General features: G+C 58.5%; 40 protein-coding genes, 1 tRNA gene and 2 rRNA genes (1 of these 43 only partly in view). 20 read left to right on the top strand and 23 right to left on the bottom strand.

The window, feature by feature from the left end:
- The 4 genes from ACVWYY_RS04025 to ACVWYY_RS04040 all read left to right on the top strand — a co-directional run.
- Window positions 1-524 carry the 3' portion of a GvpL/GvpF family gas vesicle protein gene (locus ACVWYY_RS04025; protein ID WP_457439645.1) on the top strand. 292 nt of this gene lie to the left of the window's left edge, so only the last 524 of its 816 coding nucleotides appear in the window; its start codon lies beyond the left edge, outside the window; it ends in the stop codon at window positions 522-524.
- 218 nt (window positions 525-742) lie between these two features.
- Entirely contained in the window at window positions 743-2131 is a 1389-nt protein-coding gene (locus ACVWYY_RS04030; protein WP_457403144.1) for a homoserine dehydrogenase, read from the top strand.
- A 118-nt stretch (window positions 2132-2249) separates the two neighbouring features.
- Complete coding sequence (gene hemG, locus ACVWYY_RS04035; RefSeq protein WP_457439647.1) at window positions 2250-3785, top strand: protoporphyrinogen oxidase; 1536 nt, start codon at window positions 2250-2252, stop codon at window positions 3783-3785.
- A gap of 53 nt (window positions 3786-3838) precedes the next feature.
- Entirely contained in the window at window positions 3839-5017 is a 1179-nt protein-coding gene (locus ACVWYY_RS04040) for a DUF3326 domain-containing protein (protein ID WP_457395787.1), read from the top strand.
- Between the two features lie 13 nt (window positions 5018-5030).
- Here ACVWYY_RS04040 and ACVWYY_RS04045 read toward each other — a convergent pair whose 3' ends face one another.
- Window positions 5031-5963, bottom strand: a complete 933-nt coding sequence (locus ACVWYY_RS04045) for a leucine-rich repeat domain-containing protein (RefSeq protein ID WP_457439649.1) — start codon at window positions 5961-5963, stop codon at window positions 5031-5033.
- Between the two features lie 143 nt (window positions 5964-6106).
- On the opposite strand from ACVWYY_RS04045, the gene ACVWYY_RS04050 reads away from it, so the two are divergent.
- The 3 genes from ACVWYY_RS04050 to ACVWYY_RS04060 all read left to right on the top strand — a co-directional run bounded on the left by ACVWYY_RS04050 (window position 6107) and on the right by ACVWYY_RS04060 (window position 9159).
- The gene (locus tag ACVWYY_RS04050; RefSeq protein WP_457439651.1) at window positions 6107-6724 is read left to right on the top strand and encodes an IS607 family transposase; all 618 of its coding nucleotides are present in this window, start codon (window positions 6107-6109) and stop codon (window positions 6722-6724) included.
- On the top strand, window positions 6612-7811 hold the full coding sequence (locus ACVWYY_RS04055) for an RNA-guided endonuclease InsQ/TnpB family protein (protein WP_457439658.1): 1200 nt from the start codon (window positions 6612-6614) through the stop codon (window positions 7809-7811). Before ACVWYY_RS04050 ends, ACVWYY_RS04055 begins: the two co-directional genes overlap by 113 nt.
- Window positions 7812-7908: 97 nt before the next feature.
- Window positions 7909-9159, top strand: a complete 1251-nt coding sequence (locus ACVWYY_RS04060) for an LL-diaminopimelate aminotransferase (protein ID WP_457403138.1) — start codon at window positions 7909-7911, stop codon at window positions 9157-9159.
- Between the two features lie 470 nt (window positions 9160-9629).
- Here the strand turns inward: ACVWYY_RS04060 and ACVWYY_RS04065 are convergent, their stop codons facing one another.
- Together ACVWYY_RS04065 and ACVWYY_RS04070 are read right to left on the bottom strand one after the other, a co-directional pair.
- Window positions 9630-9773 (bottom strand): hypothetical protein, encoded by a 144-nt coding sequence (locus tag ACVWYY_RS04065; RefSeq protein WP_457403137.1) that lies wholly within the window; start codon window positions 9771-9773, stop codon window positions 9630-9632.
- Between the two features lie 127 nt (window positions 9774-9900).
- Window positions 9901-10725 carry a creatininase family protein gene (locus ACVWYY_RS04070; protein WP_457403185.1) on the bottom strand — a complete coding sequence of 275 codons (825 nt, stop codon included), beginning with the start codon at window positions 10723-10725 and terminating at the stop codon, window positions 9901-9903.
- A 174-nt stretch (window positions 10726-10899) separates the two neighbouring features.
- Between ACVWYY_RS04070 and ACVWYY_RS04075 the strand changes: the two genes are divergently transcribed.
- Complete coding sequence (locus ACVWYY_RS04075) at window positions 10900-11322, top strand: hypothetical protein (RefSeq protein ID WP_457403136.1); 423 nt, start codon at window positions 10900-10902, stop codon at window positions 11320-11322.
- Here ACVWYY_RS04075 and ACVWYY_RS04080 read toward each other — a convergent pair.
- Window positions 11319-12584: an aspartate aminotransferase family protein gene (locus tag ACVWYY_RS04080; RefSeq protein ID WP_414382746.1), complete on the bottom strand. Its 1266-nt coding sequence runs from the start codon at window positions 12582-12584 to the stop codon at window positions 11319-11321. The two genes, ACVWYY_RS04075 and ACVWYY_RS04080, sit on opposite strands and share 4 nt — an antisense overlap.
- A gap of 155 nt (window positions 12585-12739) precedes the next feature.
- Between ACVWYY_RS04080 and cysC the strand changes: the two genes are divergently transcribed.
- Together cysC and ACVWYY_RS04090 are read left to right on the top strand one after the other, a co-directional pair.
- Complete coding sequence (gene cysC / locus ACVWYY_RS04085) at window positions 12740-13267, top strand: adenylyl-sulfate kinase (protein WP_414390606.1); 528 nt, start codon at window positions 12740-12742, stop codon at window positions 13265-13267.
- A gap of 96 nt (window positions 13268-13363) precedes the next feature.
- Entirely contained in the window at window positions 13364-14299 is a 936-nt protein-coding gene (locus ACVWYY_RS04090) for an alpha/beta fold hydrolase (RefSeq protein ID WP_011433031.1), read from the top strand.
- 9 nt (window positions 14300-14308) lie between these two features.
- Here ACVWYY_RS04090 and ACVWYY_RS04095 read toward each other — a convergent pair whose 3' ends face one another.
- Window positions 14309-14845, bottom strand: coding sequence for an HNH endonuclease (locus ACVWYY_RS04095; RefSeq protein ID WP_011433030.1), 537 nt, complete (start codon window positions 14843-14845; stop codon window positions 14309-14311).
- Between the two features lie 510 nt (window positions 14846-15355).
- Here ACVWYY_RS04095 and ACVWYY_RS04100 point away from each other — a divergent pair.
- Both ACVWYY_RS04100 and ACVWYY_RS04105 read left to right on the top strand, forming a co-directional pair.
- Window positions 15356-16966 carry a nitrilase-related carbon-nitrogen hydrolase gene (locus ACVWYY_RS04100; protein WP_457403134.1) on the top strand — a complete coding sequence of 537 codons (1611 nt, stop codon included), beginning with the start codon at window positions 15356-15358 and terminating at the stop codon, window positions 16964-16966.
- 66 nt (window positions 16967-17032) lie between these two features.
- A tRNA-Thr gene (locus ACVWYY_RS04105) sits at window positions 17033-17105 on the top strand.
- 121 nt (window positions 17106-17226) lie between these two features.
- Here ACVWYY_RS04105 and ACVWYY_RS04110 read toward each other — a convergent pair.
- The 6 genes from ACVWYY_RS04110 to sufR all read right to left on the bottom strand — a co-directional run bounded on the left by ACVWYY_RS04110 (window position 17227) and on the right by sufR (window position 24482).
- Window positions 17227-19527, bottom strand: coding sequence for a DUF1796 family putative cysteine peptidase (locus ACVWYY_RS04110; protein ID WP_457439653.1), 2301 nt, complete (start codon window positions 19525-19527; stop codon window positions 17227-17229).
- Between the two features lie 309 nt (window positions 19528-19836).
- Entirely contained in the window at window positions 19837-21186 is a 1350-nt protein-coding gene (locus ACVWYY_RS04115; RefSeq protein WP_457403132.1) for a sensor histidine kinase, read from the bottom strand.
- Window positions 21187-21219: 33 nt separating this feature from the next.
- The gene (gene miaE, locus ACVWYY_RS04120) at window positions 21220-21801 is read right to left on the bottom strand and encodes a tRNA isopentenyl-2-thiomethyl-A-37 hydroxylase MiaE (protein WP_457403131.1); all 582 of its coding nucleotides are present in this window, start codon (window positions 21799-21801) and stop codon (window positions 21220-21222) included.
- A 30-nt stretch (window positions 21802-21831) separates the two neighbouring features.
- Window positions 21832-22278: a dihydroneopterin aldolase gene (gene folB, locus ACVWYY_RS04125; protein WP_457395776.1), complete on the bottom strand. Its 447-nt coding sequence runs from the start codon at window positions 22276-22278 to the stop codon at window positions 21832-21834.
- 141 nt (window positions 22279-22419) lie between these two features.
- A complete protein-coding gene (locus tag ACVWYY_RS04130) occupies window positions 22420-23490 on the bottom strand; it encodes a 3-deoxy-7-phosphoheptulonate synthase (RefSeq protein WP_457403130.1) in 1071 nt (356 codons plus the stop codon).
- 275 nt (window positions 23491-23765) lie between these two features.
- Window positions 23766-24482 carry an iron-sulfur cluster biosynthesis transcriptional regulator SufR gene (gene sufR, locus ACVWYY_RS04135; RefSeq protein ID WP_457403128.1) on the bottom strand — a complete coding sequence of 239 codons (717 nt, stop codon included), beginning with the start codon at window positions 24480-24482 and terminating at the stop codon, window positions 23766-23768.
- Between the two features lie 179 nt (window positions 24483-24661).
- Here sufR and sufB point away from each other — a divergent pair, with 179 nt between their 5' ends.
- The 5 genes from sufB (at window position 24662) to ACVWYY_RS04160 (ending at window position 30424) form a co-directional block, all read left to right on the top strand.
- Window positions 24662-26098 (top strand): Fe-S cluster assembly protein SufB, encoded by a 1437-nt coding sequence (gene sufB, locus ACVWYY_RS04140; protein ID WP_414349663.1) that lies wholly within the window; start codon window positions 24662-24664, stop codon window positions 26096-26098.
- Between the two features lie 244 nt (window positions 26099-26342).
- On the top strand, window positions 26343-26741 hold the full coding sequence (gene mscL / locus ACVWYY_RS04145; protein WP_457403127.1) for a large-conductance mechanosensitive channel protein MscL: 399 nt from the start codon (window positions 26343-26345) through the stop codon (window positions 26739-26741).
- 97 nt (window positions 26742-26838) lie between these two features.
- Window positions 26839-27654, top strand: a complete 816-nt coding sequence (gene sufC, locus ACVWYY_RS04150) for a Fe-S cluster assembly ATPase SufC (protein WP_457403125.1) — start codon at window positions 26839-26841, stop codon at window positions 27652-27654.
- Window positions 27651-28952, top strand: a complete 1302-nt coding sequence (gene sufD / locus ACVWYY_RS04155) for a Fe-S cluster assembly protein SufD (protein WP_457403124.1) — start codon at window positions 27651-27653, stop codon at window positions 28950-28952. Before sufC ends, sufD begins: the two co-directional genes overlap by 4 nt.
- A gap of 251 nt (window positions 28953-29203) precedes the next feature.
- Window positions 29204-30424: an S-layer homology domain-containing protein gene (locus ACVWYY_RS04160; protein WP_457439655.1), complete on the top strand. Its 1221-nt coding sequence runs from the start codon at window positions 29204-29206 to the stop codon at window positions 30422-30424.
- Window positions 30425-30441: 17 nt separating this feature from the next.
- On the opposite strand, the gene ACVWYY_RS04165 is transcribed toward ACVWYY_RS04160, so the two are convergent.
- Window positions 30442-31077, bottom strand: a complete 636-nt coding sequence (locus ACVWYY_RS04165; protein ID WP_457403184.1) for an exopolysaccharide biosynthesis protein — start codon at window positions 31075-31077, stop codon at window positions 30442-30444.
- Between the two features lie 130 nt (window positions 31078-31207).
- Between ACVWYY_RS04165 and ACVWYY_RS04170 the strand changes: the two genes are divergently transcribed.
- Window positions 31208-31633 (top strand): hypothetical protein, encoded by a 426-nt coding sequence (locus ACVWYY_RS04170; protein WP_457403121.1) that lies wholly within the window; start codon window positions 31208-31210, stop codon window positions 31631-31633.
- Window positions 31634-31849: 216 nt separating this feature from the next.
- Here ACVWYY_RS04170 and ACVWYY_RS04175 read toward each other — a convergent pair whose 3' ends face one another.
- From ACVWYY_RS04175 to ACVWYY_RS04215, 9 genes are all read right to left on the bottom strand, one after another.
- Window positions 31850-32830, bottom strand: coding sequence for a tyrosine-type recombinase/integrase (locus tag ACVWYY_RS04175; RefSeq protein WP_414351285.1), 981 nt, complete (start codon window positions 32828-32830; stop codon window positions 31850-31852).
- Window positions 32831-32902: 72 nt separating this feature from the next.
- The gene (gene accC / locus ACVWYY_RS04180; protein WP_457403119.1) at window positions 32903-34255 is read right to left on the bottom strand and encodes an acetyl-CoA carboxylase biotin carboxylase subunit; all 1353 of its coding nucleotides are present in this window, start codon (window positions 34253-34255) and stop codon (window positions 32903-32905) included.
- Window positions 34256-34382: 127 nt separating this feature from the next.
- Window positions 34383-35564: an RNA-guided endonuclease InsQ/TnpB family protein gene (locus tag ACVWYY_RS04185; protein WP_457388468.1), complete on the bottom strand. Its 1182-nt coding sequence runs from the start codon at window positions 35562-35564 to the stop codon at window positions 34383-34385.
- 145 nt (window positions 35565-35709) lie between these two features.
- The gene (ispE, locus tag ACVWYY_RS04190; protein WP_457403183.1) at window positions 35710-36645 is read right to left on the bottom strand and encodes a 4-(cytidine 5'-diphospho)-2-C-methyl-D-erythritol kinase; all 936 of its coding nucleotides are present in this window, start codon (window positions 36643-36645) and stop codon (window positions 35710-35712) included.
- Window positions 36646-36766: 121 nt separating this feature from the next.
- On the bottom strand, window positions 36767-37219 hold the full coding sequence (locus ACVWYY_RS04195; RefSeq protein WP_414382795.1) for a hypothetical protein: 453 nt from the start codon (window positions 37217-37219) through the stop codon (window positions 36767-36769).
- 246 nt (window positions 37220-37465) lie between these two features.
- Window positions 37466-39487 carry an FHA domain-containing protein gene (locus ACVWYY_RS04200; protein ID WP_457403117.1) on the bottom strand — a complete coding sequence of 674 codons (2022 nt, stop codon included), beginning with the start codon at window positions 39485-39487 and terminating at the stop codon, window positions 37466-37468.
- A 424-nt stretch (window positions 39488-39911) separates the two neighbouring features.
- On the bottom strand, window positions 39912-40454 hold the full coding sequence (locus ACVWYY_RS04205) for an FHA domain-containing protein (RefSeq protein WP_457403116.1): 543 nt from the start codon (window positions 40452-40454) through the stop codon (window positions 39912-39914).
- Window positions 40455-40983: 529 nt separating this feature from the next.
- A complete protein-coding gene (locus ACVWYY_RS04210; protein ID WP_414332256.1) occupies window positions 40984-41448 on the bottom strand; it encodes a hypothetical protein in 465 nt (154 codons plus the stop codon).
- A gap of 118 nt (window positions 41449-41566) precedes the next feature.
- On the bottom strand, window positions 41567-42778 hold the full coding sequence (locus ACVWYY_RS04215) for an acetate kinase (protein ID WP_457403115.1): 1212 nt from the start codon (window positions 42776-42778) through the stop codon (window positions 41567-41569).
- A gap of 233 nt (window positions 42779-43011) precedes the next feature.
- Here ACVWYY_RS04215 and serA point away from each other — a divergent pair, with 233 nt between their 5' ends.
- The gene (gene serA, locus ACVWYY_RS04220; protein WP_011433001.1) at window positions 43012-44592 is read left to right on the top strand and encodes a phosphoglycerate dehydrogenase; all 1581 of its coding nucleotides are present in this window, start codon (window positions 43012-43014) and stop codon (window positions 44590-44592) included.
- A 76-nt stretch (window positions 44593-44668) separates the two neighbouring features.
- Window positions 44669-45970, top strand: a complete 1302-nt coding sequence (locus ACVWYY_RS04225; RefSeq protein ID WP_457403182.1) for a bifunctional folylpolyglutamate synthase/dihydrofolate synthase — start codon at window positions 44669-44671, stop codon at window positions 45968-45970.
- A gap of 132 nt (window positions 45971-46102) precedes the next feature.
- On the opposite strand, the gene rrf is transcribed toward ACVWYY_RS04225, so the two are convergent.
- Together rrf and ACVWYY_RS04235 are read right to left on the bottom strand one after the other, a co-directional pair.
- Window positions 46103-46219, bottom strand: a 5S ribosomal RNA gene (gene rrf, locus ACVWYY_RS04230).
- A 55-nt stretch (window positions 46220-46274) separates the two neighbouring features.
- A 23S ribosomal RNA gene (locus ACVWYY_RS04235) occupies window positions 46275-46440 on the bottom strand; the annotation flags it as partial.

Genomic DNA, 46440 nt, shown 5'->3' on the forward strand with positions numbered 1-46440 from the left:
ACGACCAGGTGATCTGCCGGCTGTTCGCCCAGATGCCGGTGCTGCCCCTGCGCTTCGGCACCTGCTTCCTCTCAGCAGAAAGGCTGGGATCCCATCTGCTGTCCCGGCAAGCGGAATACGAACAAGCCCTCGCAGCCATTGGGGGGCGGGCCGAGTACTGTCTCAAAGGAAGGGTTCAACCTCAGCCCCAACCGGAGCCACAGTCCTCCCTGAGCGGGACGGCCTATCTGTTGGCCCGCAAGCAAGCTTATCTCCAGCAACGACAAGCCCAAGAGCAGCAAGAGCAGGAGCAGCAAGCCCTACAGCAGCTTTGGCCTTCCACCTGGCCTGTGCAAAGGGGGGATCCCCAACCGGGAGAGGCCTTGCGGCTCTACTTTTTGCTCACTCCTGCCGAGTGGGAAGCCGCCCTTCAGCTCACCCAAACCTGGCTGGCTCAGCACCCCCATTGGCAACTGGATTGGAGCGCCCCTTTGCCCCCTTATCACTTTGTCCGTGCCCTGCGGGATCCCCTGGCCGACAGGTGATAGATCCCAACTAAGGACGCCGTCCCGCTAGCGCGAACAAAGTGCTCTGCATGCGGATCATGGTCGCGTTAGCAGAGCGTGGATCCAAGCGTGATAATGGTGAGGGGATCCCGTCCGCTTCCTGTTTGCATTGGCGAGGCGGAGCCCTCACAGGGCAAAGGACTCCGTCCCGCTAACGGGAACAGCAGGCAAAAGGAAGAGTTGTGGTCTAAAGCGCTATGCGCCGCTACCGCGAACGAGTTGGGCTATTGGGGCTGGGCACGGTTGGCACGGGTGTTGTGCAAATTCTGCAGCAACCCCGGCATCCTCTCTTGCAGTCGGTTGAGATTGCGGCGGTGGGGGTGCGCTCTTTGGACAAGCCACGGCAAGTGCGGATCCCGCCTGAGCGCCTGACCACCAATCTGGAGCAAATCGTGTCGGATCCGGAAATCGACGTGGTCATCGAGCTGATGGGGGGCTTGGAGCCGGCCCGCACCTTGATCTTAAAAGCCCTTGACCACGGCAAACCGGTGATCACAGCCAACAAAGCGGTGATCGCCCGCCACGGGGAGGAGATCTTTCAGGCGGCAGCCCAAGCCAAAGTCTCGGTGCTCTTGGAAGCGGCAGTCGGGGGCGGGATCCCGATTCTGCAGCCCTTGCAACAGTCCCTGCAGGCCAGCCACATCCAGGCGGTCTGGGGCATTGTGAACGGCACCACCAACTTCATCCTCAGCCAGATGACCCAGGCGGCCAGCTCATTTGAGGAAGCCCTGGCCCTGGCCCAGGCCCACGGCTACGCCGAAGCGGATCCCAGCGCCGATGTGGAAGGGTGGGATGCCGCCGACAAGATCGCCATTTTGGCCAGCCTTGCTTTCGGGGTGTCTGTGAAGCGGGCAGCCATCCCCTGCGAAGGGATCCGCGGCATCAGCCCCACCGACATTCGCTATGCCCGCGAGTGGGGCTACACCTTCAAGCTCTTGGCCATCGCCCAGTTGCGTCAGCATTGCGGAGCAGCAAGGGCCCATCCTGTTCGCGCTAGCGGGGCGGAGCCCTTGGATGACGGGGAAGGGGCGGTCGCGACAGCGTTGCGGAGCAACACGATGGCCTTGGACATCCGAGTTCACCCCACCCTTCTGCCCTCTACCCACCCCTTGGCCAACATCAACGGCGTGGACAATGCCGTTTTGGTGCAGGGGGATCCCTTGGGTCAGGTGGTGCTGTCGGGGCCGGGGGCGGGGCGGGGGCCGACTGCCAGTGCCGTTGTTGGCGATCTGCTGACCCTGATTGCCCACCGGCAAACGGGGGCTGATGCCCCCAATCCGCTGTGGGGATTCTCCTGCTTCCCCGCTGCCGCCTCTTTGATCCCTCTCTCGGAATTGGAGTCGGAGTTTTACGTGCGGGTATTGGCCCAGGATCAGCCGGGGGTAATGGGGGCGATTGGCACCTGCTTCGGTCGCCACCGGGTTAGCCTGGAGAGCATTACCCAAAAGGAATGTCACCAAGAGCAGGCGGAGATTGTGATTCTCACCCACACCGTCCGGGAGGCCGACTGCCGACAGGCGCTGGCCGAGATCCAACAACTGCCCCAGGTGGCCGGGATCCCCAGCCTATTTCGGGTGCTGCGCTAGCTGCTATAGATCCAAAATGCTCCGCACCGCTGACGCGAACGCGCTGGTGGGACGGGGAGCGGCTCAGAGCATAATTGTTTGACTCTTGAGGATTGAAAACCCCGTTGGAACCCAAAAGATGAACTCTTCTGTTGAGCACTTTGGTAGGACGCAGTCCTTGCAGGCTGAGGTGGTGGTGGTGGGGGCGGGCATCAGTGGCCTAACGTTGGCCTTGCGATTACAACAGGGCTTATCCCCCAAGGATGAATCCACCCAGCCGCTGCTCCTGGCCGAGGCCAGCTCCCGCGTGGGGGGCTGTATCTCCACCCAATCCAAAGACAGCTATCGCTGGGAAGAGGGCCCCAACAGCTTTACCCCCGCCCCCGCCCTGCTTAACCTCATTGCCGAGGTGGGCTTGGCGGAGCACCTGGTGCTGGCCGATGCCAAGCTGCCCCGCTACGTTTACTGGGAGAAAGCGCTGCTGCCGGTGCCCCTAAGCCCTTCTGCGGCAATTGGCTCGCGGCTGTTGAGCGTGGGCGGCAAGTTGCGGGCCTTACGTGGGTTGTTGGGGTTTGTCGCGCCACCGCCGGGCAAAGAGGAAACGGTGCGGCAATTCTTCCGGCGGCAACTGGGATCCGAGGTGGTAGAGCGGCTGGTCGAACCTTTCACCTCAGGGGTGTATGCCGGGGATCCGGATCAGCTCAGCGCCTTGGCAGCCTTCCCCCGCATTGCCGGCTTGGAAGAACGCTACGGCAGCCTCTTTGCCGGTGCTGTGCAGGCTTTGCGCAGCCGTTATCGCTACGCGACGCTCCCGCGAACCCGTCACCAGGACAGCGGCAACTCCCCTATCCAGCCTCCTCCCAAGCGGGGCCAACTGGGTAACCTGCGGCAGGGGTTGCAGCAGCTACCTGAGGCGATTGCCCAGAAACTGGGCAGTGCGCTGCGGCTGGGCTGGCGGGCTGTGCATCTCAAGCGGGATGAGACGGGCTACCGGGTGGGCTTCGTCATACACGACGGCGGTGCAGAGCACACGGCCCCAGAAGAAATCCACTGGGTGGCGGCTCAACAGGTGGTGCTCACCCTCCCTGCCTACGCTGCTGCCACCCTCCTGCAGGATCTCAACCCCCAGGCCAGCCGGCTGCTGAGGGAAATCCCCTACCCCCCTGTGGCGGTGGTGGCTTTGGCCTATCCAGAAGAAGCCCTTCCCCAGCCGCTGCGAGGGTTTGGCCATCTGATCCCTCGCTCTCAGGGCCTGCGCACCCTGGGCACCATCTGGGCCTCCTCCCTCTTCCCAGAGCGGGCTCCTCAGGGCTATCACTGCCTGGTCAGCTTCATTGGGGGGGCCACCGACGCGGCTTTTGCCTGTCAGAAAGGGATCCCGCCCATTACGGCGCTCTCCCCTGACGAGCGGGCCCAAATTGTGCATGCAGAACTCAGCCAGATCCTGCTCACCCGCCCTGTCGAACCCATCCGCCTGGGAGAGCGCCTGTGGCCCCAGGCTATCCCGCAATATACGCTTGGCCACCGGCAGCGGATTGCCCAATTGCAGGCCAGCCTGGCCGACCAAACCCCAGGGGTGTGGGTGTGTGCCAACTACCTGGATGGCGTGGCCTTGGGAGATTGTGTGCGGCGGGCCGAGGCCCTAGCCCAGCAGATCCTGTCCGTCCGGCGTTAGCGGTGCGGTTCCCGTTCGCGTGTAGCAGCATAGAGTGCTGTAGACATAGCAGCATGAGCCATCCCTACACCAGCCTCCTGCTCATCCCCACCGGCATTGGTGCCCGCATCGGTGGTTTTGCCGGGGATGCCCTGCCTGTTGCCCGCACCCTGGCAGCAGCCGCAGAGCGGGTCATCACCCATCCCAACGTGTTAAACGGAGCCAGTTTGTTTTGGCCGATGGGGAACGTGTTGTACGTGGAAGGGTACGGCCTGGATCAGTTCTGTGCGGGAGTGTGGAATTTGCGGCCAGTGCGCCAAAACTGTGTTGGGGTGGTGCTGGATGCCGGGATCCCCCCCGATCTGCAACAACGCCACCTGCAGGTGATGCAGGCTGCTCAGGCCACCTTGGGGCTCAACATTGGCCCCTGGCGCTTGACCCGCCAACCCTTGGGCGTTTCCGTCGGCTTCTCCCCCTCAGGAGCCAGCCAGGGATCCCTAGCCCGGCCCGATGCTCTCTTGGAGACTGCCCAGGAGCTGGTTCGCCTGGGGGCAGAGGCCATTGCCGTGGTGGCCCGCTTTCCGGATGACTTGGACTTCAGCCAGTACGAGCAGGGAAGGGGGGTGGATCCCCTGGCCGGCGTCGAAGCCCTGATCAGCCACCTGGTGGTGCGGGAGTTGCGGATCCCTTGTGCCCATGCCCCCGCTTTCTACCCTGAGACTTTCCCCAAGCCGGTTCACCCCCGCGCTGCTGCTGAAGAGGTGGGGTTTACCTTCTTGCCTTCGGTTTTGGTGGGCCTCAGCTACGCTCCCCAATTTGTCAAGAGCGGGGATCCCGCCCAACCGGGCGACCTGACAGCAGAGCAGGTGGACAGCGTCATTGCCCCGGCCACTGCCTTTGGGGGGCCTGGCTTGCTGCACCTGGCCAGCCGTTATTGCGGCGCAACGCTGTCGCGACCCCACCACAATGCTCCGCCGCTGACGCGAACGGACGGAGTCCTTGCCCGTCCTCCGCTTTTCATTGCCGTCGAGGAAAACACCACCGTGATGCAGGTGCATCCCCGCCAGTTGGGGATCCCTCATGTATCGGTAACCTCCTATCTAGAGGCGATTGGAGTGGTGGTGGCCCATCGAGCAGGAGTGGCCTGGTCGTCGCTACGGCTCTCCCCCTCCCCCCCGGAAAAGCTGGGATCCCACACTTGCGCCGTTCGCGGTCGCGGTGCGGAGCACTTGAGCGGGACGGAGTCCCAGTAGGCTACCGGTCGCGTTAGCGGGACGGAGTCCATGAGCAGATGGGAGCCGGCAGGGGATCCGCCGGGTTTAGGCCGGCAAACCACTCCGACAGGGCGGCCGGCAAGCAGAGGCCGGGGTTTCCCTCGATGTGCAGCCGCTCCAGTCGGGGCAGTTCTGCCAAAAAGGTCGGCAGTTCTCCCGTGAATTGGTTACGTGCCAGGCGCAGATCCCGTAACTGATTCAGCTGAGCCAGCTCGGGGGGCAGGGATCCGCTGAGGCGATTGTCCGACAGGTAGAGGTTTTCCAGGTGGCGCAGTTGCCCCAGTTGGGGGGGAATAGGCCCAGAGAGCTGATTGCGATCCAAAAACAGGCCCTTGAGGGAGCTCATCTGGCCCAGTTGGCCGGGAAGGGTGCCGCTGAGGCGGTTGTTTTGCAGGATGAGGTTTTCCAGGTGGCGCAGTTGCCCCAGCTGGGGGGGAATAGGCCCAGAGAGCTGGTTGTGATCCAAAAACAGGCCGCGCAGGTTGCGCAGCTGCCCCAGCTCGGATGGGATGGAGCCGGAGAATTCGTTGTAGTCGAGAAACAGGTTTTCCAACTGGCTGAGTTGCCCCAGCTCGGGCGGCAGGGGGCCGGAAAGTTGGTTGTGGCTGAGGGACAAGGCTCGCAACCGGCGAAATTGGCCTATTTCGGGCGGCAAGGAGCCGCTCAACCCCTGGCGATCCAACACCAGTTGGACAAGACACTGATCCGAATCAAAAAGGGCCACCTCCTCTACCTTCACCTCCGGACGGCCCAGAGCTGCCAAGATCTGCCGCAGCAAGAGGGGATCCCGACAAAGGGGAGCAGACCAGGCCCCCATCCCCCAGCTCAGCCAAACCCAGATCGCCAACAGGCCCACCGCCCACCTCTCGTGCCGAGCCATTCCCCTCTGCTGCTTCATCCCTGCTCTCCAAAGGATCTTTGCCAAGGTAGCATCCTACTCCGTCCCGCCTCCGCCGGGGTTGTTGCTATGGGCAGGGGAACCGCGACGTAGAAGAGCATGACTCTAGTCAATGATACGCTGGACTATACTGAAAATAATGTATAGCATGTTCAGTATGGCTGCTTGGTATGGCTAGGTATGTAAAACCGAGAGAAGCGGCGGATTATTTTGGGGTGTGTCTCCACACTTTGAGGCGATGGGAACAGAAAGGCTGGATCAAGGCAATACGTACACCATCCGGTAGGGCGAGAAGGTATGACCTCGACAGCTACATTGGCCTCCGGCCCGCTGACGCGAACAAAGCGCCCAGAAAGGCCAAACAAGTCGTTTTGTACGCCCGAGTCAACAGTCGAGGGCAGAAACCAGACTTGGAGAGACAGATTGCAAGACTGGTTAACCTCTATCCTGGAGCCGAAGTGGTCGGAGAGATTGGCGGCGGTCTCGACTTCAAAAGACCAAAGTTCCTTGCCTTATTGGAGCGAGTTCGTACAGGAGATATCGGAACAATTGTGGTCGCTCACAGGGATCGACTCTGCCGGTTTGGATTTGAGTTCGTTGAATGGTACTGCCATCAATACGGGTGCGAAATCTTGGTTCTCGATGACGATCACCTTTCTCCCCAGCAGGAACTGGTTGAGGATATCCTCACCATCCTGCACTGCTTCAGCAGTCGGCTCTACGGACTCAGAAAATATCGGGCTGCAATCGAGAAAGATACGGATTTATCCGGAGCCAGCGCTGGCTAAAGTTTGGAAGCGGTGGCAGGCGGCGTGCCGGTACTGCTACAACCAAGCGATTGCCTATCAGCGTCAGCATGGTGCCCCAAAAACGGCCAGAAAGCTGCGGGACATCATCCTGCGCTCCGACCTGCCCGGGTGGGTGAAGGACGCCCCCTGCCACATCAAGCAGAACGCGGTCGTCGAGGCGTGGTTGGCGTTTCGCCGAAGCAAAGACGCGAGGTTTCGCAGTGTGCGGGACAGGTCGCATACGCTGCAATTCAACGCCGGCAACTTTCGCAATGGGACGTGGTATCCGAAACTCACCCGAGGTTTGGCGTTCCGTGCATCCGAGGAGATGCCCAGAGAATGGGCACGTGGAACTGAGCTAATGCGGGTGAAAGACAGATGGTATGCCATCTTTCCTGAGCCCGTGAACGAGCAGTGTTCGTTAGCAAAGGGGGTGATCGCACTTGATCCTGGAGTAAGAAGCTTCCTTACAGGGTTTGATGGGGCGGGCTTTGTAGATATCGCCAAGGGGGACTTTGGTAGGATCGTTCGGCTGTGCTACCACCTAGACGATCTGCAGTCCAGGCTGAGTAAAGCACCGAGACCCAAGCGTAGGCGAATGCGGCAAGCGGCGTTTCGTCTGCGGGAGAGAATCAGGAACTTGGTGGACGAGTGCCATCGCAAGGTAGCGGCGTTCCTAACGGATAACTACCGATTGATATTCCTCCCCACTTTCGAGTCGGCCAAGATGGTTGCCAAGGCGGGGAGGAAGTTTGGTAGCAAGACGGCAAGGGCGATGCTCACCTGGGCGCACTATCGGTTCAAGCAGTTCCTGAAGTTTCAAGCCAAGAAGAAAAACGTGGTCGTCGTGGAAGTATCGGAGGCGTACACCAGCAAAACCTGTACCAGGTGCGGGCACATCCACACTAAGTTGGGTGGCGCAAAGGTGTTTAGATGCCCAAAGTGCAACCATAGGCTACCACGAGATTGGCAAGGCGCTCTGGGTGTTATGCTCAGAGCTTTGCGGGATACCGCCGTTCTGTTTGGAAACGGACAGAATGCTATCGCTTCACCGTTGAGCAGTAATGGTCAGCAGTGTTCAGCGTAAATGTATCAGTTCTGGCCCGGAACCGGCTAAGGACTCCGTCCCGCTAGCGCGAACAGCTACACTGAAAAGCCGATGACCTCCTCTTCGGCAAACCTCCATGGCCAGGATCAACGACCACTTCCTCAAGCTCAAGACCGGCTATCTCTTTCCCGAGATCGCCCGGCGGGTGCAGGCTTTTGCCACCGCCCATCCCGAAGCTCAAATTATCAAAATGGGCATTGGCGATGTCACCGAGCCGCTGCCGGAAGCCTGTCGAACGGCCATGATCCGGGCGGTGGAGGAAATGGGGGAACGGGCCACCTTTCGCGGCTATGGGCCAGAGCAGGGCTACGAGTGGCTGCGCCAGGCCATTGCCCGGCACGACTTCCAGGCCCGCAACTGCGATATCGACGCTTCCGAGATCTTCGTCTCCGATGGCTCCAAGTGCGATTGCGGCAACATCCTGGATATCCTCGGCCACGACAACACCATCGCCATCACGGATCCTGTCTATCCGGTTTATGTGGACACCAACGTGATGGCGGGCCATACGGGGCCGGCCAACGAACGCGGCGAATACGAGGGCCTGGTCTATCTGCCCATCACTGCCGAAAATCACTTCACCGCCAGCCTGCCCAGCCAAAAGGTGGATGTGATCTACCTCTGCTTCCCCAATAACCCCACAGGCGCAGTGGCCACACGGGAGCATCTGCAAAACTGGGTGGACTATGCCCGTGCCCACGGCTCCCTGATCCTGTTCGATGCCGCCTACGAAGCCTATATCACCGACCCCGGGATCCCCCACTCCATTTACGAGATTCCAGGGGCGCGGGAATGTGCCATCGAGTTCCGCTCCTTTTCCAAAACCGCTGGGTTTACCGGCACCCGCTGTGCCTTTACGGTGGTGCCCAAGTCTTTGCGGGGGCAAGCTGCCGATGGATCCTGGGTGGATCTGTGGAGCTTGTGGTATCGCCGTCAATCCACCAAGTTCAACGGGGTGTCCTACATTGTGCAGCGGGGGGCGGAGGCGGTCTATTCCGAAGCGGGGCAAGCGCAGGTGCAAGGTCTGGTGCAGTTTTACCTGGAAAATGCCCGCATCATTCGCCAGCAGTTGGCCGAAGTGGGGATCCAAGTCTATGGCGGCGTGAATGCCCCCTACGTCTGGGTGAAAACACCCGATGGGCTGAGCAGTTGGGAGTTTTTTGACAAGCTGCTGCACACCTGCCATGTGGTGGGTACCCCTGGCTCTGGCTTCGGCAGCGCCGGAGAGGGCTATCTGCGCCTGTCCGCTTTCAACAGCCGCGCCAACGTGGAAGAGGCAATGCGCCGCATTGGCAGCGTGTTTGCGGGGGCTGGAGCCGTTGGTTAATTGAGTCTTGACCCAGAGGGCGAGGATTCTTTCAAGCGCTCCCCGCCGCCAGAGGCGAACAGCTTGGGCCCGACAGGAAAGATGACGAACCAGTCGGCGATACCGCCGCGAACCCTTTTGCCTGCAACGCAGCAACTGGGCCAGCTTCCCCTTCGGCTTTCCGGGTACTGCCGCTTCGACTGCAGCTGATACATTTACGCTGAACATTGCTGAACATCACTGTTCAACTATGCAGCGATAGCATTCTGTTTGTTTCCATTCGCGTCAGCGGGACGGAGTCCAAACAGAATGGCGGTATCCCGCAAAGCTTTGAGTAGAATACCCAAAGCGCAGTTTCCGTGTCGTCTTACTACCAATTTTCTGCTTTGCTTTGGCTACCATGTTGGCAGACTCGAAAGTAAACAGAAAGATCAACTGGTAGTAATCCGTACTGAACATATTATACATTATTTTCAGTATAGTTGAGCTTATTATTGACTAGAGTCATGCTCCTGACCGTTAGCGATGAAGATATCCATACCCTCATGGGCAGTGGCCAGGTGAACTTTGCCCAAATCCACCCCATTTCCACCAGAACGGGTGTGTTCTGGGGCCAAGGTATCACCCTTTCCCATTGGGCAGATAGAGTTTGCAGCAGCCCAGCAAAAAGCTGCCCTGATCGCGTCAGCAGGTCGTATCTTGGTCGGCCAGTTCTGGCGAAAGCCTTTCACAAAGCAGGCCGTAGGTCTTTTGCCTGGATCCCTAGACCAGCAGCGGGGCTTTGCGCCAAGCCTTGGGCTGCTGGAACCGGTGCAGATCTCGGATCAGCCGCACCCAGCCGTCAGACATGGACTCCACCAAAACTTTGCCTTTCTCCGGCGTGGCGGCGGTGGCATCGCCCAAAACTCCGCTCTGGGTGAGATCGCGAGCTGCCCAAGCGAAAGGGATCCGCCCTTCCATGCTGAGCAGGCTGTTTTCCGGCAGATCGTGGGGATATTCGCAGACCAATCGGTCGGTTCGCACCGTGTCCGGCAAAAGGTGCATCAGCATACTGGTCTCCCCATCGCCGGCGTGAATGCCCAATTCCCGTTCTTTCTCGGTAAACAGCTCTCGTCCTTCGTGGGGAACGCGCCAGACCGACACCGGAAACAGCATGAAATCTTCATACTTCTGGTGCAGATCGCGGGCAACAATCTCCAGGACCTGTGGCTGGCCACCGTGGGAATTGAGGAACACCAGCTTGCGAAACCCAGCTCGGTAGATGCTCTCTGCCACTTCTGTCAGCACCGCCATCAGGGTTTGAGCCGAGAGGGTAATGGTGCCGGGGAAATGCCAATGCTCGTTGGCTTTGCCGTAACATTGGGTGGGCAAAACATAGGCCGGGATCTCAGGCTCCAGCTTCTCCATGGCACGCCCAATGATCGCCGTGCCGATGCAGGCATCCACCACCAGGGGCAGGTGGGGCCCATGTTGCTCGATTGAGGCAACCGGCTGAATGATCACCACGTTCTCTTTGTCGGGCATGGCCTGGATCTCCGTCCAGGTCAGGTAGGGGAAAAAGCGGTGGGGCGGGACAAAAGTGTGCATCATGGCGGGATCCGTCCAAGTTTGATCAGAAAGCTACCTAGCACCATGCCACAAAATCGGGTTCACGAAATGCCCGCAAAGACGGGATCCCCGGCCAACCCGCCTGCCAAAGAAAAGTAAGGAGGCCATCGATTAGGATCAGTACAGTCCATATCGTCTTCAGTTAACGATTGCATGACCCTGTTGCCTTGTTTGCCCGCCCAGTGTGACTCTGTTGAGGGCCTGCGTCTGCTGGGGCGCCCTTTGCCCGCCTCGGCGGAAGTGGGCAGCGCTCCCCCCTCACCCCGTCCCATTCTCGCCCTGCCAGGGTCGCAGGCCACCCTCTATGTGGAGCTGATTCAGGTTTCTCGCCACAGTCTTGAGGCAGGCTCTGACACCCCGCCGCTGCTCTGGGTGCGGCCTCTCCTGCTCAGGCAGGGATCCCAAGTCTTCAACCTGCGGGCCACCTCGGATTTGCTCTGGCCTGCTGCCGGCTTTGTTCCGGCCTATGCGGAGGAGGTATTGCCCCTTCTGGAACAGGCAAGGGATCCCGCTCCCCACGAGCTCCCTGCCCGACAGCAGTTGCAGGCATTTCTGCGGCAAGTCTGGCGAGGCTAGGCTGCCCCGGAATGGCCAAGGGAGGCGGCCAACCTTTGCAAAGCCGATGCCAACATCGCTAGAGCCGCGTCAATTTCTGCCGGGGTGACGATCAAGGGGGGCACAAAGCGCACCACCTGGGATCCTGCCGGCACCAACAACAGCCCGCAGTCCATGGCTGCCTTGACCACTTCAGCCGCCGGGATGCGCACCACCAAGCCCTGAATCAGGCCCCAGCCCCGCACTTGCTCAACGAGCTGCGGAAACTGCTCCGCCAAGCGGGACAGCCCCTGACGCAGATACACCCCTGTCTGCTGGGCATTCCAAACCAAACTCTCCGACATTAGCGTGCGGCAAACCGCCAGGCCCACCGCACAAGCCAAGGGGTTGCCCCCAAAGGTGCTGGCGTGATCCCCCGGCTGAAACACGGCGCAAAAGTCTTTCGCCAACAAGGCCCCGATGGGGATCCCACCGGCCAGGCCCTTGGCCAAGGTGAACACATCCGGCTCCACCCCCAGGTTACAGTGGCCCCACAGCATGCCAGTACGGCCCATGCCCACCTGCACCTCATCCAAAATCAGCAGAATGCCCCGCTCGCTGCAGATCCGGCGCAACCATTGAAAATAGGCGGGATCCCCCGGCACAACCCCCCCTTCCCCCTGCAACGGCTCCAACAGCACGGCACACACCCGCTCACCCCAGCGCTCCAACACCGCTGCTGTGCCCTCGATGTCGTTGTAGGGAACGTAATCAAAGCCGGGCACCAGAGGGGCAAAGTCTTTCTGGTATTTCGGCTGGCCGGTGGCGGTAATGGTGGCCAGGGTGCGGCCATGGAAGCTGGCATGGGCGGTGAGGATCATCGGATCTTGGATCCCGCGCACCGTGTGGGCATACTTGCGAGCCAGCTTAATGGCTCCCTCATTGGCTTCCGCCCCTGAGTTGCAGAAAAACACCTTGTCGGCACAGGAGTGCTGGGTCAGCCATTGAGCCAGTTGTGCCTGCGGCTGGTTGTAGTAAAGGTTGGAAACATGATGCAACTGTTGCGCCTGCTCGGTGAGCGCCTGAATCCACAGCGGGTGGGCATGCCCCAGGGTACAGGTGGCAATGCCGGCCACAAAATCCAGGTACTCCCGCCCCTGCTCATCCCAAACTCGACACCCCTGCCCGCGCACCAGGGTTAAAGGATAGCGCCCGTAGGTGGACATCACATGCTCGGCAAACAGCTCGGCAGTTGTCGGGGATCCCGAAGTGGCACTGGCAAGAGGCGAAGTTAGAGGAGACATGGCCGGTAAAAGATTGCTGTCGTGTTGGCAGCGCGGAGCGCTTTGGGGCTGGCGCAAGCCGTGTTTCGAGTGTACCACCCTGCTTTTGGAGATGATATTCTGGCGGGGCCAAAGATTCAGGGATCCACAGCAAACAGACAGAAGCAAACAGACAGATGTCGCGGCGGGGGGTAACGGTCTGGTTTACGGGATTGAGCGGGGCGGGCAAAACCACCCTAAGCTGCGGCGTGGCCCAGCAGTTGCGCGCTTGGGGGCTGCCGGTGGAGGTGCTCGACGGAGATGTGGTGCGGCAACATCTCACCAAAGGGCTCGGCTTCAGCAAAGTGGATCGGGAGGAGAACATTCGCCGCATCGGCTTTGTGGCGGAGATGCTGACTCGGCACGGGGTGATTGTGCTGGTGTCGGCCATTTCCCCCTATCGGGCAGCACGGCAGGAGGTACGGCAGTATATTGGCAGCTTTATCGAAGTCTTTGTGGATGCCCCCCTGGAGGTGTGCGAACGCCGGGATGTGAAGGGCCTCTATCGAAAGGCGCGGGCAGGCTTAATCCAGCACTTTACCGGTATTGACGATCCCTACGAGCCGCCGGAACAGCCGGAGGTGGTGTGCAAAACTGCCGAGCAAAGCATCTCCGAATGTATTGACCTGGTGATACAAAGCCTAAAAAGCAGAGGTTATGTCTAACAGGCCCACTGCTCTTACGTTGCCCGTAGAGGGTGGGCTTCCCCCCGGAGTAGCTGCAAAGAACCTAGAATTAAGAAAGGCTTACAAGCAACTCCTATGGCTTCGACATCGGCATCGGCCACTCCCATTTCGGCGCAGTGGATCTGGCGGGGGCAGTCAGTTCATTACGTCAAACAGGGTGAGCAGGGGCAGCCTCTGCTTCTGGTGCACGGCTTTGGAGCCTCCACCGACCACTGGCGCAAGAACATTCCCGAATTGGCTCAACACTACCAGGTGTACGCCATCGATTTGCTGGGTTTCGGTCGCTCCGCCAAGCCCAACTGGGACTACCGCGCCGAAATCTGGCGGGATCAGCTGCGGGACTTTTGCCAACAGGTAATCCGTCGGCCTGTGGTGGGGATCGGCAACTCCCTGGGCGGCTATGTGGTGCTCAGTTTTGCGGCGGAGTGGCCGGAGTGGGTGCGGGGCGTGGTGCTCTTGAATGGGGCAGGTGGGTTTTCCACCCTCAAGGGATCCCCGACCGGATGGCGGCAATGGATAGGCGGATTGGTGGGCTGGGGCCTGCGCCAGCGCCTGGTGTCTTACCTGCTGTTTCAGTATTTGCGGCAGCCGCACGTGATCCGAGCCAAGCTGAAGCAGGTTTACTACGACCCGGCAGCCGTGACCGATCAGCTGGTCGAGGCCATCCATCGCCCCACCCAGGATCCGGGGGCTGCCGATGTGTTTGTGGCCTTGATGCGAGGTGGGCAGAAGGGACGGTATGTAGATGAGCTGCTGTGCAGCTTGGTGCGCCCGCTGTTGTTGATCTGGGGAGAACGGGATCCCTGGATGCGGGCTCGGGAACGCTCTAAGCTGTACCGGGCCCACTACCCTCAAGCAGTGGAATACTTCCTGGAGGCTGGCCACTGCCCCCACGATGAGCGCCCCGAAGAGGTCAATGCCCTGATTCACCGGTGGATCGAGACCGGGATCCCAGCCACCACTTCTCCCCCCATTTCCAAAGCTGCCCCTGTATCGGAAGTCCATCCCTAGGCGGCCCGTCTAGCTTGGGCTGTCCAACAATTCCTCCTGGGGATCCCCTTCTAGGCCGATGGTGTACTTAGACCATTCTCGATGGGAACCACTGCCGACGGCTTTGGAGATTTCAAAATAAAGAGTGCTGTGGGGACGGCGGGGTTGGCGCAGCAGGGGCATACCGGCTTCGCGGGGGGTGCGGTTCCCTTTTTTCACGTTGCAACGCACACAGGCACTGACCACATTTTCCCAAGTATCCCCGCCGCCACGAGACCGAGGGATCACGTGATCCAGGGTGAGATCTTCGCCGAAGCAGCCGCAGTACTGACAACGATGCCCATCCCGGTAGAGGACGTTGCGGCGCGTAAGTGGGATCTCCTTGTGGGGAACGTGGACATAGTGGCGCAGACGAATGACAGTGGGCAGGGGAATGTTGCCGTACACCACTCGGCCATTGTGCTCGATTTGCTCGGCCTTGCCCTTAAGCAAAAGAACGACTGCCCTGCGCCAACTGGTGATGTTGAGCGGCTCGTAGGAGGCATTCAAAACCAAAACCTTGCCCATAGTGCCGCGCACCGCTGACGGGATCCCCAACCTAAGCCGGAAGGCGCCAGCCCCCTGAAGTTATGCAAAATGTTAACACAGCTTTAGATTCAAGCAGTAGGAGTTCTGTGCTGATACATTTACGCTGAACACTGCTGAACATCACTGTTCAACTATGCAGCGATAGCATTCTGTTTGTTTCCAAACAGAATGGCGGTATCCCGCAAAGCTTTGAGTAGAATACCCAAAGCGCAGTTTCCGTGTCGTCTTACTACCAATTTTCTGCTTTGCTTTGGCTACCATGTTGGCAGACTCGAAAGTAAACAGAAAGATCAACTGGTAGTAATCCGTACTGAACATATTATACATTATTTTCAGTATAGTTGAGCTTATTATTGACTAGAGTCATGCTCCAGGAGATATTCCCGGCTGCTGCGAGAGCGCTACTCTGGAAAAGACCTGCCGGCAAGGGCGTGTTGATCCTGGGGCATTAGGTGGGGTTTCCCGAATAGGCTGAATTTTATTGAGGTGATGAAGCTGGAACTGAAATCTTCAACTCAACGGCAGGATCTGCCCCAAAAGAGAAACCCAGGCGAGGGATCCCGCTGGCTGATGGGTTTGGCCATTGCGCTGCTTTGTCTGGGATCCCCCAACCGCTGGCTGCACTGGTTTCCGGGAGCGCTGCTGGGCTTAGCCCTGCTGTTTGGCCTGTGCGAGCAACGGCAAGGGTGGGCGCGGTGGCGTTTGGCCTATGGCCTCTGGTTTTGGGTTTGCCTGTATGCCTTCTGGGTGGATCCCTTCTCGGTTAAGGTGTTGAGCGCCTGGGAGATCCTGGGGGGCGTGGTGGTGGCTCCCCTGATCCCCCTCTTTTTCACCACCGCTACGCTCCTGAGTTTGGAGCTGAGCCGCCCCCTGCCGGTTTGGGCACGTCCGCTGGGCTTGGCCACGGTCTGGACAGGCTTGGATGGGCTGTTGGGCTTGCTCTGGTGGCCCATCCCTTTCCACTGGGGATCCCTGTTGTTCGACTGGCCCCTCGGGATCCAAGTAGCCGATGTTACGGGGATCTGGGGGGTTACCTTCTATGCCGTGTTCGTCAATGGGGTTCTTTGGCAGATGGCCAGGCAGATTTCTAGCCGGTGGCAGGCGGCTGGGGGATCCCTGAGAAACGTTTTGGGTGAGATGCTCAGGAACAGGGATTTCTGGGGTACGCTCGCCTGCGGCCTGGGGTTGACGGGGCTGGTCTTGGCTTATGGAAGCGCACGCCTGGCTTACTTCGATGCCTTGGCCGTCGAAAACAGGGATCCCGGCTTTCGGGTGGGGGCAGTGCAGCAGGTGGCTTGGCTGGAAGCCGATCGCAGTTGGAACTACCGCCTGGAGCGCTACCGGGAGCTGCATCAGCTTTCTGCCCAGGGGGTGGCTGCTGGGGCACAGTTGGTGATTTGGCCGGAGGGGGCGCTGCGGGCACGGCTGCTGAATACTGGCCTGGAACCCTACGTGATCGAGCCGATGCAAGCGATTCTGCCGCCGGAAGGCGCTTTGATTACGGGGGCAACAGAGCCGGATCCCCGCACAGCCCATTTGCCGGAGCCAGAGCAGCGATTTTTTAACACGGCCCTGTTGTTTGACGCCCGGGGCAACTTGCTGGATGGGTTTGGCAAGCAGTGGATCTTTCCCTATTTCGAGTCGGGGCGCTACGTGCCTTCACCCGATGGCTATCGGCCTCTGGACGGAGGGGAGCTTTTCGGGCCTTTGGGGGTGATGATCTGCTTGGAGAGCGTCTTGCCTGCGCCCAGCCGAACTTTAACCCGTCGCGGCGCCGAGTCTTTGATCGTGATTTCGGATGATAGCTGGTTTGGTAATAGCCACTGGCCGATGTTGCATGGCCAGCTCTCGGTTTTCCGGGCTGTGGAAAATCGGCGGGGCGTGGTGTTTGTCAATAACACAGGCGGCAATCTGGTGGTGGATCCCTCAGGTCGGCTCCAGCAGGTTGGCCCCATCTTTCAGCGGGGGGTGATTACGGGAGAAGTGAAGCGGCGTTCTGAGACAACTTTCTACAATCGCGCGGGGGATTGGCTGGCGTGGCTGACGTTGGGGCTATCTTTGGGGCTATGGCGCTGGGGATCCCGAGCAAGGCAAGGATGAGTTAGAATCGATAGGCCCACCGGTGGGTCTGCGGATTCTCCTATCCAGTCCTCACTTCAAAGCCCTGCTGATGTAGCTCAGTTGGTAGAGCAGCTCACTCGTAATGAGCAGGTCGTCGGTTCGAGTCCGATCATCAGCTTTCTGGAGTTGAACACCTCAGAGTCCCTTTGGGAGAAGGGTTGGGGGTGGTCGCGGAAGCGGCGCGGAGCGTTTGGGCAGCAGCGATCATTCTTTCGAATTGCAGTGAAACCTTGGAACGGCTACAGTTGTGGAGGGCACCAGAAAAGATTTCGGGTAGAGACCCCCAAAGAATGGAGAATATCTCTCATTACCCCTGTGCAGTACTTCCAATGCTCAGGATCTGCACACATGCGGTCGGGATTTAACTCCATCTCATAATGGATAACATTGGGGATCCCGGCAAACTCATCAGAAGACTGAGGAGAAACAATCAGCAGCAGAAAAGGCTTGCCCCTGCGCTTAGCCGCCAGCTTATCCATTAAGTCAACAACGGCCTCTCGCCGGCAACCCCCTGTGCGCACAAACAAGACTTTATCGGCTTTTTCCAAAACATACATAAAACGCTTGGCGCGAGCAGTGTAGCGAGTTCGCATTCGCTCATGGATGGGGTGCATATTCTGAAGTGGATCCTCCCCCTCTTCCACCTCATGGCCAAAGGAGAGACCCGTCCACTTGCTGTGGTAAATTCGCCGATCTTCAGGGCTGTAGTGCAAATATTGCGGATCCCACATGCCTTGAAACTCGTTGTGGATCATATCGGCCACATCGGCCAAATTGCTGGTGCGTGTCAAATCAAAAGGAAAGGCAGGCCCGTCATATTCCAACTTGTAGAGCAGCATTCGCACCGCGCAGCGATCCCCTAACGGCACAATGGCAACACGATGAATATCCGATAATTTGCAGGTGTATTCCAGCAGCATGACCGATTCGGGAGCAGCCTTTACCCGGCTTTCGAGGCCGCCTTCCCCGATCATCAGGGTTCGGAAGAGAGCTTCCCGGTGGCTCGGATCTTCGTAAACACCCATCGGCATGGCTTTGAGAGCAGCCCGCACTTCCTTCCACATGGGGTGGATGTTGTACTCGTGATTGCTCTGGTTGATCACGCACAGGCGAGGTATGGGATCAGAAGAGCCTTCTGAGGATCCACTGAGCTTGAGAAGGATCAACGATCCATCCTCGAAGATCGTTTCTACTGATTCCGAGGAAAAGAACTGGGCTACTGGGGAGAAGACCAGATCGGCATCTGCAGGAACGGAGAGGGTGGTTTGCACCGAACCATCTTCTCGTATGGAAAGTGAATATAGGGTCGCATCCCCTAGCCTTTCATCGCTTTTGCCAATATACAGACCCGGCTGTAGACCTGCTTTTTGGAAAGCGGCTTGCAAAGGCTGCCAAGTGGGCGTGATGGTATAGGGATAGGGAGTTACATTCACGATGCGAAATTGGTTTTTGCCTGTTTCTGCAGTCACCCAAAAACCATGCTCATCTGCAAAAACGACCCGTTCTCCAACGGGTTGAGCAAGCTTTCTACGAGCTGAACTAACTTGGCCGGGATCCAGAAGAGAGAGATCGATGGCCTCAAACATGACCTGATGACCCTTGGAATTGGGGTGAGCTGGGTCAAAAGCAAGGTCTGGTTTCCAGCGGCCCTGTCCATCTTCCAAATGAGGCAGCCAATTGAACACAGGGCATCCCCAGCTGAGCATTCTTTGCTGAGTTTCTTGCAAAAGAAGATGCTGTTCTGGGCCGTAGTTTGCATGGGGATAAACCCCTCCCAGAACTGGCAAGGCTCCAATGTCTTGAATTCGCTGAATTAACCGCCGCAGGCCGTTTTCAAACCGTCTCTGCAGGGCGCGGCGATGCTGGGGCAAGGCCGATACCAAGCCTTCATTTCCCAAGGACAGGGCAACAATAACGACATCAGGACGTTCAGGGATCACCGCCTGCTCAAACCGCAACAGAGTTCGGCTGACATTGGCCCCCAATTGGGAGAGATTTCGCACTTGATGGCCATAGCGCTCTTGTAGAGCTTTCTGCAACAGCCAAGCCCAACCTCGCAACAGCCAAGCGCTGCACCCCAGGGCAACGGAGCTGCCCAAAATGACGACTTTTAGCCCTTGCGGATTTTCCGGTTCGACCTCAGGAATGGGATCGGCAAAATAGCCGTAAGGATAGGCAGGGATCCGGCCAAACTCTCCATCCTCAACAATTAAAACTGCCGGCAAAGGTTCCGGCTCAAGGGGCACCCAGCGATTGACATCGGCGGATTCCCAAATCACTTGCCCACCGGCTTGCACGCGCAGATATCGGTACTCCACTCGAGGAGTTTCTTTTAAACATCCACTGTAGGGTAACAGCGGGCCGGGCGCGCCGTCTGCTGGGCTCAACGGCAACTCTACCCACCACAGCGGATAATGAGCGGGATCCGTCTGCAGCCAAATACAATGGCAGGGATCCCAGGAGCCCAATTTTGCGCTGGATCCCACCAAGGCAATTCGCTCGCCCGGCTGGGTGATGGCACGAACCTGGAAGCGATACATAACGTTTTCCTGGCACAGGATTCAATGGGAAATTGTGGGGCTGCGCGGGCGGACTGCACTCACTCATCACCCAATCAACAGCTCAGCAGCCGGCTGAGAAGGGCAAGAGCCTGGGAGCTGATCCCATCTCTGCTGTTTTATCCGGGAAAAAGAGAAGTTCTTAAATCTGGAAAGGAAAGATCTCTAGTACCCAAAAATCCAGTTCAACTGGGCCAATACGGTTCTTAATACAGTTCTGAATAAAGACTCAGTCAATCTTGGCTTAAAGCTAGCATATTGACCGAGGGCTGTCTGTTTTCCAGAGCACTTTCAGACCCTCTCTGGGGTACAGATTTCCAACTGTCGCTGCGGCAAAATAACTTCAAAGCTGGATCCCTGGCCCAGCTTACTCTCCACCTGCACCTGACCTTGATGCTGTTGGGCAATGCTTTTGACGATCGCCAGCCCCAAACCTGACCCCGAGAGGCGACCGGGATCCCCGCTGCGAGCCGGATCTGCTCGATAAAAGCGATCGAACACATGGGGCAGAGCCTGAGGCGGGATCCCTGGCCCGGTATCTTGTACCCGCACCACCAGCTCTGGGGATCCGGAGCGCAGCCGCTGCTCCAGCCTCACCTGCACCTCTCCTTGGGGGGGAGTGTGGAGAAGGGCATTTTCGATCAAGTTGGTAAACAGGCGGGCCAATTGATCTTCATCTCCCCAAAAGCCAAAGGGATCCACCTGGGCGGGAGAAGGTTCCGTCCCGCTCTCAGGGGCAGCAATCTCCAGCTGCAAGCGGATCTGCTTTTGGTTGGCCAGGCCCTGCAGCTCTTCCACCACCTGCAGCAGCAGAGCATCCAGCGCACAGCAACGGGGTTGGAAAGGCACCATACCGCTGTCGTGGCGGGCCAGAAACAGCAGGTCATCCACCAGGCGACCCAGCCGTAAACACAACCGCTCCACCATCTGCCAGCGCTGCCGGGTGTCGGCATCCAATTGGGAATCCGCCAAAGCCACCTGTACCGCGGTTTGAATGCTGGCCAAGGGGCTGCGCAGCTCGTGGGAGGCGTCGGCGGTAAATTGCTTGAGCTGCTGATAAGACTGCCGGATGGGCTGCATGGCCAGGCCGGAGAGCATCCAGCCAATGGCCCCCACACTCGTCAAGCCGGCCACCACCCAGAGGGAAAGATCCCGGATCAACTGTCGCGTTGGCTTGCTCACCTCAAACCAAGGATGGCTGACCCGCAGGTAACCCAGCAACTTCCCACCGGCCACGATCGGCTCGGTGAACTGACGCAGCCAATACCCAGGGGCGATGCGGGCGGTGTGCAGGGATCCCTCGGTCAACAGGGGGGCAGGGATCCCACCGGGCACCGTGGACCAGATGAGCGTTCCCTGAGGGCCGAACCACTCCAAGTCGATGTGATCGTCCTCTAGGGTGCTGGGATCATCCCGAAAGCTGGCCTCCAAGCTGCGGCGGGCCTGCTGCGGATCCAAGAGGCTCTCATCCACCACCAAAGACCGCTCGACAATTTCCACCACATGGCCAAGAGTATCGTCCACCCGCTCGATCAGGGTTGACTGCACGTACCAATAGAAGCTGCCGGCAAACAACAGCAGCAACACTGCCGTAACCGTTGTATACCAGAAGGCCAACCACTGCCGCGTCGCTTGAAACATGGGAGCTGCACCGCGGGGGGAAACGGAGTGGGGCTAGCTGTGAACACGGGGTTCGGGGTGAAGGGTGGATAAGATCTCGGCTTCCACCTGGAGTAGAGTATCGAGCCGCTCCTGCACCTGATCGGCAGGGAACTGATCCAACGCCAAATCCAAATAAAGCTGCCAATGGCGCTCCTCCGCAGCCGCCAGCCACAGGTAAAACTGCCGCAACTCTGGGTCGGGCGCGTGGATCCCGAGCAGGCCCAAGCGCTCGTGGCTGCGGGCCTCGATGATGGCTGCCACCAGCAGGGTATCCAACAGATGCTCTGGCTCGGAGCGGCGCAGGTGTTGGTTCAGGCGACCCGCATAGGGCGCAGCCGACAAGGGCTTGATGGGGATCCCCAGCCGTTGCAGGTGGCGATGCACCCGCTCAAAATGCTGCAGCTCCTCCCGCGCCAGCGGCGAGAGGGTTTCCACCAAACGCCCATTAGCCGGGTAGCGAAACAGCAAGCTGAGGGCGTTGCCCGCTGCTTTTTTCTCACAATTGGCGTGGTCTAGCAAGACCAGATCGATGTGCCGGGTAGCCTGTTCGATCCAGTCCTCAGAGGTACGAGAAGCAAGTTCTAGAGCAAGCACAGGGTCGGTAGGAAAGGGTTAAGAGAAGTTCTAGGGACGAACAATCTCCACAGTAACCCGCCCCGTCAGCTCCGGGATCGGGGGATGACACTTGGTCAATCGGATCTTAGCTTTGCTGGCCCCTGTCTCCCGCAGCACCATTTCGGCAATCGCCTCCGCCAAGCTCTCGATCAGCACAAACTGATTGCTTTTCACCAGTTCCGCAATCCCGGCCACTGCAGAACGGTAGTCGAGGCTATCACACAGTTGGCCGCTGAGAGCAGCCGGGCGCAGATCCGCCCACAACTCGAAATCCACCTCAAACCATTGCCCCAAAGCCCGTTCCGCCTCATCAAAACCGGTATAACCGTAGTAGCGCAGGCCGGAGACGATCAGCCGATCCCGCAACTGCTCGGGGGGTCGCCGAGGGATCCGATCGGGATCTGGATAGGGCTGCTGACTGTTGCTGCTGACACTGGTGGGGATCTGTAGCTCCATCACAACCTCCCAGCTCGACCTGGAGACCCCATCCCACAGGGCCTGACGAAACAACGAAACCTTGGCTCGACCTTAGGAGCCGGTTGCCCCCTGTTCCCATTTCCTTTTTGATTCTTTAACAAACTCCGGGATCCCCGTCCCTCAGCGGCTGAGGGCCAACGCTCTTCCCTCTACGGTCGCTGCCATCTCCCACAACAGATCTTCCGTCTCTTCCCAGCCGATGCAGCCATCGGTGATGGAAACCCCGTACTGGAGCGGCGCCCCTTCCTGCCAGGTTTGCTTGCCCGGATAGAGGTTGCTCTCCAGCATCAGCCCCATCAGAGCCCGCTGCCCCGCCTGGTACTGCTGTAGCACCGCCCGACAGACGGATCCCTGGTTGCGGTAATTTTTGTGGGAGTTGTCATGGGAGCAGTCCACCATCACCGAGCGAGGGATCCCTTGATCCTTCATCAGCAGTGCCGCCCGCGCCACATCTTCCGGGCCGTAGTTGGTCTTGCCCCCTCCCCCCCGCAACACGATGTGCCGATCCGGGTTGCCGGTGGTTTTCACCAGAGCCGTCATGCCATCTTGGCCAATGCCCAAGAAACTGTGGGGATGGCTGGCGGAGAGGATGGCATTGAGAGCGATTTCCAGCCGTCCATCGGTGCCGTTTTTGAAGCCCACAGGCATGGAGAGACCGCTGGCCATTTCCCGGTGAGTTTGGCTTTCGATGGTTCTGGCGCCAATGGCCGCCCAGCTCACCAGATCCGCCGTGTATTGAGGGGTCACCGGATCCAGCATCTCGGTAGCACAGGCCAGGCCCAGCTCGTTGATCTGCAGGAGAATGGAACGGGCCAGTTGCAGGCCGGTGGCAATGTCGCAGGAGCCATCCAGGTGGGGATCGTTGATCAGGCCCTTCCAGCCCACCGTGGTGCGGGGTTTCTCAAAATACGTGCGCATAACGATCACCAGGTGCTCCCGAGTTTGGTCGGCCACCCGCTTGAGGCGATGGGCATACTCCAGAGCCGCTGCGGGATCGTGGATGGAACAGGGGCCGACGATCACCACCAAGCGATGGAGATCCCGTCCGTGGATGATGTCGCGGATGGCTTGCCGAGTGGAGAGCACCACCTGGGCTGCCGTTTCCGTAAGGGGCAGCTTGGCCTTGACAGCAGCAGGGGCAATCAAGGGAGTCACCTCTTGGATATTGCAATTGTCGGTTTGGGGGGGCATGGAACTGTCCTTAGTGTGCAAGTGGGTGGATGGGGTCGTCGAGCCATCAAAAAAGCCCTGGCGCTGGGCTCAGGGCTTCAGGACTGACTCGGGTAAACCTAGGTCTTTAGTTTACGCGCCACCCTTCTGCCCTGGTCGTTGCCAGGGAAAGCTAAAGTAGCCAAAAAAGGAAGCGCGCCAGACCATGCGGAGAACAAACTTAAAACCTGTACGAGATAACTATACCCGAAAAAACCTCGTTTGACACCTCAGGGATCCGGTTTCCTGGGGAAGTCTTAAGTCGACCGAGCCGCCGGCTTGGCAATCCAGTAGCCGCAGGGGTGTTCTCCCTGCACCTGCCAGGTGATGCGCTCTACCCGGCAATCGGGCAAGGCGGCAGCAAACATCTCCAGTTCGTGGCCGCAGACGCTGGGAAAGGTGTGGGCAATCTGAGCAATGGCGCAATTGTGCTCAACCAACACATACTGCTCGACGTAAGGCTCGGATCCCTCTGCTGCTAGCGGCACAGTCAGGTCGGCAGGATAGGGGTAGTACTCCGCCATGTAACCCTCTGCCTGGCGCAACTGCACCAAGCGCTCCAGCCGCTCCCGCAGGGATCCGGATCCCAGTTGGGCCTGATACTCCCGGGCTTTGCGCTGCCACTGGTGGTGGAGAAGGGATCCCATCTGCTCGGAGCCCAGGGTTTCGGCCAGGGTGTTGAGCAGACCAAGGGCAAACTCATCGTAGCTGGCGGGAAATTGCTCTTCTCCCAAGGGACTGAGCTGATAGAGATGCTGGGGGCGGCCTAGGCCATTGGGTTGAGCGATATGTTGGATCAACCCCTCTGCCTCCAGATCCTTGAGGTGGCGGCGGATGGCCTGGGGAGAAATGCGCAGGTGCTCTGCCAGAGTTTGGGCGTTGGCCTGCCCCGCCTTGCGCAGATAGACCAAGATGGCCTGCTTACTCGAAGCGGGTTGAGCGACCTGCCCGGTGATCTTGCGCGTGCTGTCCACCCTCGCCCTCCTGGTTAGACTGGGTTAATCGGCTGCCGCTGCCAGCACAGCTCTCTGCTATTTTGACAACGGGATCATTGCTAAAGTAACCTGAGGATCAGTTAAACAACAACTCTGTTGTTTTATTTGGCCATCTGTCTTAGTCGCGTTTCTACCCTGTCACTACCCGAGAGCCATCCATGTCTACGAGCGTCCGCGCCCTGGTCAACCAGCCCTACAAGTACGGCTTTGTAACCGACATCCCCTCTGAGTCGATTGGCAAAGGCTTGAACGAAGAGGTGATTCGGCAGATCTGGGCCAAGAAAGGGGAGCCGGACTTTATGCTAGAGTTCCGGCTGCGGGCCTACCGCCAGTGGCTGAAGATGAGCGAGCCCACCTGGCCCAACGTCAGCTACCCGCCCATTGACTACCAAAACATTGTCTACTACTCGGCCCCCAAGGTGCAGCCCAAGAAAAAGAGCCTGGACGAAGTGGATCCGGTGCTGTTGGAGACCTTCGAGAAATTGGGGATCCCCTTGTCTGAACAGAAGCGGCTGGCCAATGTGGCGGTGGATGCCATTTTCGACAGCGTCTCGGTGGCCACCACCTTCCGGGAGAAGCTGGCCAAGGAAGGCGTGATCTTCTGCTCCATGTCGGAGGCACTGCGGGAGTATCCGGAGCTGGTGCGCAAGTACTTGGGCAGTGTGGTTCCCATTGCTGATAACTACTACGCGGCGCTGAACTCGGCAGTGTTCAGTGATGGATCCTTTGTCTATGTGCCCAAAGGGGTGCGCTGTCCCATGGAGCTTTCCACCTATTTCCGCATCAACAACGGCGAATCGGGCCAGTTTGAGCGCACCTTGATCATTGCCGACGAGGGATCCTACGTCAGCTACTTGGAAGGGTGTACTGCCCCCATGTTCGACACCAACCAACTGCATGCGGCGGTGGTGGAGTTAATTGCCCTAGACAATGCCGAGATCAAGTACTCGACGGTACAGAACTGGTATGCCGGCGACGAAAACGGCAAAGGGGGCATTTACAACTTTGTAACCAAGCGCGGCCTGTGTCAGGGGGCAAACTCCAAGATCTCCTGGACGCAAGTGGAGACCGGCTCCGCCATCACTTGGAAATATCCTAGCTGCGTGTTGGTGGGGGAAAACTCGGTGGGCGAATTTTACTCGGTTGCCCTCACCAACAACTACCAGCAGGCCGATACCGGCACCAAGATGATTCACGTGGGCCGCAACACCCGCAGCAAAATTATCTCCAAAGGGATCTCGGCTGGGCACTCCAAAAACAGCTACCGCGGCCTGGTCAAAATCGGGCCGAAAGCGGAAGGTGCCCGCAACTTTTCCCAGTGCGATTCCATGTTGATTGGGGATCAGTGCAGCGCCAACACCTTCCCCTATATTGAGGTGCAAAACAACACCGCCAAAGTGGAGCACGAAGCTTCCACCTCTAAGATTGGAGAAGAGCAATTGTTCTACTTCCAGTCCCGCGGCATCTCTGCGGAAGATGCTGTGTCCATGATCATCAGCGGCTTCTGCCGAGAAGTGTTCAACCAACTGCCGATGGAGTTTGCTGTAGAAGCCGATCGATTGCTGAGCCTAAAGTTAGAGGGATCCGTCGGCTAGGGGATTGCTCCCAATGCGAAGCTGAGCAAGTGGGCGAGGCCGCTGACACGCTGTGGGAGCAGGCGCTGCCATTTTCAGGAGAAGGGTAAGGGGTTAGGTAACTCCCAAGGCAGAGGGCTGTGATCCCCTGAAGCCAGAGGCGGCCCAAGGGCTTGGCGACGTTGCAAACAGCGCATGGATGCAGGGGGGGAGAGGAGATAATCAAGGAGTTTTGAACCGTAAGGCTAGGCAGGAGAAGTTCCCCATGAGGGCATTTCTGGAGGAGTTCAAAAAGTTCATCAGCCGGGGCAATGCCTTAGATTTGGCTGTTGGCGTTGTTATTGGAGGTGCTTTTGGGAAGATTGTGACTTCTTTTGTAGCAGATCTATTTACTCCGGTTTTAGGCTTGATGATTGGTGGAGTGAGCTTCCAGAACTTGGTCTGGAAAATCGGTGGAAGTCCTGAAGACCCAGTTACGATTAACTACGGTAGCTTTCTGCAAGCTGTGTTTGATTTTGTGATTATCGCTTTTGCCATCTTCTTACTGGTGAAGGCGATCAACACCCTACAGCGAAAGGAGGAAGAATCTCCTCCCACATTGCCCCCACCAGAAGTGGTCTTGCTGGCAGAAATTCGGGACATCCTCAATCGCCGCTCCCAATAGAGCTACAGGGGATCCTTAGACCCAAAATCCGAACCTGGTTTAGGGATCCCTTAACTTTTCAGCTCCTGCCCTTCGGTGTCAACCCTAGAGTCTAGCCATGATCCGTGAAAACAGCCCTGTCATCTTATCCGTTCGAGATCTCAGCGCCGAGATCGACGGCACCCCCATTCTCAAGGGGTTGAGCCTGGAAATTCGCGCCGGAGAAATCCACGCCATCATGGGCCCCAATGGTTCTGGAAAAAGCACTTTTTCCAAGATCTTAGCCGGCCACCCCGACTACAGGGTGACGGGGGGCGAGATCCTCTACCTGGGAAAAAATCTCTTGGAGATGGAGCCAGAAGAGAGGGCTTGGGCAGGGATCTTTTTGGCATTTCAATACCCCATCGAAATCCCAGGGGTGAGCAACTTGGATTTCCTGCGCGCCGCCTACAACGCTCGCCAGAAATATCGGGATCAGCCGGAACTGGATGCTCTGGATTTTGACGACCTGGTACGGGAAAAGTTGGATATTGTCAAAATGGATCCCGTTTTTTTGGAGCGCTCTGTGAATGAGGGCTTTTCCGGCGGCGAGAAAAAGCGCAACGAGATCCTGCAAATGGCGGTGTTGGAGCCTACGCTGGCCATTTTGGACGAGACGGATTCCGGTCTGGATATCGACGCGCTGCGCATTGTGGCCCACGGCATCAACCGACTGGCCGGCCCTGAGAATGCCATGCTCTTGATCACCCACTACCAACGCTTGCTGGACTATGTAACCCCCGACTACGTGCACGTGATGGAGGGGGGTCGTATCGTCATCAGTGGGGACAAGACCTTGGCGCTGGAGCTGGAGGAACGGGGCTACGACTGGATCAAAACTCAGTTGGGCCAAGAATCAGCAGCCGCAACATCCCGGCGGGAGGAAGAGGGATGAGCGCCACCTTGCCCAAACCTTTTGCCCCAGAGAGCCGCCTATTCCTGGAGCACATCCTCGGCCAAATCCCGGAAAGGCAGGATCCCTACACCACCCTTAGGCAGCAGGCCCGCGCCCAACTGGCCGAACTGGGGATCCCGACCCCACGGGAAGAAGATTGGAAATACAGCGATCTCTCGCCGCTGCTGGCCCACGAGTTTCGCCTGGCTGTCGCGGCGGATCCGGCTCTGGATGCGGCAACCCTAGAGCCCTGGCTTTGGCCGGAAGCCAGCTATAGCCGCGCCGTGTTCGTCAACGGCTACTTTGCCCCCCAGCTTTCTGATTTGAGCGGCCTGCCCACCGCTTTGCAGGTGATCCCTTTAGCCCAAGCCCCAGGGGAGTTGCTGCAAACCCTGGCCAAGACGGATGTGTTTACGGCCCTCAACACCGCTCATCTGGGAGATGGGATCCAGATTGGCCTACAGCCCGGCCAGGAAGTTCCGTCACCGCTGCACCTGCTGTTCATAACGGTGGCTCCTGAGGGAGAGGCCGTTTTGGCCCAGCCCCGCTGCCTGCTGTCTTTGCAAGCCCACAGCTCCCTCACGCTGATCGAAGATCATGTATCCCTGGGATCCGGGATCCCCTTTGGCAACGCTGTAACCGAGATCCTCTTGGCAGAGGGATCCCGCTTGCACCATGTGATCCTGCAGCGGCAGGGGTCTCAGGCTTTTCACATCAACCAGACCGCCGTGCGCCAAAGCCGCAACAGCCACTACCGCCTCCAGGCCATTCAGTGGGGATCCCAGTTTTCTCGCCACAACCTGGAGATCACCCAAGCCGGAGCCCAGGCCCACACCCAACTGCAGGGGCTAACGCTGCTGAAGGGATCCCAGCACAGCGACACCCACTCCCGCCTGGTGCATCAGGCCCCCCACGGCAGCAGCCGCCAATTGCACAAGTGCATTGTGGACGAGACGGCCCATGCGGTCTTCAGCGGACGGATTCTGGTGAGCCGAGAGGCCCAACTGACGGACGCCGCCCAGACCAACCGCAACCTGCTCCTAGGCCCCAAAGCCCGGGTCGACACCCAGCCGCAACTGGAGATCTTTGCCGATAACGTCAAATGCGCCCATGGGGCCACCGTCAGCCAACTGGAGGCGGAAGAGATCTTCTATCTGCAAAGCCGGGGTATTCCCCAAGCTGAGGCCAGGCAACTCCTCACCTGCGCTTTTGCGGCAGAAGTTCTGGAAGGGATCCCGTTGGCTCAACTTCCCGCCCTGGTGGCCCGCCAGTTGGGATCCCATGGATTCAACCAATAGGTTGTTGCTCCCCCATGACCCTCAAGAGTGGCCAGGCTGGGGCGTAATGGATAGGCAGCACTGACGCAACAGAGATTTAGGGGTTTCCTTATCAATCTTCTGCAGTTGCGTTTTGCTGCAAATCTTAGGTTAGAAACGCTCAAATTACCTCAGAGTAAGGGTTTTAGCCATTGTCATCACTGAGGAAATAGCCAGAATAAGAGTAGCCATTGACCCAGCGATGGGCGCTACGACAACTCGGTGAACGAACGATGTTTCCCTCTCTTTTAACTCCACGTGCAGCAGGCATACTCCTATCGGGAGCTGTCTTGGGCATCCACTGCCAGGTGGCCATGGCCGCTCCCTTCCGCGACACCTTTGGTCACTGGGCCCAAGCCTACATTGAGACCCTCTCCGCTCAAGGAGTGTTGAACGGCTTCCCCGATGGCACCTTCCGCCCCAATGAGCCGGTTACCCGCGCTCAGTTTGCCACCATTGTCAATACCGCTTTCCGCCTCCGCAATACCTCCGGTACTTTCATCGGCTTCCGGGATGTGCCCCCCACCCACTGGGCAGCCAGCGCCATCTCGACGGCAGCAGCCAACAACCTGGTGGCAGGCTTTCCCGATGGCACCTTCCGTCCTGAGCAGCCCGTTACCCGCACCGAAGCGCTGGTGGTTTTGACCAACGCCATTGGCAACACGGGAGCGATCCCAGCCGCTCAGCCCGGAGATCTCTTCAGCCGCTACCGAGATGCGGCAGCCATCCCCAATTGGGCCCTGGCACAACTTGCGGCAGCCAACCGCGCCGGGTTGATTGTCAATTATCCAGACCCGATGCTCTTGGAACCCAACCGCCCCGCCACCCGTGCCGAGGTAGCAGCCTTCACCCACCAGGCCATGCTCAGCCGGGGATCCTTGGTGGCACAAAACCCAGGGGGCTTGCCCTCCGGTTCCCAGCCAGGCTTTGACCTGCGCCTTTCCACCCTAGCGGCGGGCACCCTGATGCAAACCACCACCCCCTTCAACGAGCGCCTCTTCATTGCCCCCAACGAAACCCGGCCCATGTCTTTGATCGTCCGCAACCCGATTCGCAACACCCAGGGGGATATTCTGGTGCCTTTTGGCTCGCGGGTGGATGGCCGCTTTGAGCCGGCCCCAGGGGGCACCCGTTTTGTGGCGGAAAGCATTATCGTCAACAACCAACTGTTCCCCTTGGCTGCCCAGTCAGACATCATTCACGATGTCAAGGATCCCCGCTACACCACCACAGGCAAAATCATTCAGGATGCAGCCATCGGCGCGGCAGCGGGCGCCATTCTCGGCTTGGTAACCGGAGACAATGCCATTGCCACAGAAGAAGTGCTGGGGGCGGGGGTGGCCGGAGCGGTAATTGGCAATGTAACGGCACCACAGGTGGTGGTGCTGGATCCCAATCAGGTGATCGAGCTGCGCCTCACTCAGGATCTGGCGCTGACCCCAGCATCCCGATAAAAGCGGTGCTGGCATAGCTATCTTCCCAGCCAATCCAAAAGGGTTGTTCCCCCCAACCACAGGCCGATCAAAATGGAAGTGGTCAGCAGTCCTCCTGCTACACAGATCAGGGATCCCAAGCTGCACAGGATCCCGTCTTCTTCCAAAAGCCCAAAGGCGGTGACGAAAACCCCCATCGCCGGCAGAGTGTTGGTGCCTGGAACGGGGATGATCATGGAAATCCCCATCAAGCCAATCCAGGTGCCCAGCCAGACTTGGCCAAGCCGTGTGGTGCAGAGCTGCCGCCAGCGGGGACGGGCAATCTTTTCAATCCGCTGCAGCCACGGGATCCCGGCCTGCGCCCACTTTTGAAATTGCTTCCGTTCAACAGAGGTCTGCAACACCCATTTCGGCAGCCAAGGGGTGGTTCGCCCTGCCACCAGTTGAAGGGCCAGCAACAGAATGAACACACCAAAGGGAGTGGAATAGCCGGGAGCCGGCAGAGGCAAAGCAGAAGGGAAAGAGAGCACCGCCAAAAACAAGCCAAAACTGCGCTCACCGGCCAGTTTTAGAATGTCTTCGATGCGGATCAACCCTTCCGGGGAGGGTTCGGGTTGCTCTGGGCTGTCGGGAAGGCGGGAAAACCGGGCTAGCTCTTGAGACAGACGGGCCATAGAGGGGGCAGGGCTGGAGCGGGCAAAGTTTGGCAACGGGTGGGCACTACCTGGAGGGCCAACGATAGCCTACTGCAAATTCAAGTTGTGTTGGATATCTTGAGCAAAGGGGTGGTTTCGGAGAGGTGACATGCTCGGTGATAGGTTCAAGAGGGCCGTAAACATCAGCAGCCTTGAGCGACAGCAGAAGCATCCGACTCAGTCCAGCAAGGGGTTGCATGGGCTGGGATGGCTCCTGTTGCTGGGATCCCTGTTGATGGTGGGGCGCGGTGTGGCCCTGGCAGAAGCGCAGTTGGAGGTGGGCACTTCCACTACCCTATCCCCGCAGGCAGCTCCGCCGGTGTTGCCACCCCCCCCTGTGGGAGTCCGACAAATTTCCCTGGATACCGACCCCGAACAAACCGCTGATATGCCCCTTTCCCTGATGGCCGAACAGGTGTTGGAGGCGGTGTGCGAAGCCCAGATTGATGCCCAACGGGCCTTGGCTCTCATGCCCGACCTGAGCGAATCCCACATCCGTGCTGCCTGTCCGAAGCGGCTGATCCCCAAAAGCTGAGAGGTCGCCCCCAAGTTGGCACCAAAGATTAGCCGGAAATACATTATTGTGGCGTTATTGTGGATCCAAACCCCCGTCCTTATTGCTATTTGGGTGGCGTTGTTGGGACAGTTGTAGCCGGTGGGAGTATTGGTGGCGGCCTTTTTGCACTTTTCTTCGAGCAATCTGCATCTGTCTCACTTGAAATAATAGAGGCCATAGCACACTAAGGGATCCCTAAACCAAGCCCTGATTCAAGATCTCGCGGGAACGGGCGATGGCTGCTCTCAAGTTGGCCCGCTGGGTGTAGCGCATCGTCATGGCGGCAGTTGTGTGGCCCAGCAAGTGCTGAATGTGTTCGGGGGCAACGCCGCGATCCAGCAACAAGGTGGCAAAACTGTGGCGAAACTGGTGGGGGGTTTGATGTCCCGGCTCAGGCTCGGTTAGCTTGAGCACAATATGCCGCAGGCCATCGTAGGTGAGGGGGCGCCCCCGGTAGGCCAAGCAGCGAGATTGGGAAACAAACAAGGGATCCGTCGGCGCGCACGGGCCCCGTTCTCGGCTCAGATACTGTTGCAACAGCTCGGAGAGGGGATCCCCTACTGCCACAGCGCGAGGTTTACTCCCCTTGCCACAGCGCACTTCCAACAGGGATCCCTCGGGGCTGATTTGAAAATCTTGAACGGTTAAGTCCAACAGCTCCTGGGCCCGCAGCCCGCACTCCAGCATCAGGCGAATCAAAGCCGCGTAGCGCAGAGAATGGTTCTGGGCCCGCTGCAACACCCGCTGCAACAACAACCGATCCAGATCGCGGGGCAAACGAGCGGGTAGGCGGGCAGGTCGAATGGCTTGAGTGGGCAGGGGATCTTGAAGGTAGCCCCGTTGGCTGGCCCATTCAAAAAATTGTTGCAAGGCCAACCGCTTGAGGTTGTAGGTGGCCGGGGAAGCGGGCGGGTGGATCCGCTGGCCGGAGCGGTTGCGAAACGGACGGCCCTTCAAGCTGTTCAAAAAGGACTGGACGTGGGCAGGCTGCACCTGGGGCAGCGGCACCGGGCAAGTTTTGGCAAACTGCTCCAGAGCGATGCGGTAGGTACGGCGGCTGGCAGGGGCCAGATCCCGCTGCCGCTCCTGCAAAAATTGCGCCGCCAGATGGCTGAGGCTGGGAACAGGGCCGCTCGGTTGAGTCTGTCGAACCTGACCAGGTCGGGGATCCCTCATCTTTAGCCCACTGGCAACCCTCAACCAACTCTATCCTTCCCCTGCGAGCAAGCTCCAGCTTGGACTCGGCCCCTACCCCGGCAACAAATGCTGAGCGATGAAGTCCGTGTACACCTCGCCCCGCAAAAAAGCCTCGTGGCGCAGGATCTGCTGGTGGAAAGGGATCGTGGTGGGCACCCCAGTGATGGCGCATTCCCCCAAAGCCCGCTGCATGCGGCGGATGGCTGCTGCCCGGTTAGGCCCCCAGACGATCAGCTTGCCCAACAGCGAATCGTAGTAGGGGGGAATGGTGTAGTCGGTGTAGATGTGGGAATCCATGCGCACCCCCGGCCCCCCAGGGGGCAAATAGGCACTGATCGTGCCAGCGCAAGGCCGAAACTGCTGCTTGGGATCCTCGGCGTTGATGCGGCATTCGATAGCATGGCCCCGCAACTCCACATCCTTCTGGCGAAAGGTGAGGGGTTGACCTTGGGCAATGCGAATCTGCTCGGCAATCAGATCCAGCCCGGTCACCATCTCAGTAACCGGGTGCTCCACCTGGATGCGGGTATTCATCTCGATGAAGTAAAACTGGCCGTTTTTATCCAGCAAAAACTCCACCGTGCCCGCTCCCACGTAATTCACCACCTTGGCCGCTTTCACCGCCGCTGCTCCCATGCGGGCGCGCAAGCTTGCAGTCAAAGCCGGGCTGGGGGCCTCTTCCAACAGCTTTTGATGCCGCCGTTGAATGGAGCAATCCCGCTCGTACAGATGCACCACATTGCCCTGGCTATCCGCCAAGATCTGAAACTCCACATGACGGGGGCGCTCGATGAACTTCTCCAAGTAAACCCCGCCGTTGCCAAAGGCTGCTTGGGCTTCCCCCTGAGCGGTGCGCAGCATCTTCAGCAGCTCCTGGGCATCCCGCGCCACCCGCATACCCCGCCCCCCGCCACCGGCGGTGGCTTTGATGATCACGGGGTAGCCGATTTTCTCCGCCAGCTTCACTGCCTCCTCCTCAGAGGTGATCAACCCGCGGCTGCCCGGCACCGTCGGCACCCCCACCGCTTGCATGGTCTCGCGGGCCGTGGCCTTGTCGCCCATCTTGCGCATCGCCTCTGGCGAGGGGCCGATGAAGATCAAGTTGTGGTCGGCACACATCTCGGCAAATTTGGCATTCTCCGCCAAGAACCCATAGCCCGGATGAATGGCAGTGGCCCCGCGGGTGAGGGCTGCCGAGATGATGTTGGGAATGTTGAGGTAGCTTTTGGCCACCGGGGCATCTCCTACGCAAACAGCCTCGTCCGCCAGTTGGACGTGCAGGGAGTTCTGATCCGCAGTGGAGTAAACGGCCACAGTTCGGATCCCCATTTCCTGACAGGTGCGGATGATGCGCAGGGCGATCTCACCCCGGTTGGCAATCAGGATCTTGGTGATGGGCGGCATGAGGAAGGTTCAAAGCTGAAGAGGTAGCTAGACCGCTAAGGCCAGCGGTCTGTAAACGCAAGGTTAAGTTCAGGTGCTCATCCTACTATTTGACATACTCCCCGTCTTAAAGGACGGGGATGCTTTCTCAGCCAGCAGAATTGCTCCTACCGACTGAGCTACACAGGGCATGAGGCTGAAACCTCAACCCTATGGGGGATGCCATGGCCCCAACTACTGGGCCGGAGCCCAGATACTTCCTGCGGATGTTAATTGCCCCCACCCCGTCCCGATGGAACTCAAACCCACACCCACACCTGTACACACGACCTTTGGGCTTGTTTCTCTGTCCACAAACAGGACACTCCTGAGAGCTGTACCGCTCATCTTGCAGTACCACTCTCATCCCCAACCGCTCAGCTTTGTAGGTGATGAGATGCCGGACTTGACCATGCAACATCTGGTGGATCTTCTGATTCGCCTTTTTGTTGTAGTTGGCAGACATCCGGATATCCCGAAGGTCGCCAATCACAACTGTCTGCACGCCTCGCTCGTGGAGCGTGGAGACCAGTCTGGTCGTCTGCTTGTGCAGAATGTCTTGGATTTGGTGGTGTAGCTTCTTGAGCTGCAAACGTTGAGAGCGAACTAGCCGCTTCCACCGCCGAGACCCCCGCTTTTTGCGCGCCAGGAGTCGAGCTAGCTTGCCCTGCAGCTTGTTCTGGTAGCGCCTTTTGGAGCGCAGCAGCCTGCCATTGGCGATGTAGGTTTGTCCCCCCTCATGAGCGACTGCGGGGTGAATCTCACCCAAATCCACAGCGGCAACGTTGCTCTCTTCCCCCTCTTCTTCCGGCGGCGTATCCCCCACCTTGTAGCAAGCCCTCAGCTCATACTGCTGGCCATCCCAGCCCATCTCTACCCAAACAGGTGTGTCCCAAGCCCAGTTAACAATCAGGGGCTCCTTGCCTTTCCCGTTCGACAATCGCAGCTTCCCATTGACGACTTGGATGGCTGAAGATTTCCACTGGACTTTGTAGAAGTACCGACGGCGTCGAGGTGGACGGGCGTTGGGGTCGGTTTTGCGGCGTTCCCGCCAGGACTTGAGAGAGGCAAAGAAGCTTTGCACTACTGCGTCTGCACTGTGGGCATGAAGTGTATTCTCAGGGTCGTTGGGAAACCAACGCATGAATGTGGAAGGCTTTAACCACAATCCCTTCTTGCGGACGACCCGCCAAAAGTGAACGAGCACTTTTGAGTACAGCTCGCCTGCTGCCCTGCTCAACAGCTGCAGTTGCTCTGAGACGCCTAGCTTGAGCTTGCGGACAAGGTACATGCAAAGTTGCCTTTCCTATCTAATAGCATCTTACAAAAGCCGCCCTAGAAGGGCGGGGCTTGTAACCCAGTTTTTTTGGTCAACTGGAGGGGAGGATAGAGAAGGTCAGGTGGGGATCCCGCATCCGGCCAATCCAGCCGACAACCTAGCTGGGGCTGAGGCTACAGGGATCCGGCTGCAGCAGAATCCCGGTGGGGGCAAACTGCGTCACCCAAAACTCCACATCTTGAAACTGGCGACGCAGGGTGTTGCGCACTTGGGCGGCCAGCTCCAGGCTGGGCATGATTCCGAAGACCGTTGGCCCCGACCCCGACATCAGGGATCCCAGGGCCCCCGCCGAGAGAAGAGCTTGGCGCAGTTCCCCTACAATTGCATACTCCGGCAAAACCACCTGTTCCAAGTCATTGCGCAAACTCCTGGCTAACGCCGGCGGATCCTGACGGCTGAGAGCCGCCAACGCCTGCGGCAAGGTGGGCAGTGTGGGTTTGGGTAGGGCATCCCCTCCCAAGCTCCCCTGACGAGAACGAAAGGCTTGATAGGCCCAGGCGGTGGAAACCCCCAGGTGCTTGGGCTTGGCCAGCAGCACAGGGATCCCTTCCCAATCGGCCAGCGGCTCCAAAACTTCCCCGCGCCCGGTGGCCAGTTGCGTTCCCCCCTGGATACAGAAGGGAATGTCGGATCCCAAGCGGGCTGCCAAACTCTGCAACTCTCCCACCGTCAGGCCCAGCCCCCACAGTTGGTTTAACCCCACCAAAACCGCCGCCGCATCAGCCGAGCCCCCCGCCAAACCTGCTGCCACCGGAATGTGCTTTTCGATGTGAATCTCCACGCCAGCGGCAGAGTGACACTCTTTTTGCAGCAGCTCAGCGGCTTGATAGGCAAGGTTGCGGGCATCTGCAGGCACTTCTGGACGATCGCAGGTGAGGTGGATCCCGTGAGGACGGCTCTTCAACTGCAGTCGATCCGCCAAATGAATGCTCTGCAACACCATCGCCACCTCTGAATACCCATCAGGACGGGAGCCGAGGATTTCCAGGTAGAGGTTGATCTTGGCGCGGGCAATCAGGGTACAGGCTTGCATGGGGTGAAAATCTGGGTCAGCAACAAGTCTCAACTCCCCTTAGCCTGTACAGACCTGATCAAAACACAGACTTATCCGGGGAGGTCTCCCAGCCCGATTCTAACGGCAATGGATCCCCTTTCTAGCTGCCGGAGCGCGGCCATGGCCCCAGCCACTCTCCACCGCGAAAGCGCCAGCGGGGAAACAAAATGCGCATTACCACCCAAGCGCTGAGGTAAAGGCAAACCCAGACCACACTGTAGTGGAGAATAAAATCTCCCAAGTCAAACCGTTGGGTTGGGATATAAGGAAGACCCACCACCTTCAAGACTGTACCCAAAAAAAGCCCTTCCCAAATGCCGGCCAAAAGCTGAAGGATCCCAGGCCAATCGTGATCCCACATCCACCCCATCAGGTAGTTATAAACAACATCCCAAACACAGCCAAACAGACCTACGTAGAACAGCACCCAAAAATAGGTGAGGCTGCCGCCATGTCCGGTGAGCCCAAAATAAAAGGGTAAACTTGCCAAAACACCAACGGTGGCCAATAAGAAAATGCGAGTTTGCCAGCGGCCAATCAGGGTCGGAGTCATCTTTTCCTCCAGCAGTTTTGCCAATCGAGATCATCAGGATCCGTGTCGCTCCCAGTCTGTTTGAGAGAATCTTCTGGCCTTCACCCCCATCCGTTCTCCCTTTGGTAGAGAAGAGTTAGGGCTCAGCGCAACACCCCTTTCACCAGGTTCAACGGGATAGGGAATAGCCATGATGTGTCGCCAACAATAGCGTTGATAACCATAAACATCCGGCAAAATCCAGGAGCGTTGCCCAATGTCGGCAAGCTAGGGGCTGATGTTTAGGGCCCACTTGCACCATTGCCACAGGGATCGGATCCCTTCTAAGCCTTTGACCCCCGGTTCCCGCAGTCGAGCCAGGTGTTCCACCGAGCGATGGGCACAGTACTGTAAACCCAAAAACGTATCCACCGGCGCATAGGGCCCGCCCAAGGTGATGATCCCAGCGGCGTACATTCGCCCATCCCGGTTGCGCATCTCCACCAGCTCAAAGTCGTTGGAGACATGCAAGCGCCCGTGAGGATTGAGGGGCAGGTTGTAGTGGGTAATTAGATCGTTGAGGAGAGGATTGGTCATGGGATCCGAAACCAAACCCGTACAGTCGATAACGAAATCTGCCTCCACCTTTAATTGCGTGTTGTTGTGGGTACCTCGAATGTAGGTTACCGGCTTACCCTTGTCGCCGGGAACCACCGACTCCACCTTGCCGAACACAATCGAGTACCAGCCCTCTCGCAACCCTTGCCGCACGATCCGCCGCCATTTCCGCCGACTTGCTGTCGTGGTGCCGCCCCAAGCTTCCAGCAGTTCGCGCCGTTCCAGGGGGGTCGCCGCTTCCAATTTGGCACGCAGAACTCCTCCCCAAGTGCCCTTGGGCCAGTTGAAGGGCTGAAACTCCCAATGGTTATCCACTGCCCGTTTGGCTCGTCCGAAGCGATTACCGCTTTTGGGCGCACGGCTCAGATGCACCACCGAGATGCGGGGGTTGACTTTGCGGGCTTCGTAAAGGCGTTCCATCACCTGAGAGGCGACGATCCCAAATCCCCGAATTAGGACGGTGCCACCTTGTTTCTCCAACTGCTCATAAACGTGATCATGAGGCTCATAGCCGTGTACCACCGATCTCAAATCTCCTGTTTTTTCGCGAAACTCCTGCAGGTCGTTGAGCAACTTGATGGCCGGATATCCAGTTGCCAAATGGAGATACTTGGCCACCATAAAACGGTGATCCGTATGGCCGGGCCGCGTTGCCGAATAGGCCACCACATATCGCCCATCCTCCGTTTTGCGAATGGCGCGAATATGGCCGTAACACAGCATTTGCTCCCAACCAATTCGGGCTGCCTCCCGATCCATTGAGGCAAATACATCCCCCGCCCGCGGCGTATAGGTATCTGCCAACAAGGGCTCACTAAATACCTGCCACAAAAAGCCGAATGCTTCCAACAATCGGCCGGAGAAAAAGGAACGCCAAGCATCCCGCAGAGCATAGCCAGGCCAGCCCCAAATGTTGTCTGGACAAGAATCGGAGCCAGAGCGAATTCGCTTCCAGCGGGGGATCTGGCAGTTGGTCAAAAGCCGTTCATACCGTTCGTAGGGTTTGCGGGCAATGCTGATGACGCGGATGTGTTCCGGTCTGACCCCGTAGATGCGCAGGGTATCCACCCAGACAAAGCTGCCGATACCGCCGCCCAAGGCCAAATAGAGGGTCTCTTCCACAGGTAGTCCGGTGGCTTTGAGGGCGCTCAGGGCAATTTGCTCAGCTCGAAACAAATCCGGCGGCGGAAAATCCGAGCCAGCCCGCACTTCAGGAAGCTGCTCTGGGGCAAAAACCACCGTGGAAGCCGGGGGAACCTCAAATGCGGTGTCGGGTTGGGTGGCCGGGCGAATCAGTTCGGTGCGCGGCTCCAGCAAAAGAGTAGGGGTGGCGGTCAGAAGGGTGGCATTGGGATCCCTGGGGGACACCAAACCCACGGTGATGCTGTAGGGGCCAAGCTCCACCACTTCTCCCCCCTGGAGCACCCGGCGTGCCTGACGGATTTTTTCCCCATTGATGCGGCTGCCGTTGGCACTGCGATCTTCATAGATGACCTGGCCATCCTCACCGAGATAGACGAGGGCGTGATAACGGGAGATCTCCTGGCTGGCAAACACAGCCCGCGCCACTTCTCGACCTTGCCATTCCTGTGGCAATTGGGCCAGCTCCCTGCCCAAGGCAAGAGGCAATGGAAAAATCAGCTCCTGCTGTTCTTCGGTGATGGGATCTTCCCAGCTCAGTTGAATTTGCATAGCTTCTGCTCACCTTTACAAAGATCATGAAGAGCATGCCTCTAACCCCCAAAACCCTGAACTTTGCTGAATTTACTGAGCTTTAGGCGGTTTGGCAAAAGTCATTGAGAGGGATATAGTAGACCAAGTTTCCCCCTGATCCTTGAGTCCACCGCAACGGTTGCCGGGAAGTGAAGGGGGAAAGCGCTCGGGGGGTATTCCTCAGGGCTTTGCGGGATACCGCCTTCCTGCTCAGAGATAGGCAGGATGCGATCGCTTCTTTCCTGAACCATGTTCAGGAGAGTTCAGCGTGAATGTATCAGGCCATTGAGAAAACACAGAACAGCGCGACCTCACAGGTCACTTTTGGTTTGCCCGGGATCCCTTTCTTCAATCCCTTATGGACTTGGATTGGCTGCCGGGATCCGTGGGAAGAATCGTTGCCCTAGGCAGGAGATTGCGGGGCTTTGCCAGCTTCTGGAGGAGGGATCACCAAGGTAGCGCTCAAAACCAAATGCCCACAGTAGGGACAATTCTGGCCCTGATATTCCGGGGGTAGGTAGTGAGGGTTTTCCAGGCGGCTGCACTTAACCTTGAGGGCGTCCAAAGTGCCGCGGCTGAGGGGAACCCCCTGATTCTTCCTGGCCACTTCTATGGACTTCACCCTCAGCACAATGTGCCCCAACTGAATTTGGCTATTGGCCTCAAGCGCAAGCTCTTCCTGAATTATTTTTCGGCCATTCACCCAGACAGGGTTGGGCTGCTTAGGAGGCAAACGATCCCGAGTTAAGTTGCGAATGTGAAAGTTTAAGGTTTTGGGATCAAAATAAAGCCCGGCGTGAACTCCTGAAACCGAGCGAGTTGGGTCATTAAGCACCACATCACAGCTGGGATCCCGTCCAATGGTAACCAGCTTAGAGGGGACAGGCGAAACCGTTTGCGATCGGCGCCGGTCGGCTTCGGTCCATTCTAAAGTGAGTTGACACACGATCCCATTCTCCACAGTTCAGCGCCTCCATTCCCTAGATCGGCTTCAGCATATCGAAAGGTCAGCTTGGGGAAAGCAGAAGATGTCTTTTTCGTCAAAATTGTTATCTTTTTGGATAACTGTAGCCTATTCCCCCGACCAAAAGCTTGTGCTGATCGAGATCACCTCAGTTGGGATCTCCGAGTTACATTCCTGCTGGAGACCGTGCCCAAACGCTCCGCGCCGCTTCCGCGACCACCCTCAGCTCCTCTTCCAGAGGGAGAGGGGAGCCAGACGGAAAGGTTTCATTCATGATGTTTAGACCATGATGTTTAGAGTGACTACATACTCGACTTTATCCCCACCCGATTTGAAGCAACAAAACTCGATCTCCTCAGGAACGGCGAGGCCGTTCAAGTTTGACCGAGGTGGCCTGATCCCTTGGCCGGAAGCCTCAGAAATCCACCTGAGAGATAGGGCCTAGAGTGAGTTTTGAGTTTCTGGGGATCCTGCAAGACTAGTATCCTCTGTGTCTTTATCCAAACCGTTTTCAAAGCACTCCGGTAAATGGGAAACTGCCGCTGCCCAGCCGCTCCTGCCGATCGAACACACTGATGGTGAGCTGATGGGATCCCGTTTGAGTGAGGGTAAAGCGATTCTGGGTCAGGGTCAGCCCTGTAACGGTGCAGGTGGTCGCCCCAACGAAGCAGCCGGGCAACTGAGCGGCATCAAAAGCTCCCAGAGTTACGAAATTGCCCAGTGGGGTGGTGACGGAAGCCAAAAAGGCGTTGGAACCCCGGATCCCGGCAGGGGCCTCTACCCGGAAAGACACCACAAAGGTCGGGGTTTGCCCCACCAAGACGGTGCGCGGAGAGAGATCAGTAATGGTGAGGGATGGAGCAGGTATGGGAGGCGGCAGGGGCAGAAGATCGCTGCTGCCGGTCGTGCCCCCACACCCCACCAGAACACTGCTCAGCAGCACCAGCAATGGGATCCGTTCATGCCTTCGCTGCATGGTTTTCCTCCACTCCAAAAGGTCTTCTTTTTTTGAGCTTATTGTCTAGAGTTTGTCTCCACCAAGCCAGCGGGCGGAAAGGAGAGAACCTGGCGAGAAGCAGCCTGGGATCCTTCGCTTATTCCCCTTGCAAAAGGTTTTGGCAAGCTTTGGCAATGGCCCAGTCCTCTTGGGCTGAGATCACCAGAACCCGCACCGGAGCATCCGAAGTGCTGATATCGCAGTTGCGGGGGGATCCGGCATTCAAAACCGGGTCGATCTGGATCCCCAAAAAACCTAGGTCTGCACAGGCTGCCGCCCGCACCGGTGCTGAGTTTTCCCCAATCCCCCCAGAGAACACCAGCGCATCCAGCCGATCTAAGCTCATGAGCATCGCCCCAATCTGGCTGCGCAGACGGTGAACAAACAGCTCAAAAGCCAGCTCCGCCCGGGCATGGCCTGCCTCCATTGCCTCCAACACAACCCGCATATCGCTGCTCAGGCCGGAAACGCCCTTCAACCCCGATTCTCGGTTCAAGATCCGATCCAGTTCATCCACGCTCATGCCCTGGCGCAACTGATGGATCAAAATGCCCGGATCCACCGACCCCGACCGGGATCCCATCATCAAGCCCTCCAGGGGGGTGTAGCCCATGGTGGTGTCCACACTTCTGCCCCCGCGAATGGCCGCCAACGAGCAGCCGTTGCCCAGGTGACAAGTGATCAGCCGCAACTCCTCCAGGGGTCGGTTCAAGATCTCGGCAGCGCGACGGGCGCAATGCTCGTGGTTGATGCCATGAAACCCGTAGCGGCGGATCCCTTGTTCAGCCCAAGCGTAGGGAAGGGGGTAAAGGGCTGCGGCCAGAGGCATTTGCTGGTGGAAGGCGGTGTCGAAAACGGCCACCTGAGGGATCCCCGGCAACAGTTGCCTTAGCAGACGGATGCCAGCCAGCGCAGCAGGGTTGTGGGCTGGGGCCAAGGGGATCAATTGCTCAATCGCCCTCTCCACCTCTGGCGTAATTAAGGTGGGCTGCCGGTACAGGGATCCCCCATGCACCACCCGATGGCCGACGCCGCCGATCTCAGCCGCCTGCGGGAGCAGGGATCCCTCCCCTTGCCAGAGGCTTTGAAACAGCGGGGCCAGTTGGCCGATCCCTCCCTCAGGTGAAGCGGAGGGAAAAGATTCCCACCCACCGCCTCGCCGACGAGTCTGGATGAGGGCCTCCCCCGGCTTGTAGGTGAAATCCACCTGGGCTTGCCAGATGGGCGTGGCCTCCACCCTTCCCTCAACCGTCAGAAATAGGGAGGATTTGAGGCTGCTGGAACCGGCATTGACGACCAGAATATTCACAGCGTGTCTTCGTTGGCCTTCGCACTGCTGGGCTTAAGGCCTATAGCCCGCTTGCTTGAACAGAGCGGTTGACTACCCTGCCGCTAAGGATGACCATAGCATTAAAGCCCTCCTGCAGCTTCCTGAGGCCAAGGCGAACTGCGTAGCGGTAGGACGGAGCTTTAGACCCAATTTTTTGGGTAATCTGTTCCCCTACTTCTGTTGCCCTCCATCCCACTGGACTAACGCTGCTTATGCCCAGAGTCATCGTCACAGATCCCATCGATCAGGCGGGGATCGACATTCTCTCCCAAGTCGCTCAGGTGGATGTGCAAACCCAGCTCACCCCAGAGCAGTTGATCGCGGTCATCCCCAACTACGATGCCATCATGGTGCGCTCCGGTACACGGGTTACCCGAGAGGTAATCGAGGCGGGGACGAACTTAAAAATCATCGGGCGGGCGGGCGTTGGTGTCGATAACATCGATGTGCCTGCCGCAACCAAAGCCGGGATCCTGGTGGTCAACTCCCCAGAGGGCAACACCATTGCCGCTGCCGAGCACGCCATTGCCTTGATGATGGCCCTCTCCCGCCACATACCCGATGCCAATGCCTCTCTGAAGTCGGGCCTGTGGAATCGGCAAGAGTTTGTCGGCGTAGAAGTCTACAAAAAAACGCTGGGGATTGTCGGATTGGGTCGGATTGGATCCCATGTGGCCCAGATTGCCAAGGCGATGGGGATGAAGCTGCTGGCCTATGACCCCTATCTATCCGTGGAGCGGGCCGAGCAACTGGGGGTACGCCTGGTGGACTTCACAACTTTGGTCCAGGAATCCGACTACATCACCTTGCACATTCCCAAAACCCCTGAAACCACCAACCTGTTCAACGCCGAAACCTTTCGCATGATGAAGCCGACCGCTCGCCTGATCAACTGCGCCCGCGGCGGTTTGGTGGATGAACAAGCCCTGTACGAAGCCCTGAAATCCGGCCAAATTGCCGGAGCGGCTTTGGATGTATTTGCCAATGAGCCCCTGAAGGACTCCCCGCTGTTTTCCCTGGGCAAAGAAGTCCTGCTCACTCCCCACTTGGGGGCCTCCACCGAAGAAGCCCAAGTGAATGTGGCCATTGATGTGGCCGAGCAGATCCGCGATGTGTTGCTGGGGCTGCCGGCCCGCTCTGCCGTGAACATCCCCGGCCTACAGGCAGAGGTGCTGCAAAACCTCAGACCCTACCTGGACTTGGCCGAAACCCTAGGCAACTTGGTTGGCCAATTGGCGGGGGATCGCGTCAACCAGTTGGAGATCCGCCTGCAGGGAGATCTGGCGGAAAAAGATGGGCAGCCGATCGTCATTGCCGCCCTCAAAGGGCTTTTGACGCTGGCGCTGCGGGAGCGGGTCAACTACGTCAACGCCTCCATTGAGGCCAAAGAACGGGGCATCCGGGTGGTGGAAACCCGAGATCCCTCTTTGAAAGATTATTCCGGATCCCTGACGTTGATTGCCCACGGCCCCAATGGGATCCGCTCGGTTTCGGGGGCGTTGATTGGGGAGCGAGAGGTGCGGATCACCCAGATCGACGAGTTCCCGGTGAATGTGCCCCCTTCCGCCAACATGCTGATGACCCTGCACCGGGATATGCCGGGAATCATCGGACGGATTGGCACCCTGCTGGGAGCCTACAATGTCAACATCGCCAGCATGCAGGTGGGGCGCAAGATCATCCGCGGCGATGCAGTCATGGTGCTCAGCTTGGACGATCCCCTGCCGGATGGGATCCTGGAAGAGGTGCTCAAGCAGCCGGGCATCCGTGACGCTTTTGTAGTGAACCTCTAGAATTGTTGATCCCTAGAAAAAATCCCAAATCTCACCTACCCTGGCAAGACGGAGTCTTTGCTTGAACCAGAGCAACTTGTCCCTAACCCTGTCCCAGATCCCAGACTGGGATTGGCCGGCCTTTCTGGAGTCCCTGGGCCATTTCGGTGTGGATCTCAGTCTGGAACGCATGCAAGTCTTGCTGCAGCGTCTAGGACAGCCCCAAGCTGGGATCCCGGCCATCCACGTAGCCGGCACCAACGGCAAAGGATCTGTCTGTGCCTGGGTCAGCCACGTGTTGTGGGCGGCAGGCTATCGTGTGGGCCGCTACACCTCTCCCCATTTGGTGGACTGGCGGGAACGGATTTGGCTGAACGGGGAATACATTTCCGCCAACGACTGGAGCCAAGCGCTGGCCCAGGTGCGAGACTGCCTACAAACCTATGCCCCTGACGAGGCTTCTCCCACCCAGTTTGAGGTTATCACCGCTGCCGCTTGGCTGTACTTCCGCCGGCAAAAGGTGGATGTGGCAGTGATAGAAGTGGGCCTGGGGGGGCGGCTGGATGCTACCAATGCTGGGATCGAGCCAGTGGTAACGGCTATCACCTCCATCGGCTGGGATCATTGGCAGCGCTTGGGCAACAGCCTTCCCCAAATTGCCTCTGAAAAGGCGGGTATTCTCAAGCCAGGGATCCCGGCAGTGTGCGCACCCCAAACCCCAGAGGTCACAGCAGTTATCCGAGCCAAGGCAGAGCAATTGCGAAGCCCCCTGAAGATGGTCGAACCTCTGCGATGGTCAGAGCCTCAAACCGTCCACTGGCGAGGGCAGCTCCTCACCTTGCCCCTCAGCGGCGATGTACAACTCACCAATGCAGCAGTAGCCCTTGCCGTTGTGGAAACCCTACAGCAACAGGGCTGGCGGATCCCGGATGCCGCTGTCGAAAAAGGATTTGCCATCACCCGTTGGCCGGGGCGCTTACAGCGGGTGCAGATTGGATCCCGTCAGTTGCTGATGGACGGAGCCCACAACTTGCCCGCTGCCCAGGCTCTCCGTCGCTATCTGGATGAGCATCAACCCGGCCCCCTCACCTGGTATGTGGGCATCCTCACCACCAAAGATGTCCAGGGCATTCTCAGCACCCTGCTGCGGCCGGGAGATTGCTTTTTTGCCCTGCCAATTGCCGGCCACTCTGGGACGGATCCCGAGCAACTTGCTCAGCTAGCCCAGACTCTGCAGCCTCATCTCGCCTCGGCACGGGCACTGCCCAATCTCTCCGCTCTTCGGGCTCAGTTGCTCAAGCCGAAAAACCTCACTGAGCCACCAGCTGTAATCTGCGGATCCCTGTACCTATTGGGCCAGGTGATGCAGGAATGTTTGGGATGGGATCTAGCCTGTTGAACTGACAGGTGAAACCTTATGCAAAACCTGAACTCCTCTCTTATAAAGAGAGAGGAGCTATGAACAAAAACTAGCTCTCAACCACTATCACTTGATCAAGATACTCCCCTACTGATTGGGTTAGGGTGGTGGGCCTGGCACCGAGCTAGGTTGCTAGCAGGTCGCCCTGCCAGTAGGTTCGCCGCTGATGCGTTTCACGTCCGAGTTCGGGATGGGTCGGCGTGGTTCCACATCGCCATAGGCACCAGGACAATACTAGCCACCCTGAAAGCTGCATAGCCAAGCGGTAGAACAACCGGTGAACCAGGTCAAGCGGACGGTCTATTAGGACCCCTCGGCTGCATGCATTGCTGCACTTCCACCTAGAGCCTATTGCCGGGTCGTCTTCCCGGGACCTTCACAGAGGACTCATCTTGAGGTGGGCTTCCCACTTAGATGCTTTCAGCGGTTATCCGCTCCGCACATGGCTA

This window comes from Thermostichus sp. MS-CIW-34 (assembly GCF_054060435.1).

Bases quoted from the DNA above. Each gene is read 5' to 3' on its own strand.
- ispE (WP_457403183.1), bottom strand. From the start codon at position 36,645: ATGCAAGCCTGTACCCTGATTGCCCGCGCCAAGATCAACCTCTACCTG.
- ACVWYY_RS04095 (WP_011433030.1), bottom strand. From the start codon at position 14,845: ATGGGCAAGGTTTTGGTTTTGAATGCCTCCTACGAGCCGCTCAACATC.
- ACVWYY_RS04115 (WP_457403132.1), bottom strand. From the start codon at position 21,186: ATGTTTCAAGCGACGCGGCAGTGGTTGGCCTTCTGGTATACAACGGTT.
- ACVWYY_RS04200 (WP_457403117.1), bottom strand. From the start codon at position 39,487: ATGCAAATTCAACTGAGCTGGGAAGATCCCATCACCGAAGAACAGCAG.
- ACVWYY_RS04175 (WP_414351285.1), bottom strand. From the start codon at position 32,830: ATGAGGGATCCCCGACCTGGTCAGGTTCGACAGACTCAACCGAGCGGC.
- hemG (WP_457439647.1), top strand. From the start codon at position 2,250: ATGAACTCTTCTGTTGAGCACTTTGGTAGGACGCAGTCCTTGCAGGCT.
- ACVWYY_RS04030 (WP_457403144.1), top strand. From the start codon at position 743: ATGCGCCGCTACCGCGAACGAGTTGGGCTATTGGGGCTGGGCACGGTT.
- ACVWYY_RS04100 (WP_457403134.1), top strand. From the start codon at position 15,356: ATGAAGCTGGAACTGAAATCTTCAACTCAACGGCAGGATCTGCCCCAA.
- serA (WP_011433001.1), top strand. From the start codon at position 43,012: ATGCCCAGAGTCATCGTCACAGATCCCATCGATCAGGCGGGGATCGAC.
- ACVWYY_RS04070 (WP_457403185.1), bottom strand. From the start codon at position 10,725: ATGCACACTTTTGTCCCGCCCCACCGCTTTTTCCCCTACCTGACCTGG.
- ACVWYY_RS04110 (WP_457439653.1), bottom strand. From the start codon at position 19,527: ATGTATCGCTTCCAGGTTCGTGCCATCACCCAGCCGGGCGAGCGAATT.
- ACVWYY_RS04195 (WP_414382795.1), bottom strand. From the start codon at position 37,219: ATGACTCCGACCCTGATTGGCCGCTGGCAAACTCGCATTTTCTTATTG.
- ACVWYY_RS04040 (WP_457395787.1), top strand. From the start codon at position 3,839: ATGAGCCATCCCTACACCAGCCTCCTGCTCATCCCCACCGGCATTGGT.
- ACVWYY_RS04060 (WP_457403138.1), top strand. From the start codon at position 7,909: ATGGCCAGGATCAACGACCACTTCCTCAAGCTCAAGACCGGCTATCTC.
- ACVWYY_RS04210 (WP_414332256.1), bottom strand. From the start codon at position 41,448: ATGCAGCGAAGGCATGAACGGATCCCATTGCTGGTGCTGCTGAGCAGT.
- ACVWYY_RS04050 (WP_457439651.1), top strand. From the start codon at position 6,107: ATGGCTAGGTATGTAAAACCGAGAGAAGCGGCGGATTATTTTGGGGTG.
- sufB (WP_414349663.1), top strand. From the start codon at position 24,662: ATGTCTACGAGCGTCCGCGCCCTGGTCAACCAGCCCTACAAGTACGGC.
- ACVWYY_RS04075 (WP_457403136.1), top strand. From the start codon at position 10,900: ATGACCCTGTTGCCTTGTTTGCCCGCCCAGTGTGACTCTGTTGAGGGC.
- ACVWYY_RS04065 (WP_457403137.1), bottom strand. From the start codon at position 9,773: ATGGGAAAGGGTGATACCTTGGCCCCAGAACACACCCGTTCTGGTGGA.
- cysC (WP_414390606.1), top strand. From the start codon at position 12,740: ATGTCGCGGCGGGGGGTAACGGTCTGGTTTACGGGATTGAGCGGGGCG.
- accC (WP_457403119.1), bottom strand. From the start codon at position 34,255: ATGCCGCCCATCACCAAGATCCTGATTGCCAACCGGGGTGAGATCGCC.
- ACVWYY_RS04160 (WP_457439655.1), top strand. From the start codon at position 29,204: ATGTTTCCCTCTCTTTTAACTCCACGTGCAGCAGGCATACTCCTATCG.
- ACVWYY_RS04170 (WP_457403121.1), top strand. From the start codon at position 31,208: ATGCTCGGTGATAGGTTCAAGAGGGCCGTAAACATCAGCAGCCTTGAG.
- mscL (WP_457403127.1), top strand. From the start codon at position 26,343: ATGAGGGCATTTCTGGAGGAGTTCAAAAAGTTCATCAGCCGGGGCAAT.
- sufD (WP_457403124.1), top strand. From the start codon at position 27,651: ATGAGCGCCACCTTGCCCAAACCTTTTGCCCCAGAGAGCCGCCTATTC.
- ACVWYY_RS04130 (WP_457403130.1), bottom strand. From the start codon at position 23,490: ATGCCCCCCCAAACCGACAATTGCAATATCCAAGAGGTGACTCCCTTG.
- ACVWYY_RS04090 (WP_011433031.1), top strand. From the start codon at position 13,364: ATGGCTTCGACATCGGCATCGGCCACTCCCATTTCGGCGCAGTGGATC.
- folB (WP_457395776.1), bottom strand. From the start codon at position 22,278: ATGGAGCTACAGATCCCCACCAGTGTCAGCAGCAACAGTCAGCAGCCC.
- sufC (WP_457403125.1), top strand. From the start codon at position 26,839: ATGATCCGTGAAAACAGCCCTGTCATCTTATCCGTTCGAGATCTCAGC.
- ACVWYY_RS04185 (WP_457388468.1), bottom strand. From the start codon at position 35,564: ATGTACCTTGTCCGCAAGCTCAAGCTAGGCGTCTCAGAGCAACTGCAG.
- ACVWYY_RS04165 (WP_457403184.1), bottom strand. From the start codon at position 31,077: ATGGCCCGTCTGTCTCAAGAGCTAGCCCGGTTTTCCCGCCTTCCCGAC.
- ACVWYY_RS04080 (WP_414382746.1), bottom strand. From the start codon at position 12,584: ATGTCTCCTCTAACTTCGCCTCTTGCCAGTGCCACTTCGGGATCCCCG.